This is a genomic window from Yoonia sp. SDW83-1 (assembly GCF_046762885.1).
Classification (GTDB): Bacteria; Pseudomonadota; Alphaproteobacteria; order Rhodobacterales; family Rhodobacteraceae; genus Yoonia.
In genome coordinates, this window is the sequence record NZ_JBKQXO010000011.1 from 112695 (window position 1) to 167644 (window position 54950).

The following is a 54950-nucleotide window of genomic DNA, read 5'->3' on the forward strand; positions in this document are numbered from 1 at the left end:
GGCGCGGGCTGATCAACCACCAATCCACTGTGTTCCTGTTCGACCCTGACACCGGCAAGGTGGCCGCCATGGTCGGGGGCAATCTGCTGACAGCACTGCGCACCGCGGCCGCATCATCCGTGTCGATCAAACATCTGGCCCGCAAGGACGCCAAGGTCATGGGCATGATCGGCGCGGGCCATCAGGCGAAGTTCCAGTTGCGCGCGGCACTGGAAACCCACAATTTCGAAAAGGTCATCGGCTGGAACTACCACCCCGAAATGCTGCCCGGTCTGGCCGAAGTGGCAAAGGAAGCGGGTGTGCCGTTTGAAGAAGTCAGCCTTGACGGTATGGTCGAAGCAGACGTTGTCATCTCCATCACCTCCGTCTTCTCACCCATCTTCGGCGCGGCCCATATCAGCCCCGGCACTCATGTGGCCTGTATGGGGACTGACACTATCGGCAAACAGGAATGCGAAACCGATCTGGTCGTCAAGGCCACCGTATTCACCGACGAGATCGCACAATCCGTGACTTTGGGCGAGGCGCAACACGTGGTAAAGGCCGGGTTGAAAACCAAGGACGACATCACCGAAATCGGTGCCGTCATCAACGGCACGCATCCCGGGCGCAACAGCGATGACGAGATCACCCTGTTCGACGGGACCGGTGTGGGTTTGCAGGACCTCGCTGTTGCCGCCTCAGTCGTTGATCGGGCGATCGAAAAGGGAGTTGCAATCGAGGTCGATTTTTAGGGCGCGAACTCTGCGAAACGCAAAAGCCCCCGCAAATGCGGGGGCTTTCTTTGTTCGGGTGACAGCAATTAGTCGCCGTTCAGCGACCCTTGCCCGTTGCCAGACAGGCCACCCGCAACCTCATCCGTTGCTTCGCCAGACAGCTCCTCAGGCAACAGCAGGTTCAGCACAATCGCGATGAATGCTGCGGGCAGCAGGCCAGACGTCATCAGGATGCGCGCTGTATCCGGCAGGCCAGCAACGGCGCCGGGTTCCAGTTGCAGCCCAAGACCGATGGACAGGGCAATCGCAAAGATCACCATGTTGCGGCGGTTCCAGTTCACGTCTGACAGCATCGAGATACCGGCAGCAACCACCATACCGAACATGACGATCACGCCACCACCCAGCACCTCAATCGGGACGGTGCGGATCACGCCGCCGACCTTGGGCACCAGCCCACAGATGATCAGGAAGATCGCGCCGCAGGTCACGACATGCCTGCTCATCACGCCAGTCATGGCGATCAGGCCCACGTTCTGGCTGAACGATGTGTTCGGGAAGCCGCCAAAGATACCGGCAATTGCGGTGCCAAAACCATCGGCATAGGTGGCCCCTTCGATCTCTTTATCCGTGGCCTCGCGCCCGGCACCACCTTTGGTAATCCCGGACACATCGCCCACCGTTTCAATGGCAGAGATAAAGGCCATCAGGCAGAAGCCGATAATCGCAGCAGCGCTAAATTCGAACCCATATTTGAACGGCTGCGGCAATGCGAAGGCGGCAGACCTTTCCCACGAACCGGTCACGGCAGACCATTCCAGAATACCCACGCCCAGCGCATAGCAATAGCCGACGATCAGACCGATCAGCACGGCTGACACGGAAAGCATGCCGGAAGTGAAAAACTTCATGCCCAGCGTAACGATGATCACGACCAGCGCGGCAGACCAGTTCAAAAGCGAGCCATATTCGGGTGTCCCGATGGCAGGCACGCCGCCAGCCGCGTATTGGATGCCGACTTTGACCAGCGCCAGACCAATCATCGTGACCACCAACCCAGTGACCAGCGGCGGCAAGGCAAACCGGATCCGGCCAATGAACACGCCAAGGACAGCGTGAAATAGGCCCCCAATGATGACGCCACCGAAAAGTGCCGCCAGCCCATCCACGCCTTTGCCCGCGACCAATGGGATCATGATCGGGATGAACGCAAAGGATGTGCCCTGCACAATCGGCAGTTTGGCCCCAACCGGTCCGATTGAGATGGTTTGCAGCAGTGTCGCCACGCCTGCAAACAGCATCGACATCTGAATCAGATACAGAAGCTCCGGAAAATCGGGCGAGTTTGATCCAAACCCGAAACCCGCAGCCCCTGCCACGATGATGGCTGGCGTGACATTGGATACGAACATCGCCAGCACGTGCTGGATACCCAACGGTATGGCCCTGTACAGGGCGGGTGTATAATTGGGATCGCGCAGTTGGTCCGGCGTCCCGATGGATGAAGTTGTCATTGGTCGTCCCCTGTTGTTGCCGATCTTACGCGCCGGTCACTCGTCGAAAATCACGCGGTAAGGCGCGGTAAAATGATGCTCCTCCAGATTGTCGCCTTCGCCGATCCGGTCGATCACGGCAAAAAGGCCGGGGCCTGTTAACGGGGTGAGTACCCCATGCCAGACCCCACGGTGGAAATTGATGCCCTCTCCCGGGGCGGTGATGAAGGCCTGTGGCTGAAGATCGGCGTCGGCCACGATGACCAGAAACGGGTCCATGCTCATCGGGATGAAGGCCTGTGACCCAAGTGGATGTCGTTCCACCAGATCCAGCTTGTAGGGCAATTGCCGCAGCTCTGACCGGAACAGGCTGATGCCCACACGGCCATCGCAATCGACCTGCGCCCGGTCGTGAAACCGCCCGCACAGCCCCGCATTGATGATCTTGTCCGGATCCCCGTCGCAATTCAGCACATCCCCAAATGGCGCGAATGCTTCGGCTGTCAGAGGGGTTATGGCAATGTCACGGGTCATGGGGCAGCATGTCTTTCAGCCGGTGCAGGGCGATGCGTTCGACCTGAAGGCAGGCCTCTGCGAACTCAGTCGCCCGATCATTTTCCAGCCGCGCCGCGAATGCAGCCTTGATCGACGCCTTGTCGTGATCGCGGACCGCAATGATGAAAGGAAAGCCGAATTTTTCGGTATATGCCGCGTTTTGCGCCGCAAATTCGGCGCGTTCATTGTCCGTCAACGCATCCAGACCGGCACTGGCCTGCTCTGCCGTGCTTTCCGCCGTCAGCCGCTTGGCCGCGGCGAGTTTGCCTGCAAGATCAGGGTGGGCCGTTAGGACGCTCAGCCGCTCTTCCTCAGACGCAGCCCGGAATGCCCGGCACATCGCATTATGCAGCCCGGTCGCGGTGTCATGAACAGTGCCAAGCTCCAGATCGAAGGCCCGATCTTCCACCCAAGGCGAATGTTCGAAGACATGGTCGAAATTCTGCATGAACGTCGCCTTGTCCATCTGCGCTGGGCGCGCCCAGCGCTGATGCGGATGGGTTTCGGCCCAATGGTCGGCAATCTGTTCGCGGGTGGCGAACCAGACGCCTTCATGACTTTGGACATATTCAATGAACTCCCGCAACGCCTCTGCCCGTCCGGGCCGCCCAATCAGGCGGCAATGCAATCCGATGGACATCATCCGCCCGCCTTCGCGGTAGAGCGCATCAAAGCTGGCCTTCAGATATTCCAGAAACTGCGCCCCCGCGTTGAACCCCTGCGGCGTGGCAAAGCGCATGTCGTTGGCATCCAGCGTATAGGGTACGATCAACTGGTCGCGCCGCCCGAACTCCATCCAGTAAGGCAGATCATCAGCATAGCTGTCAGCGACGTAGGCAAACTGCCCGGTTTCGGCGGCCAGCCGAACCGTATTCATCGAACAACGGCCCGTGTACCAGCCGCGCGGCGGCGCACCCACGACCTCGGTATGCAGGCGGATCGCCTGTTCCATGTGGGCACGCTCCACATCCTCTGGCGCGTCCTTGTATTCGACCCATTTCAGTCCGTGGCTGGCAATTTCCCAGCCCGCATCCTTCATCGCCGCGACCTGTTCCGGCGCGCGGGCCAGTGCGGTTGCGACCCCGTAAACGGTCACTGGCAAGTCAGCCATCGTCCGGTGCAACCGCCAGAACCCGGCGCGCGCCCCGTATTCATAGATGGTTTCCATGTTCCAGTGGCGCTGACCGGGCCATGCAGCAGCGCCAACAATCTCGGACAGGAAGGCCTCTGATGCGGCATCCCCATGCAGCACGCTATTCTCGCCGCCTTCCTCGTAATTCAGGACAATCTGCACGGCAATCCGCGCCCCGCCGGGCCACTGCGGGTCAGGCGGGTGCGCCCCATAGCCGATCATATCACGTGGATATCTTTTCACGCGCTTACTCCCATTCATTGTCAGGTTAATCTGAAAAATCCCTGGCGTTTTTCAAATTCTTCACGAAACACTTTCGGCGGCTTTAATCGCGCTGGCAATGCGGCCCGTCATGAATTCCATGAACAGACGGGTTTTAGGGTCCTGATGCCGACGATGGGTATAAAGGCACGCCATCTGCACCGGTTCCGGCGGGGTCGCCTCGGCCACCGGGATCAATGCGCCAGATGCCAGATGCTCGGCCACTTCGAAACGCGGTTTCAGAGCGACCCCCTGCCCTGCCAACGCCCAATCGGTCAGCACATCGCCATCATCGCTTTCCAACCGCCCGGCGACGCGGAATTTCTGCGGGCCGTCCGCCGTCATCAGCCGCCACTGAAACTCCGACGCGCCCGGAAACCGCAGGTTCAGGCAATCATGACCGTCACCGACCAGCGCGGCCCCATCCACCGGATGCCCACGTCGCGCGATATAGGCAGGCGACGCGACCAGCACCCGCGCCACATCCGCGATCTTGCGAATACGCAGGTTGCTGTCGGCGGGTTTGCCCAGATGAAACGCCAGATCAAGGCCCTCTGCCGTCATGTCCACATTCCGGTCTGTCATGCGCAGACGCACGTCAATCAACGGGTATTCAGCCGTGAAATCCGGCACATGCGGCGCGATCAGCCGCCGCCCGACGCCCAAGGGGGCGGCCACATGCAGCAACCCCTTCGGGTTTTCGGTCAGATCGGTGACCTGCGCCTCGGCATAATCCACCGCGTCCAACACGGAACAGGCCCCGCCATAAAACGCCTTGCCCTGCGCTGTGGGCGTCAGGCTGCGCGTGGTCCGCTGGAACAGGCGCACCGCCAGATGATCCTCCAACGCCGATATCCGGGCTGATGTGACCGCAGGCGATATCCGCAAATCGCGGCCAGCCGCCGACATCGACCCCAACTCGTAGACCCGCACGAAGGTCCGGATATTTTCAAGATACGACATTATTTCGCAATTTTTGATAGAGCCTTGCAATATCAGGGAATACAAGAAAACCAACGCCCTGACTAGACTGGGTGAAAAAGGGGACGTGCCATGTATGACATTGCAATCTTGTGGGACTGGATCGCCTTTGCAGTGCGCTGGCTGCATGTGATCACGGCGATCGCCTGGATCGGATCATCGTTCTATTTCATCGCGCTCGACCTGTCGCTGAACCGCGATATCGCTGGTCCCGCAGATGGTGAAGAATGGCAGGTCCATGGCGGCGGGTTTTACCACATCCAGAAATACCTGGTCGCCCCCGCCGCGATGCCCGAACACCTGACCTGGTTCAAATGGGAAAGTTACTGGACATGGCTGTCAGGCTTCGCCCTGCTCGCGGTCGTCTATTGGGTCGGGGCCGAGCTTTACCTGATCGACCCCAACAAGGCAGATCTGGCAATCTGGCAAGGCATTCTGATCTCTGCCGCATCGCTTGCCGTGGGCTGGATCATCTATGACCTGCTCTGCAAATCGCCCTTGGGCGAACAGCCCACAACCTTGATGCTGCTGCTGTTCATGCTGCTGGTGGCGATGTCCTGGGGCTATAATCAGGTCTTCACCGGGCGGGCGGCCCTGCTGCATCTTGGCGCTTTCACAGCCACAATCATGACGGCCAACGTCTTCTTCATCATCATGCCGAACCAGCGGATCGTGGTGGCCGACCTGAAAGCCGGGCGCACACCGGATGCCAAATACGGCAAGATCGCCAAGCTGCGGTCGACCCATAACAATTACCTCACCCTGCCGGTGATCTTCCTGATGCTGTCGAACCACTATCCGCTGGCTTTCGGCACCGAATATGCATGGATCATCGCCGCGCTGGTGTTCCTGATGGGCGTCACGATCCGGCATTACTTCAACTCCATGCATGCGCGCAAAGGTAAGCCATCATGGACATGGGCGGTCACCGTGATCCTATTCATCCTGATCGCATGGCTGTCCACCCAACCGGGTCATGACAGCTATGAAGAGGCCGAGGCGCGCGCGCTCACGCCGTACGAACAACGCTTTGCGAGCGCGGCAGGGTTTGAAGAGGCGCATGACATCGTCATCGGCCGCTGTTCGATGTGCCACGCGCGCGAACCGGTCTGGGGCAACACGCAATGGGCGCCAAAGGGGGTCTTCCTCGAAACCGAAAGCGACATCGCACGGTACGCACGGCAAATCTATCTGCAGGCCGGGGTCAGCCACGCCATGCCACCCGCCAACATCACCAACTTAGGGCCAGAGGACCGGGCCAAGCTGATCGCCTGGTATCGGGCCGGATCGTAGGATGGGTTGAAACCCATTTTACATCGCATCAAACGCCGCGATAATGCGGCGGGCCAGGGCGCTCGACTGCTCATAACTGACCAAATGCACATTCAGCCCGCTCTTCGCATGCAACCGCAATGCGCGTAGCATTGCAGCCTCGATCCAGTTCTGCCGGTTCCCAAAGGCACCACCGCCCAGCATCGTCAAAAACACGCGGTTGTTGCCGGTCTGCGCCGCGTTCTGGATTGCGGCAAGCAGTGTCGCCTCATAGGCAGCATCCAGAACGATCTGCGCCAAGGGTGCCCATAAATCGGCATCCACATCGGAATAAGCCACGGGCATTGCGCTGCAATAAACCTGGCACACAAGATGTGCGGCATCATTGATGGTGACCTGCGTCCCGCCGTGGACACCCACGCGCAATGCGGCACGCACGGCATCATGGTCCAACCGATCCAGTTGGGCATTGATGAAACGCAAACTTTCGGCGGTTGGCAAAGCATAGCCATTACGCATCTCCCAGAGGAAATGCTGATCACCACCCAACAGCCTCGCCACAACCGCGAGGCAATCAATCTGGCGAACCGCAGTCTGGCCGATATCGCCCTCAAGTGGGACGAAATAGTTGCGATAGATGGTCCCTGCAAGACAGGCCAGCGCACAGGCCGGACCCTGGGTCAGGTCATGTTCATACCGCCCAACACCCATTTCAGGTGTGACCAACGGGCCTATCATCTCTAGTAGATTGAATTGCGAGGCGACCTGAAAGGTCGCGCCCTCATTCTCCGGGCGCATATGCAGGCGCTGGATGTCGGCGACGACTTCCTGAACGGTCAACGGCCCAGTGTCTGCGGGCGTCACGCTTTCGCGCAGCTCGCTCAGCGATGGGGTGGATAGCGTGCCAGTCTCGGCCCGCCACCCGGTGATATCCGACACAATCACCGTTCCATCCAGCGACAGGTTTTCATAAACGCGCGCGGGCGTCTCGTCGGTGATACCGGTCAGTTCTTCAAACAATGTCATATGCATGCCCGACAGAGGCCACATCGTAAGATGGGTTTCAACCCATCGCCCCTCGAAGATCGATCCGCATCCCCGTCTCGGCCTCAAAGAAATTCAGCGCGCCGGGTGCAACCGACAGACCGACCACATCGGTGCTGTCCTCATCCATCCGCCCCGGCAGGCGTGCGGTGACCGTCACCCCGTTCAGCGCGAAATTCAGATAGCATTCGGCGCCCGTATTCTCGATCATGGTCGGGGTGACCTGCAGATCGGGCTTGCCTGCCGCCAGCATCAGATGCTCCGGGCGGATCCCAACCTGGACCGCATCCGGCAGGCCCGCCGGTGCGGCAAGGGTCACGTCACCCATCACCAACCGGGCACCCTCGACCTTGGCCGGGATGATATTCATCGGCGGCGAGCCCATGAAATCCGCGACAAATGTATTGGCAGGGCGGTCGTAAATCTCCTGCGGGGTGCCGATCTGCTGGATGTCGCCGCCCTTCAGAACGACGATCCGGCTGGCCAGTGTCATCGCCTCGATCTGGTCATGGGTGACGTAGACGATACTGGCCCCAGTCGTCTTGTGCAGGCGCTTGATCTCGGCCCGCATCTCGACCCGCAGCTTGGCGTCGAGGTTCGACAGGGGTTCATCAAACAAAAACAGCTTGGGGTCGCGGACCAGTGCACGTCCCATGGCAACACGTTGGCGCTGACCGCCAGACAGTTGGGACGGGTTGCGGTCCAACAGGTGATCAATCTGCAACAGCGTTGCCACCTGTAGAATCTTAGCGTCCATGTCCACCTTCGGCACCTTGCGAATTTTCATGCCAAAGCCGATATTCTCGCCCACCGACATGGTGGGGTAGAGCGCATAGCTCTGAAACACCATCGCGATATCGCGGTCCTTGGGTGGCTCCTGCGTCACATCGCGCCCGCCGATCATCAACGACCCGGCGGTGATTTCCTCCAGCCCCGCGATGCAGTTCAGCAGGGTGGATTTGCCGCAGCCGGACGGGCCGACCAGCACAAGGAACTCGCCCTGCGCCATCTCGATATCGATATCGCGCAGTACCTCGACAGCGCCGTAGGACTTACCCAATCCGCGCGTTTCCAGCGCCGGTTGCATGCTCACGTCAAAGGCCATGGGTCTTGCTCCTCTCTCGGGACGGGACCGGTCGATGCGCGCACGATCAGCTCGGCCCGGTCAATTTTCTGTTCGGCTGGTGCGCCGCTAACAAAGTCGATCAGCAGGTTCGCCAGTGGCACGCAGGCATCACGCAACGGTGCCCGCGTCACGGTCAGGGCGGGGTCGAAACTGACCGCGCGCATCAGGGGCAGCGCATCGTCATGCGCCATGACCGATAGGTCTTCGGGCACCCGCAAGCCACGATCCTTTGCAGCACGGATCACACCAGCGGCAATCAGTGTGGAGGCACAGATCATCGCCGTTGGGCGCGCGCCATCACGGCCCGACAGCATGGAAAGCGCGGTTTTATAGGCGTCCATTTCCGTCTCGGCATTCGCGGCGACAAAGGCGTCCGGCACCACCAACCCTTCGGCATCGATCGCGTCGCGAAACCCGCGCAGGCGATCCACGGCATAGGCATAGCGCAACTGCCCGTTGAGCAGGGCAATCCGCTTGTGGCCCAGCGAGGCCAGCAATTTCACCGCATCTTCCGACACCGCCGCATTGTCGATCCCATAGCAGGCATAATCGACATCGGGCGCTGTCTGCCCATGCATCACAAAGGGAATGCCCTTTTCGCGCAGAAACGCGACCCGCGGATCATCAGGTACCGGTGCGTTCAGGATGAAGCCATCCAGAATGTCCCGCTCCATCAGTTTGCGGTAGGGCAGGACCGGATCGTCATCCTGATCGACGGCCAGCACGAGGTCCACATCGCGCGCGCCAAGTGCGGCTGTCAGCCCTGTCAGCATCTCGAAAAACGTCTGGTCCGCGCTCATATCAGCCCTGATCTTGATGATCATGCCGACCATGCCGGACCGGCCGGTCACCAGCCGCTGCGCCACGCGATTAGGGCGATATCCCAGCCGTTCGGCAGTTTCGCGGACCTTGTCGCGGGTCTTGATATTCACTTCGGGAAAGCCGTTCAGCGCCCGGCTGACGGTGGCTGCCGACAACCCCAATTCCGCGCCTATATCCTTGAGCGTTGCCACACGCTTCCTCCTCAAAGCGATTGCATTACTGATGCAGATTATCGCAAAGTTCCCCAAATTCCTAGTTTAAATCACAAATTAAAACGTTTTGAATTCTGAAACTGATTTGTTAACTTACCCCCGAATCAAAAGGAGGCACCCAGATGAGAGAATGGTGGCGCGACGCGGTGATCTATCAGGTCTATCCGCGCTCTTTTCAGGACGACAACGGCGATGGCGTTGGCGATCTGAACGGGATTACACGCCGCCTGCCCCATATCGCGGCCCTTGGCGCGGATTGCATCTGGCTGTCCCCGATCTTCCGATCTCCGCAGAAAGACATGGGCTACGACGTGTCGGATTACACTGACATCGACCCGCTGTTCGGCACGCTGGAGGATTTCGATGCTTTGATCGCCCGCGCCCACGGACTTGGGCTGAAGGTCATCACAGATCAGGTTCTGTCGCACACGTCCGACCAACACCCGTGGTTCCGCGAATCCCGGGTCAGCCGCGATAACGCAAAGGCCGATTGGTATGTCTGGGCTGATCCCCTGCCGGACGGATCGCCCCCCACCAACTGGCACAGCCATTTTGGCGGGCCCGCCTGGGAGTTCGACCCGCAGCGCGGGCAGTATTATTTGCATAACTTCCTCGCGGCCCAGCCAGATCTTAACTTTCACAACCCTGAAGTGATCGACGCGATCCTTGAGACCTGCAAGTTTTGGCTTGATCGCGGCCTCGACGGGTTCCGCCTCGACACGGTGAACTACTATTTCCACGATGCGCAATTGCGCTCAAATCCACCTGCACAGACCCGCCCGCAGGTCATGGCGACCGATCTTTATGGGATGCAGGACAACATCTATAACAAGACGCGGCCGGAAAACCTTGGCTTTCTGGAACGGTTACGCGCGCTGACCGATCAATATGATGACATCATGATGGTCGGTGAAGTGGGCGAAATGGGCGCAAAATCCATCCGCATCATGGGCGATTACACCGCCGGCACCAGCCGCCTGCACATGGCCTACAGCTTTGCCATGCTCGGCCCTGACTTTACCGCCGACCATTTCCGCAGCTGCATCGAAGGGTTCCAGCAAGGCGCACCGGACGGTCACCCCAAATGGTCGTTTGGCAATCACGACGTGCCTCGCCACGTGACCCGCTGGGCCGATCATGCTGTCAGCGACACCGATATCGCCCGGCTCGCCTGTGCGATGCTGATGTCGTTCGAGGGCACCATCGGCATCTATCAGGGCGAGGAACTGGGCCAAACCGAAACCGAACTGACCTATGACGAACTGACCGATCCGCCTGCACTGCGCTTCTGGCCTGCGATCAAAGGGCGCGATGGCTGCCGGACCCCAATGGTCTGGGAGAAGGACAAACCCAACGCCGGTTTCAGCACCGGGCGCCCGTGGCTGCCTGTCAAACCACCACAAGCGGCCCTGTCCGTCGACGCGCAAGAGGCGGCCAATGACAGCACCTTGCATTTCTACAAAAGCGCCATTGCCTTCCGCAAGGCGCAGCCTGCGCTGACCGCTGGCAAGACATCCTTCATCAACCTGCCCGAACCGCTGTTGGCCTTCCATCGCAAGGCAGACGGGCAGACGATCACCTGCGCCTTCAATCTGTCGAAGGACAGCCAGGTCATCCGACTGACCGGCGCGGCGACCCTGACCGGACCCCGCCACGCCAATCTTGACGGGCCGACGCTGACACTACCCGGCAACGGCTTTGCCTACCTGACCCATGACGGGGCGCTTGCCCTGTCCGCCTGATCCAACTCTCTGGGAGGAGAAAAATGAAAAAGACCCTATCAACCCTCGTGCTGTTGCTCACCACAACCGCCCCTGCCGTCGCATTGGAAGACGGCAAGATCCTGATCTGGACCGGCGACAACCGGGACCGCGACGCATTGCTGGAAGCCGTGCAGCCTTTCATTGATGACCTTGGCGTTGAGGTATCCGTCGAAATCGTAGACCCCGATCTGCCTCAGAAATTCCAGCAGGCCGCGGCCACCGGCGACGGCCCTGACATCGTGCTCTGGGCGCATGACCGTTTCGGCGAATGGGCCAGCGGCGGCCTGATCGCGCCGGTGCAGCCATCGGCCAGCTGGTCCGAAGATATCCTGCCCGCTGCCATGGACGCGATGCAGTTCGACGGAAAAACCTGGGGTTACCCGCTTGCCGTCGAAGCGGTCACCCTGATCTACAACAAGGATATCATCGACATGCCACCAGCCTCTTTCGAGGAAATCAAGGACCTGCAGGTCGACGGCCAGAAAATCCTCTGGGACTACAACAATACCTATTTCACCATGCCCATGCTGATGGCCGGTGGCGGTTATGCCTTCCAAAAGGTCGACGGGTCCTATGATGGGTCGACCACTGGCGTGAATACTGACGGGGCCATTGCGGGTGCCGAGGTACTGAAGTCGCTCTTTGACGATGGTGTGATGCCGCAAGGCGTCGATTACGGCGTCATGGACGGGGCCATGAATAACGGTGAAGTCGCCATGGTCCTGAACGGCCCATGGTCCTGGGCCGGTTTCGAAGGGTCGGACATCAATTTCGGTGTCGCCCCGATCCCAACCGTGAATGGTGAAGTCTCGCCCCCCTTCTTGGGTGTGCAAGCACTTGGCATCAACGCAGCTTCACCCAATCAGGACCTCGCGGTGGAACTGATCGAAAACTATCTGGCCACCGATGAAGGGCTGGCGATCTGGAATGCCAAGAATGGGCTTGGCGCGCTGGCCGATGCCTCTGCTGCCGTGGCACAGAACAACCCGCTGGTGACTGATATGCTGGCCGTGGCCGCCAATGGCGTGCCGATGCCGTCCAACCCTGAAATGGGGGCATTCTGGGCCGCGATGGGTCCTGCGCTGACCAACATCACGACAGGCGCGGCTGAACCCGCCGACGCGCTAAACGACGCCGCCGCGCGTATTCTGGGCGAGTGAACCCAGAAACGGGCGGCGGACCTCCCGCCGCCGCCCGTCAAATGCTTTCTCTTGACGCATCCCCGCATGCCCTGTTCGCTTGGGCCATGGCCGGATTGCACCGCAAGGAACCGCACCGATGACCACAGCCACCGACACCCCCGTGACCGAAGGATCGCCTATCACGCGCCTGATCATCGTTGGCGCTGTCACGATTGCCCTGCTTTTCGCGGCCTTCTTCCTTTACCAGATTGCGCAGCCCATTTTCGGGGTGATCATGCTGGCGCTCGCCACCGGCTTTGCGATCATCTTTGGGGCAAATCGGTACTACGGCGCGCGGTTCATCTTTCCGGGTGTCTCGGCCGTGCTGATCTTCATCGCCTTCCCGGTTGTCTATACGATCTATATCGGGTTCACGAATTATAGCAGTTTCAACCTGCTCACCTATGACCGCACGGTCGAGGTGCTGACCTCGCGCGGCTCTGTCGATCCTGACACCGAACAACCCTTTGCCGTGGCCCGCGATGGTGACCAGTTCCGCATATGGCTTCCCGAATCCGGGTTGCTTTCTGATCCGGTTGCGCTTGATGGCGAGTCCGAAGCCACCCTGTTGCCCGCCGATGAACCCGCCGACCTGCTTGAACGGCGCGATGCAATCCAGCTGCGCGCAGGCCTGCAGGCGCTGACTCTGACCACGCCGGATGGAACCATCATTCAGAATGCCAGTCTTCGCACCTTCGGCACGGTCACACCCGATTACGTGCAGACCGGACCCGACACGCTGACCCGCTTTGATGGGGCCGTTCTGACTGCCAATCACGAAATCGGCTTTTTCGTCGATGAAAACGGTGATCAGGTCCCGCCCGGCTGGCGTGTCGGTATCGGCTGGGACAATTTCGAACGCATCTTCACGTCCGAAGGCATCCGCGGCCCGATGGTCAGCATCTTCATCTGGACCTTCGTTTTCGCCATCGCCTCGGTTGTTTTGACTTTCGCCCTTGGGCTCACGCTTGCCGTCATCCTGCAATGGCCGCATCTGCGGTTCAAAGCAGTCTACCGGATCCTGCTGATCCTGCCCTATGCGGTCCCCGCCTTCATCTCGATCCTCGTCTTCAAGGGCCTGTTCAATCAGAATTTCGGTGAAATCAACCTGATCCTTGAGGCCCTGTTCGGCGTCCGCCCCAGCTGGTTCACCGATGGCAATCTGGCGCGGGTCATGGTGCTGATCGTCAACACCTGGCTTGGCTATCCTTACATGATGCTGCTGGCCATGGGGTTCCTGCAGGCAGTGCCGGAGGATCACAAGAAGGCGGCAGCACTCGAAGGGGCGAGCCCGCTGCGAGTATTCTTTACGATCACCCTGCCGCAAATCATCCCGCCTTTCTTGCCGCTCCTGATCGCGAGTTTCGCGTTCAATTTCAACAACATGGTGCTGATATTCCTGCTCACACGCGGGCTGCCCGACATCCCAGGCACGGTCATCCCGGCAGGCGAAACCGACATTCTTGCCAGCTTCACCTACCGCCTTGCCTTCGACAATGCAGGCCAGCAATTCGGCCTTGCCGGTGCGATCACCCTGCTGATCTTCCTCGTGGTCGCCGCCATATCCTATGCCAATTTCGTCGCGATGCGCCGCGCGGCGCAAAAACGATCGGGGAGGGTCAGCGCATGATCGTCGAACGCCCAAAGGACCTGCTGGTCAAGAAGATCCTCGCCCACGGCTTCATGCTGATCTTTCTGGCGCTAATCCTGTTCCCCTTCTTCATGGTTCTCTCGATCAGCTTTCGCGAGGGGAACTTTTCCGTCGGCTCCATCATCCCTGAAAACCCGACGCTGGAACACTGGTACCTGGCCTTCGGCCTTGACTACACGCGGGCTGACGGCACCGTTGTCGAACCGCCCTATCCGGTGATGCTGTGGATGTGGAACTCCATCAAGATCGGACTGATCGCAGGTTTTGGTGTGCTCGCCATCGCGACAATCTCGGCCTATGCGTTCAGCCGGATCAGGATCAAGGGCAAGGGCGCGATGCTGGATGGGCTGTTCCTGATCCAGATGTTCCCGACAACGCTGGCGCTGGTCGCGATCTACGCGATCTTCGATGCACTGGGCGAGGTCAGCCCGCTCCTCGGCCTCAATTCCCACACCGCACTTGTGCTGATCTATCTGGCCGGGGTCACCCTGCATATCTGGACGATCAAGGGCTATTTCGACAGCATCGACACCGCACTCGACAAGGCCGCCGCGATTGACGGGGCCACCCCCTGGCAGACCTTTCGGTTCATCTTCCTGCCACTGGCCGTGCCAATCATGAGCGTCGTTTTCGTGCTGGCCTTCATCGGATTCATCAACGACTATCCCATCGCCTCCGTCCTGATCCGGTCCGAGGACAAAATGACCCTCGCCGTCGGCTCACGGCTTTATCTCAATGAGTTCCAGTATCTCTGGGGCGATTTCGCCGCCGCCGCGATCCTGTCGGGCCTGCCGATCACGGTCGTATTCCTGATCGCGCAACGCTACCTGGTCTCGGGCCTTAGTGACGGTGCCGTGAAGGGATAGAAAGGACAAATAAATGCCTTACCATATTGCAGGTGGTGCTCGTGATCCACGCGTCGAGTTGAAACACACCGAAATTCTTGAACCGATTGATGGGGATTACAAGAAACTCGAACTGAAAGATACCAGTCCTGATGGCAAATACGGGGTAACATTCAGCGGTGGGTATAGTGGTCGGCCTGTTGACCCAACCTACATGCCGACGCGGTTACGAAGAAAGGGGAACGAGGGTCGCCCTCTCTACGATGTTGATAACATGTGGGGTGGCGGTCTACTCGTCACTGATCGCTTTAAAGAAATTGTGGAGAGCTTTGAGCCGGGCGTTCATCAGTTCTTTCCAATACAGATTGAGCAGCGCGGCAAAGTCATCGCCGACCGTTACATCTTTTACGTCTGCAATCGTCTCGACACGCTTGCAAAGGATCTGTGCGTGCCGCCAGTCGCAGAAGGTGCAAAATACATGCCAGCATATGATGGTAATGATCGAATGGTTTTCGATGCAAGAAAAATTGGCTCTCATCATGCCTGGAATGACCGATTTACCATCGGGCGCATGGTCAGTAACGAGCTCTTCGATGCCTTGGCTGCAGCGGATTTCACAGGTTTTGGCTTCGAAAAGTTCGACCAAATTTGATCTGGTAAAGAATAGAAAGAATTTCTATGTCAGCGTTTTCATCTCTCGCACGCTATCTGGGCTTTGCAGTATGCTTAGGATGTGTGAGTTCACCCATCAGAACCTGATCTCGAAGACCGCTCCAGCGCCATCGCGCAGCACGATCTCCGCCCCTTGCGCCTGCAACATCCGGCGCACAATCGGCAGGCCCATCCCTGTCCCGCCATCCTCGCGCCGCGTGGTAAAGAACGGATCGAACACCCTATCCCTGTTCCCTTCCGATATCCCCGGCCCGTCGTCGCTGACCCGCAGCCAGTCACCTTGCAGATCGAATGTCACCGCACTGGCCCCATGCGCGCGCGCATTCCCGATCAGATGGGTCGCCACGAGGTCCATCACCTCTTGCGGCAGCGGTACCGTGCCATCACGCGGCAAAACCACGTCATGATCTGCCAAAACCTCTGACAACATACATTCCCCCGGCGGCATCGGCTCCTGCGCGCGGGCGAGCGCGCGCTGGCTGTCCAGCAGCGCCTCCATCCGACCCACAGCCTCGCCGATATTGCCCAGCATCGTGGCCCGGTCAGCATCCGGCAGCCCGGGATCATCCAGCAACTCGGCAGCGCCCCGGATCACGGTCAACGGCGATTTCAACTCATGCGTGACATGATCCGCATAAGACCGCAGTACCGCCTCGCGGCCCCGCAAGGTCGATGTCATGCCGATCACCGCCTGTCCCAGATCGGAAAACTCCGGCGTGCCGAAATGCTCCGGCACCTCTGCCTCGCCTTCGCTTTGGGCATAGGTGGTCAGCGCCCGCACCGGCTGCAAGACCAGCCGCCACAGCAGATAGCCCAGCACCGCCGTCGCCACAAACGCCATCCAGGCAATCATCCAGCTGGTCTCGGCCCAGCCCAGAATGCCACCCGCCACCCGAAAATAGGCGATGCCGATGATCGGCAGGAAAAACACCGCCGCCAGCGTCCCCCCCAGCACAAAGGCCAGTGGCGGGCGCCATTTCCGGATTACCCGGCGCGGCATGCACCCATCCGGATACCAACCCCATGTACGGTCTCAATCGCATCCACACATCCGGCCTTGGCCAGCTTGCCCCGCAGATTGCGCAGATGGCTGTCCATTGTCCGGTCGCTGACATGCACATTGGTGCCATAGATCGCATCGACCAGTTGCGGGCGCGACATTACGTTGTCGGGCCTGCGCATCAGATGCACGACCAGTTCCATCTCGCGCGATGTCAGGGTGACAGGCGCATCCTGCACGTGGCACAGGTGACGGTCCGGGTCGACGCTCAGCACCCCGCGACGCATCACCACCTGTGCGGCCTGCGCAGGGGACGCGCGCTTCAGGATCGCACGCACCCGCGCCACCAGTTCGCGTGGCGAAAACGGCTTGGGCACGTAATCATCCGCGCCCAGTTCCAGTCCGACAACCCGGTCAATCTCGTCCCCGTGGGCGGTCAGAAAAACCACCGGCACGTCAGAGGATTTGCGCAACTCACGGCACACCGCCAGCCCGTCCATTTCCGGCATCCCGATATCCAGCACGATCAGATCAGGCGTCAGGCTGCGCGCCATTTCCAGCGCCTGCTGGCCATCCGCCGCTTCGGCCACCGTGAACCCCGCCTGCCCCAGCGCGATCCGCACCACATCGCGGATCTGTCCGTCATCATCGGCGACCAGTATCTGACCACTCATCCCTGCACCTCATTCATTGCCGCCAAACTACGGCGGAGCCTTGCATTCCGGAACCCCCATTCGCGCCAGTCACCCGGTGTGCCGACCTCGTACCCGCACCTCAACTGGCCATCCGCCACAATCGCCGGTGCCGCACCTTCGCTGAGGTTACACAGATAGTAGGGGTCCGCCTTATCCGCAGCCAGGTTATGCCGGGCGATGAAACCATCCACATTGACCAGCGACACGGCATAGAGTGCTATCAGCCCCAGCCCTGTGGCCCGCAACATGAACCATCCCACAGTCTGGCGACCGATCATCTGCATGATCATCAACACCAGCCCCAGCGCCACCAGAACCATCCAGATGAACGCTGCAAAGCGCAGCCGTGTCAGCCCATAGGCATCCACATACAAATCCAGCCGCAGGATCGAGGAGATCACCAGCAAGACCGTCTGCGCCACCCAAAGATAAAGCAATGCGCGCAACACCGGCCGCGCCTCCAGAAACGGCTGCGCCAAAAGCGCGAACAACCCCGCCAATAACGCGGTCGCCAACAACGGATAGGCCCCGCGATGGGCATAATCCGCATATGTCATCCCGTCAGGCAGGGCGACACCGCCCCACAGGTAGCCGATATCCAGCAGCGTCTGGATCCCGAAGATGAAGTTGAACAGCACCAATGCGCGCAAGACCGACCGGTCATTCAGGAGCCCACTGCGCCAGACAAGGGTTCGGCTGGCCGGGGCACGGCCAAGTCTATCAGCCAAAGCGGAAAGGCGCAGGAACGGCCAGACCGCGCACAACACGGCAGCCCAAAACGCCAAACGGCCAAAAGTCAGCGAAACACCCGGATCAAACGCGCCAAACCGCTGCAGCCAGACATCGACCACAGGGTTTGCGGCGGCCATCAGCACGATAAACACCGCGCCGATTCCAAGCGGCATCAACCAGTCACGCAAGCCCGCCTTGATCGTCCCAGCCGACGGAGCGGACACACGCAAGCCCCTGACATCGCGCAGGTTCTGCAACACACCGGCACCCGGTAACCGCAGCATCGCCCGCAGGATCGCCGGCACATCCCACCGGCCCAGCGCCATGATCGCGGCAAATGCCAACAGGCCGGACACTGCAAAGAGGATCGAAAGCGCCTGAACCAGATCCACCGCCGGAATCAGCGAAATCAGCAAGGCGGCCCAAGCTGCCAGACTGCGGCGCAGGCTGACCTTGTCCCAAAGGATGATCTGTGCTGCCGCGCCGACGGCCACAATCCAAACGATCAGACCCAGACCCGCCGACACATTCCAGATCAGCGCATCGGCCAGCGCAACTGCCGCCAATAACAGCCCCCCGGGCAACCACCTGATCGGGTTCGCCCCGTCCTCATCCAGCCACCACGCATCCTTTGCCAACCGCTCTGGCACGCCTCTCACAACCATCATTGTCCCTCTCACGTCTTTTGAGAGCCATGGCTAGGACAGCAGCGTGCAGACCAGCTTGTACAAGTGTGCAGATTTTGCGTAGAGATATGGCGCTTTAGGCTTCCGCCGCCGCGCGGATCGCCCGGATGTTGGCACCATAAGGTGCTGGGTCAGTCACCGACCCGCCCCGGAACACGGCAGAACCGGCGACCAGCACGTCGGCCCCTGCGGCGGCCACCAATGGTGCGGTTGTCGGATCGACGCCGCCGTCAATCTCGATATGGATGGGCCGGTCACCAATCATGTCGCGCAATTCGCGGACCTTGGCGGTCATGTCGATGAATTTCTGCCCCCCGAACCCGGGGTTCACCGTCATCACACAGACCAGATCGACCATATCCAGCAGCTCGGCCACGGCAGAGGCTGGCGTGCCGGGGTTCAGCGCGACGCCCGCCTTGGCACCGGCACCGCGAATGGCCTGCACAGTGCGGTGGATATGCGGGCCAGCCTCCACATGCGCGGTGATGATATCGGCACCGGCCTTGGCAAACGCCTCGATATAAGGATCGACCGGGGCGATCATCAGATGGACGTCCATGACCGTCTTGATATGCGGGCGGATGGCGGCACATGTCGCGGGACCAAAGGTGATGTTGGGCACGAAATGGCCGTCCATCACATCCACATGGACCCAATCAGCGCCCTGCGCCTCGATCGCCTCACACTCGGCCCCGAAATTGGCGAAATCGGCGGACAGGATGGACGGGGCGATCTTGATCGAACGGTCAAAGGACATCGGGTTTCCCTTCAATATTGGCGCGTCCGGGCAATAGCGTGCATCATCGACATTGTCACCCGGCGATTGACCGTCTTGCGACCCACGTCGCTGTTTTCATGCGAATTTGATATATTGATGCTGTGTAAACAATTATCATATGCTATTTTAAGCCATGTCCCACAAACTGCACCACCGCGACATCCTGCAGAACGATGCACAGATTCGCCTGACACGGGCCACGCTGACCACGGCGCGGCCAAAATCGCTGCACGACCATGACTTTTACGAACTGTTCTGGGTGCAGAATGGCACGGTCCGGCATCATCTGCCAGACGGTGGCGACACATTGCGCGAAGGCGACGTGATCTTTCTGCAGCCCGGTCAGCCGCACGCCGTGCAGGGGCGCGGGGAACACGCGCTTGTCGTGTCGCTCTGCATTCACCCGACCACCATCAAGGCACTGGCCAAACGGCATCCTGGCCTCAAGGGGCATTTGTTCTGGTCATTCGGCGACCCGGTGCAAACACGGCGCGACATCCGGCAACTCGCCGCACTCAACCACGCCGCCGTGCAACTGGAACGCAGCGCCTGCGACACACTCGCGGCAGAGGCATTTCTGCTGCCGCTATGCGCCGATCTGACCGCCGACACCTATCCGGATGACGCGCCCGCATGGCTGACGGCAGCATGTACGGCGGCCAGGGATCCGGCTGTCTTTCGCGACGGCTCTGCCGGTCTCGTGGCCCTGACTGGCAAGGCACATCCCCATGTCAGCCGGACCATGCGGAAATTCATGGGCGTGACCCCATCCGATTACATCAATGGGCTGCGCATGGCCCATGCCGCCCGCGCGCTGACCACCGACGGGGATCCCGTCGCGCAGATCGCGGCCGATTGCGGCATCCCCAACATGTCGCATTTCCACAAGCTTTTCCGCACGGCCCATGGGCTGACACCCCTGCAATACCGGCAGAAATATCAACGTCACGTCGTGCAACCGACATAGTATTTGACCAAACGGTCAAAACTTGCCAAGAACCCGGCAGCATGCCACGCTATCCCGGCAATGCAGGAGGTCCCCTTGCAGACGACTCATTCCCCTTCGCTGACCGCAACCCAGCTGCCACAGGTCCAGGAACAGCGCAACGATGGCATCCCGCTCGATCTTGACTGGGTCATGTCCGTGCAGGCCAACACATCCGCGATCGAACGGCGCGCGGCCACTCTGCCCGGCCGGCGCAGCGTGAAGAAAGACCATCAGGCCGCATGGCTTTGCAAGGCAATCAGCCTGATGGACCTGACCACCCTGTCAGGGGACGACAGCGAAGGCCGGGTGCGCCGCTTGTGTGCCAAAGCACGCCAGCCCGTCGCGCAGCCACTGCTGGAAGCACTCGGCATGCAGGGCCTGACCACCGGCGCTGTCTGCGTCTATCACGACATGGTGCCCACCGCCGTCGATGCACTGGCCGGCACCAATATCCCGGTCGCCGCCGTGTCCACCGGTTTTCCCGCTGGCCTGTCACCCTTCCACCTGCGCATCGCGGAAATCGGCGAAAGCGTCGCCGCTGGGGCGCAGGAAATCGACATCGTGATCAGCCGACGACACGCGCTCACCGGGAACTGGCAGGCACTCTATGATGAGATGAAGGAAATGCGCGAAGCCTGTGGCGATGCCCATGTCAAGGCGATCCTTGCCACCGGCGAACTCGGCACCCTGCGCAACGTGGCCCGTGCATCGCTAGTCTGCATGATGGCCGGAGCCGATTTCATCAAGACCTCCACCGGCAAGGAGCCCGTCAACGCGACCCTGCCCGTGACACTGACGATGATCCGCGCCATCCGCGACTATCAGGACCGGACCGGGATCAAGGTCGGCTACAAACCCGCCGGCGGGATCAGCAAAGCCAAGGACGCGCTGGTCTACCTGTCCATGATCAAGGACGAACTTGGCGACCGCTGGCTGCAACCCGACCTCTTCCGTTTCGGGGCCTCCAGCCTGCTCGGCGACATCGAACGGCAACTCGAACATCACGTCACCGGCGCCTATTCGGCCTCGTGGCGGCATGCCATCGGATGACCCGCATCCTTGCATATATGTCCCGCCCGGCGGCACGCCGGGCAGCCCCCGACCGCCCCCATGGGCGGGGGCTTCACCCCCACCCGCGGTCCGGGGCCGCCCTGAGCACTTTGGCAGCAACGCAATGACCATCAAAGAAATCTTCGACACCATGGATTACGGCCCCGCCCCCGAAAGCAGCGCCGAGGCGCTGCAATGGCTCGCCGATCGTGGCGGCATCGCAGGTCACTATATCAACGGCAAATGGGGCCCGCTGCGCGACGATTTCCCCTCCAACAACCCTGCCACCGGTGAAAAACTGGCAGGCGTCACCAAAGGTACGGCAGAGGAAATCGAAACAGCCGTGCAGGCCGCCCGCAAGGCCCAACCCGCATGGGCCAAATCAGGTCACAAACGCGCCCGCGTCCTATACGCCATCGCACGCGGCATGCAGAAACATTCCCGCCTGCTCGCCGTCATGGAAACGCTCGACAACGGCAAACCGATCCGCGAAAGCCGCGACATCGACGTCCCCCTCGCCATCCGACATTTCTACCACCACGCCGGTTTCGCCCAGTTGATGCGCACCGAACTACCTGACCGCGAACCGCTGGGTGTCTGCGGGCAGATAATCCCGTGGAATTTCCCGCTGCTGATGCTCGCCTGGAAAATCGCACCCGCACTCGCGATGGGCAACACGGTCGTTCTGAAACCCGCCGAATACACCTCGCTCAGCGCCATGATCTTTGCCGAAATCTGCACAGAGGCTGGCGTGCCCCCCGGCGTCGTCAACATTGTCACCGGCGACGGCGAAACAGGTGCGGGGCTCGTCAACGCTGGGGTCGACAAAATCGCCTTCACCGGCTCGACCGAAGTTGGCCGCAAGATCCGCGAGGCGACCGCAGGATCGGGCAAGGCCCTCTCCCTCGAGCTCGGTGGCAAATCCCCATACATCGTCTTCGACGACGCGGACATGGACAGCGCCGTCGAAGGCCTCGTTGATGCCATCTGGTTCAACCAGGGCCAGGTCTGCTGCGCCGGATCGCGCCTCTTGGTGCAGGAAGGGATCGCCGACCGGTTCTACACTAAACTGAAAACCCGCATGGACGGGTTGCGCATCGGTGACCCGCTGGACAAATGCATCGATGTCGGCGCTATTGTCGACCCGGTCCAACTCGACCAGATCAGCAAAATGGTCAGCGCCAATACCGAAGGCGAAACCTACCAGACCAAGGCACCCAAGGGCTGTTTCTACCCGCCCACCCTGATCACCGGCCTCTCCCCCGCATCGACCCTGATGCAAGAGGAAATCTTTGGCCCGGTCCTTGTCGCCACAACCTTCCGCACCCCGTCCGAAGCCGTCGAAATCGCCAACAACACCCGCTACGGGCTGGCCGCCTCTGTCTGGTCGGAAAACATCAATCTCGCCCTCGATATCGCGCCGAAACTGGCCTGCGGGATCGTCTGGGTGAACGGCACCAACATGATGGACGCCGCCGCCGGTTTCGGCGGTGTGCGCGAGAGCGGCTTTGGTCGTGAAGGCGGCTGGGAAGGGCTCTCAGGCTACACCAAACCCAAAGGCACTGCCAAACCACTCAAGAAAATCGATGCCTTCACCACAGAAGACGGCCATCCGGCGGATCCGCTGGACCGGACCGCCAAACTCTATATTGGCGGCAAGCAGGCGCGGCCCGATGGCGGCTATTCCACGCCAATCTACAGCCCCAAGGGCAAATTGCTCGGCCACGCCTCCAAGGCCAACCGCAAGGATATCCGCAACGCAGTCGAGGCCTGCAATGCGGCCAAAGGATGGTCCAAAACCACCGGCCACCTGCGCGCGCAAATCCTCTATTACATCGCCGAGAACCTGTCAGCCCGCGCCGACGAATTCGCAACCCGGATCAACAATATGACCGGCAACAGATCAGGCGCGGACGAGGTCGAAACCAGCATCCGCACCCTTTTCACCTATGCCGCTTGGGCCGACAAATATGACGGGCAGGTGCATGGGGTCCCGATCCGGGGCGTGGCACTGGCGATGAAAGAACCGGTCGGCATGATCGGCATTCTTTGCGACGATGCGAAACCGCTCGCCGGACTGATCGAAACCATGGCCCCCGCCATCGCCATGGGCAACCGGACCATCATGGTCGCCAGCGAACCCTTCCCGCTGGCCGCTAGCGATTTCTACCAAGTGCTGGAAACCTCCGATGTCCCTGCGGGCGTCGTCAACGTCCTGACAGGCAGCCACGCAGAACTCGCCCCGACACTCGCCAAACATCTGGACGTTGACGCGGTCTGGTCCTTCTCCTCAAGCGACCTCTCGGGCGCAATCGAAAAAGCCAGCGCCGGAAACCTCAAACGGACATGGGTCAACAACGCGATGGCCCTGACGCCGGACACCCAGAGTTACCTGCAGGCGGCAACCGAGGTGAAAAACATCTGGATCCCCTACGGCGAATAGGCTTCTTCCGAGTTGAAATATCCTTGGGGAGTCCCGGCACGGGACGGGGGCAACGCCCCCACCCAATCATGTCGTCGGCGCAGCCGTCATTCTGGCGGCAGGCGCGAGTTGTCCTTCTTGCGCCACGTCCCCAACCAGCGCGAAATCCGGCCCTTGCGTTCGGCCACATCGGCCTGCACCTCGTCCACGCGGTGACCGGCCGCATCCAACAGCGGATCAACCGAACGTTCGCGAAACTGGCGCCACATGGCACGTATAAACAACAGCAGGGCGGCAAGACAGATAAAGAAGAAGATATTGAACCAGGGGATGATCGTCACGTTCGGGCTATCCACCGGACGGATCGCAATGGCGTTGGGGAAGGCCGAGATATATTCATTCCGCCAACCATAATGGGTCATCACAGCCCATTTGGGCGTTTCCGAGGTCGAGCGCAGATCATCGGCTTCGGTTTGCAGATTGGCCGTATCGAACTTGAAATAGAACGGCCACGAAAAGCCTGTATCCTCATTCCGGTAAACCATGGGCTCTGTCGCCTCGCGCGGGATAAAGCCCAGCAGGAATGTGCGCCGTTTGACCGTCTGAATGAACTGCACATCGCGGTTAATCAATTCGGCGGACTGGTCATCCGGGCGCGCCCAGAACATACGCGTCCAGTCGTTCAGATCCTGCCGCTCCTGATAAGTGTTCACAACGCGGACCACATCGTGCTGCGGCAGCGCATAATGCGCGATTGTCGCAAAAATCAACAGAAACAATATCCGCAGGGTGATCTTGATCTTGCGCATCATAATTCCTCAGCTGGCATTGATGACATAAGTCACAATCGAAAAGAAAACCACCGGCACCACGTAAACAAGGGCAATCAGCTTGGGCCTGATCGAGCTGTTATATTCGGCCATACCCTCAGCGATAAAGGCCTCCCGCATCGCCTCGTCGGCACCTTCGGGCGGATTGGCATCGAATTCCTTTTCCAACCGCTCCTTGCGCACCGACCGCGAATAAAGCGAGACCGAAAAATACACGATGCTTAGCGCCACAAAACCGATCACAACAAGTCTGACAAACTGCATCAGTTTCTCCTCGCCACAGACCCCCAGGGGCCAACACGCGTAATCAAATCAGGTTGGGGGACCGCCTGCGGTTCCTCCATCGGGGCCTCGTGACCAAACAGGGCATCGCGCGTCCCCGCCTTATCGACTTGGTATTCGCGATCAAGAAAATCAACGACATAGGCCTTTTTTTCCTCGGGCCACTTGGCGTAGGCGCGATAAAACACCTCCTTGTGGCAGATAAACAACTGCCGCACGTCCAGCGGCGTCATCTCCGCCAGCAGCATGTTTACCAGATCGGCATCCACATGTGGCTTGGCCCGCAGCGTATAGAAATAGGACGGATGTTCCGACGATATCTTCGGCCACGGCCCATCCTCTTCGGCCCAGCGCGCCAACGCCGCCAACCCTTGCCACGCTTCCGGCAGCAACTTGGCATATTGCCGCCCCAACCGGCGCAGATCACGCCGGGTCGCCCCTGTCAGATCCTCTTTCATGGAGGCCGCAACCGCCATCACGATGAAATCCATCTTCTGATGCAGGATCGCGGCGGCGTCGATGCCGCGCGCATCGGTAATCGGCTCAACCAGATCATTCAGGTTCAGAAATTTCGCAATCGCCGACCGTTCGCTGAAATCAAAGACGTAGGGGATCGGCAGCTTGCCCACTTTTCCCTTGTTGCCCGCCACAATCGCCGCCGGATGTTCGACCCCGCGAAAGACATAGATGCCCCCGAAATGGTCGGTCCAGAAATTGTCCTGCGCAAATTCCATGTGCTTCAACCGCACCGGGTTACGCACCACATCACCGGTCTGCTTGGCCATGCCAATCATCTCGGCAATCAGCACATCATCATACCAGGCGTCCTGTTCGGTCTTGAACCGATCAATCATCTGGCCCAGCTTTTCGGCATTGGCCACCGTGCCGCTGGTCGTATCGGCCTCGATCCTGACCTTGCGGATATCAAACAGGCGGGCGGGGCTGTCGGCCACATAGACCGAATTCACCATCTCACCCGCCACAGCATCGCGCGCGGTCAGTGCAAAAAGCTGCTGTCGGTTTTCCTCGATAAACTGCTTGAGGATCCCGCGCGAGGTGGAAAACTTCGCATTGAGCAGCGGTGCATTCGCCTGTTCGGTGGTCAGCAGGATGAACTGACGATTCACACCCTTGTGGTTCAGATACAGATCATCGCCAAATTCATCGCCGATTTCAGGGCTATACCCCGAAATATCGACATGAAAATCCGACAGCGTCGTCTGACGGCCCGTCAAATGCTTGAGCGCACGATTATAGCGCTCCACCAAAATCGGTGAATCCACCCGGATCAGGTTGCCGAACATCAGGCCTTTTTCGATCAGTCGGTGCATTCTACTCATTCACCTCCGGCAGTTCTTCAAGAAATCCATCTCGGAGATAGAATTGATAGTTCAAAAACTGCAGCCCCAGGTTACGTGCGGCGATGGCTTCGGTCCGCGCAATGTAAGAGCGATCAAGCGGATTATCCCGATCAAGAAACTGGTCCACAAACCTGTCAGACGCCTTTCCGTCAATCGCTATATCATCGATAGCTTCAAGAAATGCGTCAAACGCGGTCGGCGACATATTCGCCTCCAATCGCCATCTGGAAACGGATATTGCCATCTCCCATGCCTGCTTTTCGGCGGTCCAGCAGGTTTCACGCGCCAGATTTGCATCAGATATGGACCCCCAGGTCGATCCCATGCACGATCTGTAAACAGCATTAAGGCAATTCTCGGGCCAGACAAAGTTCTCGGACAGACAAACCTCCAGTGTCTGATACGGCAGATCATCCGACGTGTCGGCCTGCGCATGCGACGATGCTACAACGGCCAGTGCAATCCATGAAAGATATGTTGCGCGCAATGCTACCACGTCTCTTTCACCCATTTCCGCGGCAAGCCCGCCACCGACAATATCATGATCGGCGCCCAGATGATGGCTGACATCAAGGCCAGCCGACCAAAGAACACCACATTGGCCGCCAACCCCGGCTCCATGATCTGCGCCATTCTAACCCCCTGCCACAAATAGAGGCAGAAAAAGAACCCGCCCGAGATCACCACCAACAATACCGCTGACAAAAATGCGTTGAGCAGCAGCGGCGTCACCCCTTCGGGCAACACCCGCCCCAACAGGCGCGGCACGATAAACGCCAAAATCGCCAGAACGACGGCAGGCAGGAACAGGCTGTCGGAAACCGCGGCCATTCTAGTGCCCACCGTCCCGGGCTTGGCCCGGGACCTTTGACGGAAGCCCAAGTAGAGGTCCGGGGTCAAACCCGGGACGGTGCCGCAGAATGATCACCCTTTGCTCTCCAGATAACGTTTTTTTGCAATCTCCTGACGGCCAAAGTCACGCACCATCGCGTCAATCGCCACTTCGTCCGATTTGTCGGCATAGCGGAACTCACTATCGGCATAGCGGTTAATCTCCTGGATCACCATGTCCACCGTGATCGGCTGGCGCAGTTCGGAAATCATTCCCTTCTTGGTCTCGTAGTCCTTGAACAGAAACAGATCAGGCTCCTCCATCCACTCATCCGGCAGTTCGAAATCCATCGCGCGGACCTTCACCGCATCGGTGATGTTTTTGATCGCGCGCCCCGTGAACCGCTCATCGGCCTCCTGAATGCCCTTCAGATAGGTGCCCAGCTTGGCAATCGTGTCCAATTCACCGATCTGGGAATGCACCCGTTCAAACACCCGCTGCAGCCCCTCTTCGTGGGGCCGGGCATGGCTTTCGAACGATGCTGCCACCGCCTTCTTGATCTCCTGCGCGCTGAATACCTCGTGTTCGCCCACCGGGATGTCGTGGTTCTTGCCCATCAAAAGATAAAGGATATCGATGTAATCATCCCGCGTCTGCGGGCCGTCCACCAGGAACCTGGCCCCGGCACGTTGGCGAAGCGCGTCATCCACATTCTCCGGATAGTTCGAAAACATCCCGAACGTGCAATTGCCTCGGACGACGGTATTCGCCCCAGCAAAACTCTCCATCAGAACAGCCGTAATCTCCAACTGCCCGGCAGAGGATTGGCGATCACCCCGTTTCCCCGCCAACTGGTCAATATCGTCAATCGTCCCAAACCCGATCACATGCGGATCCAGGACGTTGTTGATAAACGCCTTCGCATTCTGGCCAGACTTGCCTTGATAGCTGTCGATATTCTCCGTGCTCAGGTTCTGATAGCGAAACGGATAGCCCGCCACCTTGCAGTAGTCATTGACCAGACCGGCCATCATCTGGATCAGTGTGGTCTTGCCCGTGCCCGGCTTACCATCCCCCATGAAGGTAAAGATGAACCCGCCAAGTTCGGCAAACGGGTTCAACCGCCGCTCAAAATCATAGGCCATCAGCATCTTCGACAGCTTCATCGCCTGATACTTGGCAATATGGTTGCCCACGACCTCATTGGGCTTCTTGAAGGTCATGGTCAGGGTGCTGCCCTTGGCCTTGCGGGCGGGGCTGAACCCGTCGATGACAAAATCATCCGCCTCCACCCTCCAGGCGGAATTGTTGAACGATTCCAAGCGGCCCGCCGTGCTGGCGCGGCTCGCGACCTTGTCCATCAGCTGCTCGGCATAGGCCAGCATCGTGGCTATTAGCGTGCCCTCATCCTTGGCAAACTGGGCAAGCTTTTGGTCCAGTTCCCAAATGGCGCCATGCAATGCAAGGGGCGCGTTGTCCGTCAGCACCTCATCGACCGACCCCACCTCGACACTCACCTCAGTCGCCTGCGGTGCCAGCAGGAACGACGTAGCATTGGCAAAGGTATAAAGGGCAACCAGCGATTCAGCCGCCAGAAATTCAGTAAATTCGGCCGACCGATCCGCAGACAGCCGGCCTTCCAGATTGATGCGCTTGAGTTCGGTCAACGGGGTCTGGTCCGCATAGGCATCAGCCACAGTCAAGGCGATAGACACCGCACGACGCAGCGCATGGGCCACCGCCGCCTGGGCGGGCGATGTCAGCGGATCATCATCGTCAGCTTCCGCAATCCGGTCCAGCAAACGAACACCGCCAGACGGGGCAGATGTGCGCGACAGCAAACCGGGCGTGGTCGAACGGAACCGGCGACGGGTGGCGGCCACATCGGGGGATTTCTCGGGCGTCTGAACAGACAGGCGGGCCTGCGCCAGCCGGGGGGTATGATCCAGCTGCATCAGCATTTCCGCCGCGGGCACGTAATGCTTGCGGATATCATCCTCGCGCAGTTCCATCTGATCACTTGTCTGGCTCATGGTCTCTCCGGCTTTATGGGGAATTCAAAATATCTTGGTGTTCTGACAACGCCACCTGCCGGGCAATCGCCTGGGTATCGACAGGAAAGGACGTATTGCCAGCAAAGTCATCAACGGGAAAACGCGGGGTCGGATCGGCAGCACGGGCACAGGCGGCAAGGCCGATCAACATCACCAAACGAAAGCCCATATTTTCCTCCTTTGCCACATCGTAAGATGGGTCTTGACCCATCCTAACGATAGCTCAACACCCGCCCGCTATCGCTGACCACAAATTTGCGCACGTCCCGAAACCCCGGTGGGTTCCGCTCTGCCAATGCCTGATAGGGGCGTTCGGGCATGATCAGCGACCGTTCCATCCGCGATGCCCCCGTCTCTGTCCCGCCGCCCTCAAACGGGTCGAGGGCAAAGATCTGGCGTTCCACCGTGCCGAACCAGCCCGATTTCACATGCTCCACTCGATCCGACACAAGCTCTTCCTCGGTCCAGACGAGCGCCCAATCCTCACCCACCGGGGCCTTGGCCGCCTCCAGCACCTCGCGCAGCGGACCCGTCTGGCGGGTAAAAGCGTGCGAGTACATCGGGCCAATATGGAAACGGCGCAGCCGGACAGGATGCAAATCGCCAAAATCCTCATCAAACCCCTTGGCGATGGTCAGCAGCTTCAGATGCGCCACCGATTGCGCCATCAGATGGGCCTGCACTTCGGGCCAGCGGCGTTCATCCTTCGGCAGGCCGGTGCGGCCCGTATCCTCCAGATCCATCAGATAGATCGTCGGCAGGTTCACCTGGCTGTCATAGACCGCCCAATGCACTTGAAACAAACGCCGGTCGCCCTTGTTTTCGATCCAGACCGCCTGTGGATCATTGCGCGCCCAGAACTGGTCACCGCGCAACAACTCCTCGTAATACAGCCGCTGTGACAGCGCATATTGCAGCTTGGTCGGGATTTCCTGTTCGGACAGGATCACACGCACCATCTGATCCTTCAGCGCCTCGGCAGACGGTTGCGAGGCCAGATGCCGCTCTGCCTGCAGCGCATCATTGGCCATCTCCAACAGCTCCTGATAGACAGGAAACCCGCTTTCACGCCGGTCAAATGTCAGCGATCCCGCATGCGCAAAACGGCCAGAGAAATGGTATTTGTGCGACAGGGCGGTAAAGGTCCAGTTGAGGCCCACCAGATAGCGCGCCAAGGCCTCGATATCAGTGCGCGAAAACCGCCCCTCCGCCTCCATCGTCGCGGCGACCTTGGTCAGATAACCTGTGATCTTGGCAAACTTGCCAAAATACCGACGCGTGACGCGGGTGTCTTCCAGCTTCATGTGATCGGCTTGGAGGTCAGATGGCGCCGTCACGATCATTCCCCTCCTGATCAATATGCATCCACCACCGCCAGAAGGGCGCGGCAAAGCCATTCAATATTCTTTCTCGCGGTGTAGCTCCAAACGTCGAAAGTTGCGAATATCGCACGGCGTGGAACCACATCCACCGGTGGGCTAGCCGCCCGAGGACCCCAAACAGCAGCGCCAATGCGGAAAAGGCTATGAGAAGCGTGCAGATTATAGCGAAAACCTGGGCCACCGGAATGTTTCCGACCGAACCAGAGAGGTACGCAGCACCAAGAGCAGACGCGCCAATCAAAAGCGATAGAAGGCCAAAACATGCCGTCCGGCGGATTTGGCCACCGAAGCTCAGATGTCTATCTTTGTTGTGTGCATGGCTCAAAACTCAGCACCCTATGCTGACGCAGTCCCGGGCTTGACCCGGGACCTCTGCCTTGTGACCAAGAGGTCCCGGATCAAGTCCGGGACGGGAGATCATCAAGACTCGACCCCATATTCATTGCTGTCATGCTTCTCCACGATCTTCTGGAACCGGCGGATAAAGCGTTCATCCGCTTTCGCCTTCTGCTCCAGCACTTCGCGGGCGAACACCATGTGATCCTCATGCGCTTCCAGCATGTCCGCCATCCGGGCATTCGTGGCAGACCCAATGGCAGCCATGGCCGTCTGTGCTTCCTGGTCGGTCTGCACCCCGATCTCGTTGATTTGGTGGGCCACATCCTGCTGCTGCGCGGTTTTCAATGACTTCGACAGGGCATCATACAAAACCACCCGCTGCTTGGTATCCGTCTGCAGCTTGTTGATCAGCACCATCTGGGTCGCTGCCTGGTTCTGCAGTGAATCGATCCAGGTCTTGCCCTTCTCGATATAGCGTTCCAGCGTCTGGGATTTCGCCAACTGAACCTGCTCTTGCTGAACCATCTCATTGTACTGGCCGTTCAGCGCCTGCAGTTCGGTCTCAAGCTTGGTGCGGGCGGCGGCATCCTGTTCCACCGAAATCTTGCCTTCCAGCTCGATGATCTTCGGATCCATCGCCAGAATATCGGCGCGCAGCCCTTCCAGGGTCGATACGGTCTCTTCCCGCTCAACCAATGTGCCGGACAGGTTCTTTTCCACGCTTGTCTTCTGCTCGTTCAACACGGCCAACTGGCTTTCCAGCAATTTCAGGATGACATCAGATTTCGAAATCAGATCTTGCAGCTTGTCATCGACAGACGCGGTGCGCATCCGTTCCTGACGCATGCTGTCGGCCTTTGCCTTGCTGAAAAACCCAATAAGGCTCTCCATCCCGGTCTTTGAGCGCATCTCGTCAAAGTCCTTGGAAAACGCAGACGTGACATCATCCAGACCCATGATCAGTTCCGCGATATTGGCATTCATCAGCTCGGTGTGCTGATGCACGTCCTCTAGGCTGGCATTTTCGATATCGACCGAAATGTCGGTGCCCTGCGCCATCTTGGTGCGGGCGGTTTCAATGCGGCTGGTCAATTCGGAAATCTTGCTTTGGGCTTCCGCCACCTGCTTTTGCGATTCCTCAATCTGGGTTTCAAAATTCGCCATATCGGGCTCCTGAATAACACTGTCCTGCAACTTATATGGGTACGAGGGCATTGAAGGGAATAGCGCATGAGGCCAAGCGCCCGGGAATAGGGCACAATAGCTGCCCATTCGCAACGTATCGAGGCGCATTGACAAGGCAAAGGGGTTGCGCGGATGAATGGCAGGCCGACCAAATTGGAAACCAGCGCCATGACCAACCTGCTCCTCCCCGTGACCAAGGATGCGGTCACCCCCGAAACTGACCGGCCCGCACCGGAAAAACTGATCGCGGGCGACCCCGTCTTTACCACCTGGAATATCGAGGAACGGGACGGGCTTTATGCCGGTATCTGGCAGGCCACTCCGGGAAAATGGCGGATCCGCTATGATGAATGGGAATATTTCCGCATGATCGCGGGCGTTTCCGTCATCACCGGCGATGACGGTACAGCCGTCACGCTGCGGGCCGGCGACAGCTATGTCATCCGGCCCGGTTTCAGCGGCACATGGGACGTGGTGGAAACCACGATCAAGGATTACGTGATCCGGCTCTAGACGTCGCCGAACCCGTCAAACTGCGGCGGGCGGTCCAGTGCTTCGGCCTCCGGCCCCAGCAGTTCATCGGGGGAAATGATCTTGGGCGGCAACTCGATCCCACGCTCGTAATTCTCCGGATCAACGCGCAGAGATTCCTCACGCGACCGGATATGCACCTTCATCGGCACGTCAATCTGGTCATACAGGTGGATCGCATCCTGATTGAACAGACGGATACACCCGGCTGAACCGGAATTCCCGATTGATTCCAGATCATTCGTGCCATGAATGCGATAAAACGTATCGCGGCTGCCGCGATACAGATACAGCGCCCGCGCGCCCAGCGGGCTGCGCAGGCCACCGGGGATACCGGCACGGAAGGGCCCGTAAACCTCTGGCTCGGTGCGCAGCATATTTCGGGTGGGCGTCCAGCCCGGCCATTTCCGCTTCAGCTTGATGGTGGCACTGCCACGGATAGATCGGCCCGCGCGACCAACGCCAACAGGATAGCGTGTGGTCGTCCCATCTGGGCGCACATGGTACAAAAACTTCGCATAAGGATCGACATCCAGCGTATTTGGACCCTGTTCCCCGTTGTAAATGCCAGACATCCGGCGATTCACACCCTGCAGATATCTGTCGGGAATACCGGGCAGGTTGTACCCCGCATCCTGGATCGGGCCGTAACCCTCGACGAACTGCGGAAGTTCAGACAGGGGCGGCGGGGCCGCTGGCCGCGCGCAGGCCGCCGTGGTTGCCAGCATCATGGCCCCAAATGACCGTCTGGTCATATTTGTCGTCATCGTCATCAATAAGCACCCTGTTTCAAGCGAATCCCCTCTTAACACCCGGACGACACAAGGCAAAACACCACCCGGCGACTTTCCAGACACATATGTTGCAAAACGTCACACTCTGCGGCCCAGTTCCCGAAATTGTTACAGTGTTACGGCGCGTTCACGGCGATATCAGCCTGACCTGCCCATTGTTTCAGCTTCTGTTTCAAAGCTGACAAAGACTGTCACCCTTGTGTGAGGGGGCTGCACAGCCAGCCCGAAACCCCCGATAAAGCCCCCGGAACAACCGCATACACTCGCATACAAAGGAACGCTCGCCATGAAAAACACTGTCTTCACCGTTCTCGCCGCCGGGGCTTTCGCCACCATCGCATTCGACGCATTCGGCCAGGGTCTGTCACCGCTCTTTGGCTATGCCAAGCTTGCCCCAGTCGGCCTCGCCAACCAGACGATCAAGACCGTCTTCGGGGCCAGCCCCTCCGGACTCGCCCATCTGCTGCACGTCTTTACCGGCATGGTCGCCTACACGCTGGGCTATCTGCTGGTCGCACGCCCGTTGCAAAAGCGCATCATGCCGTCCCTGCCATGGGTCGCGACCGCCACGGCCTATGGCGTCGTCCTCTGGGTCTTTGCGCTCTACGTCATGGCGCATCTGGTGGCTGGCAACAAACCCTTCCTCGGCTTCACCGGGATCACCTGGGTCGCACTCTGGGGTCACATCGTCTTCGCCCTCGTCGCCGCATGGGTGATGGAGGCGCGCGGGATCGTCAAAGCACCTGCCACGCTGCAACCCGCCCAAGCCTGAAAACCACGCTCCCTCCTCTGAACGAAACAGCCGAGCTCCGCCCGGTTGTCTTCGTTTTAAGATCGACGAGACGAAACATCGGTTTTGCGGACAAAGCCGCCTACTGCAAAAGCAGCTATTGCCGACGCAGAAACACCCTGCAGGTGCAGCGTCACTCATGTGACGGCGCAGCAGAACTCCTCCAAGCAGTAGTTCCAGCAGACTGATCTTCGTAGATACGGATCTTTTCCAGCTAGCTGCAGGTGCAACCAATGCTCACGGCAAGCTTCACTCTGCTGTTTGCCGCCGCCTGAAAAGCTCCACCATGGCAATGCTTCGCCCGTGCGTGCCTGGTGAACCGTTGCGCTGAACACATCATGCACACGGATCAACACGGTCTTGGGACAACGCACAGAGCTGAGCAAATAGTTCATCCGCTTCCTGTTTCGCCAGATCCGAAATTGTTTCGATCTTGAGAAGATGAAAGCGGCGACTGGTCGCTGGGCCGACATTCATCAAGCTCGAGAGTTCATCATCTTTCGCTTTAGTTGCAGCATGGGCTGAAATGGCTTTCGTCATGTTGGTACCTCAAATTGTGAAGTGTCGTTTTGCTTGTTTCTGAGAAGATCGACGCGCCAGTTCACGCTGTCGATCATCAGTCGATAGGCCAGCAGTCGAAAAGGTTCCGGGACGGTTGCGATAGAGCGAGCTGGAATAGTAGTCAGCCGGTTCATCCCAGATGCCGTGATCATCTGTAACCGCAGCCATCTGCTCAAATGCTTCTTCGTCGATGTTGAGGTCGGCGCTCGCTTGACCATCATTTAGCGCAACCGAGAAACCGATTGCCCAGCCTCGCTCAGACATTTCGGCCACCTCGGCCCTATGCAGAGGCAAATCGTTGATGAAGCTATCGATACGCCGCCACTTCCCCTCGATCTCCACTTCGATCCAGGAATACGAGATGCTCTGTGGCATCAGCCAGTAAGCAAGCCCGGTAAAGAAACCACGTTGGATGTCCTTAGTGATCAGTGAAAAATTTATGAGGGCCGGGATGTTTGCCGCGCGGCACAAAGCCAGCAACAAGGTCGCTTTCGTATTGCATTGACCAACCCCTGTTTCGAGGGTTTCGGACGCTGACACAAAATCACCTTTGGCCGGAAATCCAAAAAGGATCTCATCGCGGACAAACAAGAACAGCCGCTCAAGCCAAGCTCTGTTAGTGTTGGCACCTGCCGTCAGCCGTTCTGCCGCCGTTATAACGCGCGGATGATTTGCATCAGCGAGTGTCTGCTTCATCTTCATCCTTTCCTCTGGTCCTGCAATCGAACTATCATCTTGCTCAAATGGGGAATTGATTGTGATCAACCTTTGATCGCGGCTTCACGACAAATTGCGACTAAGAAACCCGTGAGTCGGGGCTTCCACAGATACTGAACTTTGTTTCACCCCGTCAGATCTATGCCCTGCTTTCGCAATTGCCCCGATAAGAAAAACGCTTATGACACAACACAAGCCATGCTATGGGACGATTTTTCACGACAGTCTGCACTTCACAGTCAACGATGACATGCAAGACAAAGTCTTTTGGTTTGAACTGGACACAGCAGGGCTGACGCGATCCGACAGGAGCATTCAAACCAACGTTGCCGAATGGGATGAGTGCACTGCCTGCCCAGAATTTGATCACTGCAATAAGCTTTGTATGGCGAAGTTGGCTCTAGAGTCGGCGATATCAAACAAATAAACTGCCCACTGGCCTTTCTCACAGTTTCGGCGAGGCGTCATCATCGTGTTTCGAGATGCAATGCGTTCGGGTTCAGCCAGTCTCACTTGCGTTGGTTTAGATCATGTCCTCCATCTTCGGCACCTCTAGACGGCAAGAAACAACGGGATTGATCTAAGAAGGAAGCTACCCCTTGGAAGAATCTTTTGCCTGGCTCAATGATCAACTGCTGCGCATGCAGTGGCTGTCGGATTTGCTCACATGGACCTAGCAGGACGGTTTGGGGCTGGACATGACCACGCGGGTTGCTGGCAGTGTTCATTTCTTCATCTACGACGTGATCAAGATCTTCATTCTGCTTTCTGTGCTGATCTTCTCCATCTCATACGTTCAAAGCTATTTTCCGCCAGAACGCACCCGTCGGGTACTGGGGCAAACACACTTGCAGCACTTCTAGGAACGCTCACGCCCTTCTGCTCATGCTCTTCAATACCCTGTTTATAGGCTTCACGAGCGCCGGACTGCCGCTATCGGTGACGTTCTCGTTCTTGATTTCCTCGCCATTGGTTGATCTTGCTTCGGTGATCCTGCTCGCCAATATTCTCAACTGGACCATAGCGCTGAGCTATGTCATCGTCGGCCTGACCCTCGCGGCTCTTGGCGGCACAGTCATCCGATGTCTGAGGCTTGCTGGCCAAGTAGAGCCCTTCGTATTTCAAAGTCTGGTCAGCGATCATGACAATGACGGTCAAATCAGTCGTGGGGAACGGTTGGCCTATGCTCGAGATCAGGTCTCGGATACTGTTCACAGAATTTGGCTATACGTTCTGATTGGTGTTGGAATCGGGGCTTCGATCCACAACTGGATCCCGGGAGTTTTATTGCTGCCACATTGGGTCAGGACAGATGGTGGTCGGTATTCGTTGCGACGCTTGATGGCGTCCCGATGTATGCGGACATCTTCGGCACATTGCCGATCGCCAAAGCGCTTGTTCAAAAGGGCGTCGGTGTCGGCACAGCACTCGCGTTCATGATGTCGTTGACGGCGCTTTCATTGCCATCGATGATAATGCTTAAACGCGTCTTGAAGCTTCCCTTGCTAGCCTTTTTTGTCGGTATCGTGACCGCCGGTATCATTGTGATTGGCTACCTCTTTAACAGCGCAACATACCTGCTCATTTAACCGGGAGATACGTTATGCACATCAAGATTTTGGGATCAGGCTGCAAAAAGTGTGTGGCTTTGGCTGACAAACTCTGGCTGCCGCAAAGGCCGCCGGGATCGACGTTAAGATCGAGAAGGTCACAGACGTTGCTGCCATTGCGGGCTATGGTGTGATGTCGACGCCGGGGTTGGTGATTGACGAGAAGGTGGTTTCATCCGGGCGCGTCTTGAATGCCGCCGAGGTTGGAGAGCTGCTGACAAGTGCTTAGTCAAAGCGTGGCTACGCAAAGCACTTGATAAAATTCAACACGACCGTGCTATCGCAACGCTAAGTCACGCCATCGGTTACAATCCCTATTGGCCCGCGCAGAACAAATTATCTGTGGGGAACTGAAACCGCTTCAGGCGTCGTGCCGATTGGCAACCTGTCGGTGCCGCCCTCAAGAAGCACCGGCATGATGATGGAGACACGGTATGTCAAACTTGCGAACGACTGTCTCGCGAACAGTTTCCACTGTCGCAGAGGCGCTTTCGGGTGGATCATTCAGCAGCAAATCGGACGGCAGGACGTTCTCAGATCCCTATCACCCGTTTCGATCAGAAGCGTTGATGCAAGAGTATCTGGCGTTCTATGACACGCGCGCCTTACGATGGCCAATTGCATCGGAAGAACGGTTGGTTGAGACGACTTCCGGCACAACATTCCTCAGAGTCCAAGGGCCGCCGGATGGGCCACCACTGGTTCTGTTGCCCGGCGATTCCGAGAATTCGCTTGCGTGGATACCAATTATCGCAGCCCTGTCCGAAACCTATCGTACCTATGCGCTGGATCATATCTATGATAGTGGCCGCAGCACATACAGGCGGCGGATGGGGCGCGCCGCAGACCTGACGCAATGGCTGGACGAAGTCCTGAAAGCGCTTGAGCTTAACAAGCCGCATCTGATAGGGCACTCCTTTGGCGGCTGGCAGGCCGCGCTTTATGCGCGTGATTACCCGGATGCGCTGGCAAGCCTCATTCTGCTCTCACCGGCTGCGACTATTCTTCCACCCTCAATGGGCCTGTTGGCGCGCGCAATCCTGCATGGGCTTTTGCCAATCCGTGCCTATACCAAATACTACATGTACTGGTACGATCCCGTCGGCGCCGGCGATGACCAGACCCGCCCGATGATCGACGAACTGATTGAAGACGCTATGCTGGCCAGGCGCTGCTTCAAGCGTAGAAATCTTATCTTGCCGAGTGTGCTGTCAGATGATGATTGGCAATGCATCAAAGCGCCGACGTTTTTCCTCGTTGGTGAAAACGAGGTGACCTATGCAGCCAAGGATGCGATCACCAAGCTGCATCGCGTTGCACCAGAAATCCAAACCGCAATCGCGCCGGGAGCAGATCATCATCTGACGATCGTCAATCGCCACTGGCTCACGGACAAAGTGCTTGGGTTTTTGAGCGATCAAGAGGTAGCCAAGCAATCAGTGTCCTAAACGGCAAGCTTGAAAAAACCTAACCAAGCCTCTGCGTGACCGCGGCAGCACAGAAACGAATTGCGTCCTGCCCGGTTACACTCGCTTTATCAGGTCATCGAAAGGCAACCTCGCCCGCGCGCTGAACAGACCTTCGGGTTTTCCGGTGCCTGCGCCAATCACCAAAGTTGGCTCAGCCCTGCTTGGCAGCCCGAGCAGCTTTCTGATGCCGCGTTTGTCGATCCCGCCGATTGGGCAGGATTCGTACCCATGCGCCGCGAGCGACAGCATCAGGTTCTCGGCCGCCAGACTTGCCTGAATATGACCGTATACACGGTGGTCGGCCCGCGAGACGGGTCCGTTGACCGTTGGCTCACTTCGGCTCTTGTACCACAACACGACCCGGCGCATGAGGTTATGCAGGCCAAAGCGGTCCGTTTTCATCAACATAGGGATCGTACTTTCGTAGTAGTCCTGCACCGGCCCTGTCAGGGGTTTCTTACCGTGATCGGTCATGATGTCCGTCAGCTTTTTCAGGTGCGTCTGCCATAAATCACCCCGCGACACGACAATCAAAAGATCACCTGCCGTCGTCGCCGCCGGTTGGTTTAGGCAAAGCGGCGCCATGCGCTTTCTCATGTCGTCATCGCGCACCCAATAGATTTCATAGCATTGCAGGTTTGATGAACTCGGTGCGAGAATGGCATCCTGCAAGCAGTCGCGCATGACGTTTTCGGGGATGGGGACGCCATCAAAGATCCGAATGGCGCGACGTCCGTGAACGGTTTTCTTGAAACCGGGTAGCGCGGTTTTTGTGAACGACGGATTGGGCCGCTCGTCCTTGGTGACAATGACATTGTCAAAGTCAGCCATCTCACTCAGGGGGTTTGACGGGCCTGACATCCAAGTCGCACCATTCCAGTTCGCCATTTCACATCCCAAGGCTATCGCGCCCAGAGCGCATGACTTTGACTTTCCTCAATCTTGAACAGGCTGCTTTTGCTAGACTTGATGCCGTTGCACCAACGTGAGGGAGACAAGCCATGGAACAGTCCGAAGCCTATCAATCCGCCAAGAAACGCGTTGAAGCCAAGATGAGTTTTTACACGCATCTCATGGTTTATATCGCTGTCATTCTGCTTCTTGTGGTGATCAACCTCTTATCCTCGCCCGGCACAATCTGGTTTCACTGGCCCATGATGGGTTGGGGGATTGCCGTGGTGCTTCATGGCTTTGCGGTCTTCGTTTTTCCGGGTCGGTTCGCCGTCACCGAAAAGATGATCGAGAAAGAAATGAACAAGTCACAGACGCATTCTTGAGGGCTGTCACATGAGCAATGGCAAAACACAAAAATGGGACGCGATTGTTGTCGGGTCCGGCATGGGCGGCATGACAGCCGCCGCCGCACTGTCGAAAACGGGCCACAAGGTATTGCTGCTGGAACAGTACACGACCCTTGGCGGCCTCTCGCACAGCTTTTCGCGCGAAGGTTTCACCTGGGACGTTGGCATTCACTATCTTGGCTGCGTCGCCCCGGGCGACCGAGAAAGGGCACTGATTGACTGGCTAACGCACACTCCGATGGATTTCGAACCCATGGGAGCAGTCTATGACAATCTGCATATCGCAGATGCGCCGCCGCTTGCGCTGTCGCGCCCCTTTGAGGCGCAGGAGCGTGATCTGAAAGACCGGTTTCCTGGTGAAGCAGAGGCGATCGAGGCATGGATTACCGCCTTAAAGGAAGGGCGGGACTTGATGTATACACTCGCGCCAACCCGTGCGACGCCTGAATTTGTCGGCGACATGATTGATTGGTGGAACCGCCGCGCCATTGACAAATGGTGCAAGCGCAGCCTGCAGGAAGTCGTCGACAGCATCACGCAAAACCCGGACCTTGCCGCAGCCTTTATGGCGCAATGGGGCGATCACGGGGGCCGCCCGCACAAGGCGAGCTTTGCCATGCACGCTTTGGTCTACGGCTGCTATCTGACAAGCGGCGCATGGTATCCTGTGGGCGGTGGCAAGTCCTTTGCAGATCATATGATCCCGACGGTCACGCAAGCAGGCGGAGAGGCCCGCACGGGCGTGAAGGTTGAAACGCTTTTGGTCGCGAACGACAAAGTTATCGGCGTGCGCACATCTGACGGCGAAGAAATCCGCTCGGACGTGGTTATCTCCAATATTGGCGCACGTGAGACGATCAATAATCTGCTGCCCGCAGGCTTTGGCCCCGAAGACTGGATCGCTGAAATCCAATCACTGCCCCCGTCCATCGCGCATTTCACCTTGTTTCTGGGCTTTGAGGGCGACGTGACAAAGGCAGGTGCTACGAGGTCAAACCATTGGTTCTATCCAAACGGCGAGATCGACGCGATTTGGGATAAGGCACCTGACGGCAATCCACCCGGTTTTTTCGTCTCATTTGCGTCCCTCAAAGACCCAAGCCACGATCCAGGGCCCAAACAGAAATATGCGGGCGAAATGGTCGTCTGGACCGACTGGAACAGCGTTGCCCATTGGGCCGATCTTCCGTCCGGTCAACGGGGTGCGGATTACAAAGCCTTCAAACAGCAGGTTGAAGACAAGATGTTTGCGCTGTTCAAAGCCAGCTTTCCCGAATTGGCCGAACTGGTCGTATTCCGCGAGCTTTCGACACCCTTGGCAACAGCGTCAATCACCGGGCACCACGAGGGGCGCTTTTATGGATTGGATGGCACGCCCGAGCGCGTCATGAGCGATGCGCTGCGGACAAGGACCCCAATCGACGGGCTGTATCTGTCCGGACAGGACGTGATCAGCCAGGGCATCCAAGGCGCGCTTTGGGGCGGGATTCTGTGTGCGGCCAGTGTTGATCCCAAAGTCTTTCGACAGCTACGGGGGTAATGACTCAATGCACTGGTTCTTGCTGGCGATTGGCATTGCGATCGAACTCCTCGCAACGACCGCATTGAAGCTGTCGGACGGTTTCACGAAGCTGGGGTTTGCCGGGCTGACGCTGATCTGTTTCGGACTTGCGTTCTATGTGATGTCACTTGTGGTACGCACCATGCCGCTGGGAGTCGCCTATTCGGTCTGGGCAGGCGGCGGCATCGCTGGCGTCACGTTGATCGGTGCTGTGGTTTTCGGTCAGACACTCGACGGTTATGCCTATTTTGGCGTTGGCCTTATCCTTGCGGGAGTGATCGTGTTGAACGCACTGTCGTCGGCAGCGAGCGGGTGAGAGGCAAAGCGATATGAAAGCAGCGGTCTACGAACGCTATGGACCTCCAGAGGTGGTCGAAATCAAAGAGGTCCCTCGCCCCATTCCAGCCGACGATGCGCTTTTGATCAAGACCTATGCCGCAAGCATCACCAGCGGTGATTGGCGCGCGCACAATGATCGGACCAAGTGGTTTTGGCCCGATCCCTCGTCTTGCCTTTGGTCTATTCCGCCCGCGCCGCAAGGTATTGGGCACTGAAATGGCCGGGCGGATTGAGGCCGTGGGGAAGGATGTAACCACCTTTGCCGTGGGCGAAGATGTGATCGCCTTTACGGGCCTCGAAATGGGCTGTCACGCCGAATACATCACGATGCCAGCCAACGGCAAAGTCGTGCACAAACCACAAAACCTGTCCTTTCCTCAGGCTGCGGCCCTTTCGTTCGCGGGCACATCCGCTTTGCATTTTCTGCGGGGAAAGGGGGACGTCAAATCAGGTGAAACTGTGCTGATCATCGGCGCATCAGGGGCGCTTGGCACCATGGGCGTACAGATTGCGAAATACTTTGGCGCGCATGTGACGGGCGTTTGCAGCACCGCCGATCTGGAGCTTGTGTCGTCGCTGGGTGCGGACCGTGTGGTGGATTACACGCAAACCGACATCACCAGCTCCGGCGAAATCTTTGATGTTGTGTTCGACACGGTTGGCGCGTTGCCACTTGGAAAGATCAGGCGGATGTTGCGACCCTCAGGGCGTGGTGTGGTGGCCGCAGGCAGCCTGCTCGATAATATCACAGCGCCCATTTGGTCACTGATGGGGGATCAGAAATTCTCCGCCGGGATCGCGGCGGAAACTGTCGAGGACATGCGCCTTCTTGCGGACATGGCCGCGAAGGGTGCGCTGAGACCCGTGATCGACCGGGTGTATTCGCTCGATCAGATCACGCTGGCCCACGCCCATGTTGGCAGCGGCCATAAGGCTGGCAATGTCGTGGTGGAACTCGCTCAGGCTTAACGCAGCCGAAGCGAGACCACCCCGATAACCGTGTGAAAAAACACCAGAGCAAAAATACCCACGCCAACAATATCGCTTTCCTCGATCAGGCTAGAGATGGCGGCATAAAACCCAGCGGCTGCAAAGAGAATGCTTGCCCATCCTGCCCATGAACCAAAGTCAGAAGATCGCAGCATCGCAATACCATAAAGCAATAGCCCCACTGGTGCGAGGACTACCCCGGTTACAACGAATGTGTCGACCCAACCCAGGCTGACTTCCCACGCGACGATTAGAACAGGCATCAGTTCTGCGGCGGTGTCGGGTGCATTGTATAGATCGGATATCACGGTTTCAGCCGTATGCGGGATTGCCCCTGCCGCGAGGATAGTAAGGCCCAGCACGGACATGACCATCGCAGCAAGCGCGGTTGCCGGGCTATCCGCCCGCAGCACGACAAACAACGTCACCGAATGCAGCGCCCAAAGTGCCAGCGCAAAAAGATAGGCCGCGTTCTCGATGATCCGGGCCCAGCGAATGTCTGGATACCGCTCCAACGCGGCCTGCGCATCAAGTGTGTCCAGCCCGACAAAGACGGCAAGGAACGCAAAGACACCAAGCAACAGCGCGCTGCCCAATATGCCCGCAAAGCCGCCCATTCTTGCGGTTGATTGGTCCTGAATCTCCATGTCGTTTCCTTCCAATTAACTATGCTGCGGCACGGTCACCTGTGATCAACATGATCTTTCCCGCGACGGCCCCACTTTCAAGCATTGCGTGCGCCTCCGCCGCATCCCGCAAGGGCAGCTTATGCGCGATGTGTGGTTGCAGTTGCCCTGCAAGGGCCTTGCGAAAAAGCTCTGAAAGCGTGTTGCGGTACCAATCAGGGTTGGCACGCGGGTAATCTTCCATGCCGGGGCCCTTTGCGATGCGTCGGCCTCCCGGCCAAACCGAAAAAATCCCAAGCAGCATAAGGCTGGGTAAAATGATCCACGTGCCGGATTTCAGCGTGCCCGTCATGCCCAGCATCAAAAGCCTGCCGTCGGGACGCAGGGCACGCCATGAGCGCAGCAACTGCTGTGCGCCACCTACTAGATCAATGACCACGTCCGCACCGCCGCCCGTCAAAGCACGGGTGCGCGCCACGACAAACTCTGATTGGTAGTCAATCGGCGCAGCACCATCCGCCCGTATCTGCGCCTGTTTGCTGGTTGCGTCACAGCCAAAGGTTTGTAGCCCGGCATCACGGCCCAATTGCAACAGCGCACTGCCCAAACCACCACCTGCGCCCTGCACAAGCAGGTGCTCGCCTTCGCAGACCTTGGACGCCTGATGCAAGGCCAGACTTGCGGTGAGGTAATTGACGATAAGAGCGCAGGCTGTCACCGGATCAAGCGCATCGGGCACGGCCACCAGATCAGCCGCAGGACGGCAAAGGTACTCGGCATAGCCGCCTGCATCGCCAAAGGTCCAACCGCCCACGCGTTGGCCCACTTGGAGGCCCGAAACGCGCGCGCCGACCTTATCCACAATGCCAACGAAATCCTCGCCCGGCGTGTAGGGCATGGGAGGCAACCCGGGAAACCAATGGCCCCGCAACATGACGTCGTAGGCTGAAACCCCTGCCGCCTCGACCCGCACGCGCACGTCCCCTGGGCCGGGTTCCGGCATGTCCATCGCGACCCATTGCAGCACCTCCGGCCCGCCGCGACGTGGCACGACGATGCGGTGGGCCCGTGCCGCAGTCATGATGGAATTTCCGTCAAGGGCGGGTGCGGATGCGTGATGTCCTGAAAATCAAACCCACGAAAGATGAACCATAGTGCCATGACCATCTCCTGCACCGCGATTGGTACAATCAGCAACGGTGCCCAAGGCGGCAAGGGAATGAGCATCGCAGTGCCGACGATACCAAGCAGAATGGCAATCGCGATCAACCCCCAAAGCGAAATCCAGCGGGGGATCAGCCGCGCGTGGAAAAGCGTTCCATAAAGGCAGAGCGCACCAAGCGCGAAGATGATGTTGTAAAGCGTTCCCGCCGTATCACCCCAAAGGTTCTGTGCTCGGATCAGCATCACTGCGGCTTCGGCCAAGGTCGGGTCCGCGCCCGCAAGCTGCGCTTCGCTGAGCGAGAGCAAGGAGAACTTGTTGGTCAGGGCGACACTGACCAGAATAACGCCTTCAAGCGCCCGAAAAAAGAAATAGGTAAGCGCCAGGCCAACGCTGACGTGGCTCAGGACCGGATAGATGAACGCGCCGATCAGGGGCATGGCGAGGATGCAGATCAGCTCGATTGTCAGGCCCAGCACGATGACTGGCTTGTTCTGCGCCGCAACGCGCAACACGTCAGGCGCATCAAGAAACTGCTTGTAGAACATCTCTCCCAGAAAGAGAAAAGCTGTCGCGATGATGAAAAGCACCCCGACGATGACGCCCGCGCGCCGCACATGTGGGTCATCAAGCTGCACGGTCATTACCTGATCCGACATGTTTCAGGTCCACGCCTCGCGCAAGCAGCCACAGCGCCAGTGCCATTTCGTTGATCCAGATTGGCAGGGACAGGATCAGGTCTGTTGTCCCGCCAACCTCGATCTGGCCAAACAGGATCAGAACGCAAGACACCAAGAGTATCAGCCCCCCGATCAGCCCCCAAAGCGACAGCACAGGCGGGACTAGCCGGAAGGCATAGAGCATAGGATAAAGCAGCAAGGTGCCGCAACTGAAAACAAGCAGTACCATCAGGAACGCCGTGTCATGCACCGCCAATGTGAATGCCATTTCGTCGGCACTGGTCGATATGATCATCGCCAAAACTGTTGCTGCAACGACGCCCACTGCACCCTCGATAACACGCAGGCCCAGATAGCCTGTCGCGGCTAACTCAGCACATCGGCGCAGAACCGGATAGAACGCAATCGCAATCCCGGCGCTGGCCAAAGCGTTGGCAATTTCCAGCAAGACCGCCAACGCAACAGGATTGGTTTGAGGATCAGTCGCGCGCTGTGAAGCATCCAAAAGCGGGCTAAGAATGATCTGCGCTGCCATCGTTGATGCGGTCGCAATGATAAAAAGCACGCCAGCAATCCGCGCTGCGCGCTGCAATGCATCCGCGGTTGCTAATGGGTAGGAATTCGTGCCGTTCATGAGGTTTAATCAAGTGGTTGAGATTGCAGACAGGGTTAGCAGTCCAGTGTGCTGGCCCATTGATTTTTGTCAGTGGCAAACAAGGGGCTAACGCTACTGATACCCAAGCGATCATCGCCAGGCGCCGAGGAAACGCCAATGAGCACAACAGAAATGGCAAAGACAGCCCCTCTGATTACCTCAGTTCAAGCTTTTGGTTCTGGCTGGGGCGCCCAGCATGATGAACACCGTTTCGGTTCATGGAAGCCGCGCCTGTGGTGGGCGCTGACATCGCGAAGCTGGCACAAGATCCCGTTGAACTATTTTCTGATTGCCCATCGCAATGGTCCAATCCTGTTTGACACTGGGTTGGACCCAGCGATTGTCTCAGATCCCAACTACATCTCCAGCGCCATCGGTAGGTTCCTTTTGTGGCGCATCTTCCAGCTTCACATCACGGAAGATGACAGGCTCGATAGGGTTTTGGCAAAGTCCGGTTTTGACGCAAGCAATGTGCACCTGGCGATCATGTCCCATCTGCATTTCGATCATGTGGGTGGGATCGCCCAAATCCCGCAGGCCAAACTGCTGGTCAGCAAAGAAGAGTGGGCGCAGTTGCTCCAACCGCATCCAGAACACGACTGGATCCTGAGAGAGCATATCGAGATACCGGGTGCTGACTGGCAGCCCTTCGCGTTTCAACCAACGGACGATCCGCTTTTTGAGGGGTTCCACGGCATTTATGACGTGATGGACGACGGGTCGATGATCCTGCTGCCAACGCCGGGGCATACGCCGGGGTCAATCTCAATGCTGATCCGACGCGAGGGGTGGGCACCGATCCTTTTGGTGGCGGATTTAACCTATGATCCGAAGCTGCTGGAGCAGGACATCACCGCCGGCACAGGCGATGCGGCAGAGCTGCGTGCGTCGTTTGCCAAAGTGCGCAGGCTAAAGCAGCTATTGCCTGGTCTGGAGATTGTCGCGTCTCATGATTTCGGTGCAAGTGACATGATCGTGCGGGCGATGGGCAGCGATCAACTTTCACGGGGCAAAGGCTGATATGGCGGGCATCAACTACCCCGTGTGCTGCTTGGCGGACTTGTGGCGGGGGTCGTTCTTGCGTCCGGTGAAGCGGTGCTAGACACATTTGTGCTTGCGGAAGACCTCGCCGCAGCAGCACCGCAAGGCGAGGCGCCTGAGACGTCGCTGTGGGCGTCCGCAGCCCTTGCGGGAACGGTTGCGTGCTACGGGATCGTGCTTGTCTGGCTTTATGCCGCAATGCGCCCGAGGTTCGGTGCGGGACCAAAAACAGCCATCATTGCGGGTTTGACGCTCTGGTTCATTGCATGGGCGCTTTTGGGCGTGGCCCTGACCCTGACCGGTGCCGTTGCCCCGCAGCTTGCGGGTATTTCTGCGATCTGGGGTGTCTTTGAATTGCCGATCGCCGCCTTGGCGGGGGCGTGGTTTTATCGCGAAGACGGCGAGGCGGCATAGGCGATGTCAGACGCAGGCCGCAAGCCGCACGCTCTGTCCGCACCGTTGTTGTTCCTGCTCGGTTTCGGGTTGTTCATGTTCACCCGTCGCAGTGAAATCTTTCCCAACATCCAAGAGATGATCGTCATTGCGCCGATCTTCATCTTGCGCTTTTCGCGCAGTCTACCGACGCGTCGTGCAATGGTGCTGACAACGTTTGGGTTTGTGCTGTCGATGAATTTTGCCCTTCGGGGCTTATTCGATTTCTCCGATACGCTTGCAGGACTGGCGTTCAATGTCTTACGCAGCACGCTTTTGGCGCTGCTTTTTGCGTTGCCTTATCTGATAGATCGTTGGCTTTACGCCCGGTTTGGCCCTTCGATTTGGGCTATACTGGCCTTCCCGATTGCTGTCACCGCCATGATGTTTCTGTCCTCGATGGAAGGTCCTTTTGACGGTGTTTCCGCTAAGACCGCCCTTGCCCTTGGCCCAGACGCGCTGCGACAGCTTTATGCCCTAACGGGGCTGTGGGGGTTCATCTTCCTTTGGTCCCTGCCTCCAGCGCTGATCAATCATCTTTGGGCGCGCAGGTTCCCGACCATGCCAAGCATCGCAGCGGTCGTCGCGTTCAGCTCTCTTTTGGCTGGGCTTATTGCCTATGGAACCAACCGGCTGGGCACCCAAGAACCCCGCGACACAGTGCGCCTCGCAGCCATTGTCCTGCTGCCAGAGGATGGTGTCGCCGTGTCGATGGAGCCATTCTTTGCTGAGAAACGCGTGCTACCCTATGATGAAACCCTCGCGCGGATCGCCAGCGCGACCGCTGATGCCGTCGCGGGCGGCGCACAGATTGTCAGCTTTCAAGAACATCTTTTGACCGTGATGGAACCAGACGTGGAAAAGCTTCGGGCAGACTATCAACGGATCGCCGCAGAGAATGCAGTCTGGCTTTCAATCACATAGTCCTGGTACGCGACCAGTCCTGACGAAAAGGGCAACAATGTGCATCTGTTACTCGACGATCAGGGCGATATCCGCATTCACTATGACAAACGTTTCCTTTGGGGTTGGGGGTCCGCGGGGGAACCACTGGTGTTCAACAAAGGGGCCGAGATAGTCCAGTCCATTGAAAACCCATATGGCCGGATCGCTGTGTCTGTGTGCCGGGACATGACATTTCCCGCCTTCGCGCGGCAAGCTGGACTGGCAGGTGCCGATATCATGCTGGTGCCATCCTATGATTTCCCCAAGAGCACCGGACCATCCGACAATGAACGCACGATCGAAAACGGCTTTACCATGATCCGCCCCACTAATAACGGCGTGAGCTTCGCAGCTGACCCATATGGCCGCATTCTGGCACGGATGGACAGCGCGCACGGCGGTACCGGGATCATGTTTGTTGATGTGCTGACAATTGGAGTGGACACGCTCTATTCCCGGTGGGGTGATTGGTTTGGGTGGCTGAATGTGGTGCTGTTAGCCGGGCTGATCGGTACGGCGTTATTGCGGAGGCGAAGCTAAGCTACGGCCTGAGTATCACGCCCGTGACGCTTGAACAAAGCCAGCCCCAATAGACCAAGGAACGACGCCAACGACGCCAACGACGCCAGACCAATGACATCACTTGTTTCAGGGTAAAGCGTATCAACCGCGCCCATTGGAACGTCCACGATTTGCAAGCCATCCCAAGCATCCGGGTCTTGTACATATATATCGACACGGTTGATCACGCGACCGTATTGGTCAATCACACTCGACACGCCGTTGGCTGTTTGCCGAAAGATGGCCATGCCGTTCTCAACAGCCCGGAAGGTAGCCATCTGTGGGTGCAGGCTCCGGATTGCGAACCAGTCATTTGAGGGATGCAGCGGCAGATCAACATTCATCGCGCCAGCTTGCCTGATAACGTCTGGAAAACCTGCATCCCAGCAGATTGCAGCACTTAGCCTGCCATAGGGTGCGTCAACGATCTGCAACTCACCACTGCCCGAAACTGAGCCTTCAAACTGCGCGCCGCCGAATTTGAGGTGTTCAAGCACAACGTTGCCATTGGGATCGAAGTTGCGCACAACGTTTTCGAACCTGCCTTTCGAAAGGGTCAATCTAACTGGCAGTGCAAGATAGATACCTTCTTCCCTTGCGATTGTCGCGGCACTATCCAGCATGGCATTCACTTCATCTGCAAGGCTTTGAATGGCGACCTCTTGCAGCACAACATCTTGCGCACATCACCGGTGAAACATGCGGTCGACCGCGAACGCGATCACGAGGAACAGGGCGGTGACAGAAAACAGAACCGGCTCGACCACCTCGCTTTGCATGGTGATATGTAGGGTCGTGGTATGATAGCTGGCGATGACCGACGCGAAAGCCGTGGCCAGCCAAAGCCACAGAAAAGCGCGCCAGCCTGATGTGCTGTCCCGAAAGAAGCGAATGGCAAAAAGAACCAGCCACACAAACGTGGGGCCTTTGGATTGCGCTTTCATTTGGGCCTCATCATCATTGAAACCGCAGGTTGGCGAGCACGCGGCTTCCATTGAAGAAGTTTAACACTTGTAGGTTGATCGCGTTTGATATCCGTCAATCTGAATATCGCCAAGAGGTATGCTCGCTTATAAGCACATTGGCAAATCTCAGCCGAAAACAGCTGGTGGGAGATGTAAAAATTAGCCTTCTGAAAGGCAAAGAGGTGCTAGTCGCCGGTGGCTAGTGCACCGAAATGTTATCATTACGTTTTGAATGAATGGCTGGTTTTTCCGCCGCGTAGCAGCGCGGATAATCACGCTCCGGCTTTAGTTCTTATGCCGCGAGCGCGCGCAGCGAGAAACCGAATTTGCGGAATGGGCTGATTGTGTTAAAAAACTCCGGTTTTCGCGAAAATGGGCGAAAAACTTGCCCATAGAAAGCCTCTCCAAAGATTCGTCGAGGGGGTCGGCCAAGGGCCAGCGCTGGCAATGTCCGCCGCTCTCAATGGCTCCATCGCGCACTCGGTTTCAAATTGGTAGCTACAACGGATTTTTTCAGAAAAATGCAATTGGCAGATCTTCGAGTTTTTCAACACAATGGGCTCATTCCCGCCATCCAACGGAGCCAGCCACCACCTTCAACGCCCGTCCGCGTATTCAGCAGGCCCCTTGATCTCCAGCTTGTTCCCAAACGGATCAAAGATGTAGAACGAATGCCCAACTTCGCGTGCCCCGCCATGAACGGCCTCGCGGTCAATCTTGACCCCATGGGCGGCCAAATGGGCGCGCAATGCGTCCGGCGCAAATGGGGATGTGGCAATGCACAGGTGATCCATGTTCCGGCCACCCGCCACAGGCGGTACGGCATGGGTAGCCCCCGGGTGCGTGGTGTCCCACAGCACGATCAGCGCGGCCCCGGCCCAGACCTGCTCCATCCCCAGATCGGGATAGGAATAGCCGTGCACACAGCCCAATACGTCATAGTAAAACGCCAGCGCCTTCTCCATGTCATCGACCAGCAGCACCACATGGTCGATGCCCACAAGGGTGAAAGGGACCGTCATGCCGCGTCCCAGACCGGGCACCATGGCCCGTCCACCAAACGCATATCCTTGTCCAGCGCATCAATTGCGGCAATCTGTGCTGTCGTCAGGGTCAGATCACCCGCCGCCAAATTCTCGGCGATCCGGGCCGGGCTGCCGGCAGACGGGATAACCACATACCCCTTGGCCAGTAACCACGCCAGTGCGACCTGCGACGCGGTCACACCAACGGCGGCCCCGATCTGTTGCAGCACCGGATCATCCACAACCGCACCCCGCGCCAGCGGCGAATAGGCGGTCATGCGGATACCCTTGGCCGCGCAATGCTCTACAATCGGGCGATTGTGCAGATACACATGTAACTCCACCTGATTGGTCAACAACGGGCGGTCACCCAACAGGTCCAGCGCCTTGTCCAGATAGGGCTTGGTGAAGTTCGACACCCCGATGTTCCGGCAAAGGCCCGCGTCATAAACGGCGGCAAACTGGGCCATGTAATCCGCAATGTCGTATTCGTCCTTGATCGACGGATAGTGCAGCAGCAACAAATCCACCGGTCCGACGCCCAGCTTTTCCAGCGACGCCTCCACATGCGGGCGGATCTGACCGGGACCAAAGCTTTCGGGGGCCACCTTGGTGGTCACCCATAGATCTTCGCGGGGCAGGTCAAACGCGGCGATGGCGCGGCCGACAAACTCTTCGTTCTGATACCCTTCGGCGCAATCCAGATGGCGGTATCCGGCCTCAAGCGCGGCCAGCGTACCTTGATAAGCCGCCTCATCCGGCCTGTTCCACGAGCCATATCCAATCTGCGGAATCGTATCCATGCGGCGACCTCCTCTGCATTTTTCTTAGAACTATAACGATTACGAAAGAAGCGCCAGCGCAGTATTGCCCCGGCAATTCAGTCCAACTGACCGCCCAGGTCCAATCCTTTGAGGATCTCATCAGCCGACATCGCCTTCTTGCCGGGCCGCTGCGCGCGCGTCACTTCGACCGCGCCCTCCCCGCAGGCAATGGTAAAACCACCCAGCACCTGCCCCGGCGCTCCCGCACCATCAGCCAACCGCGATCCCAACAACTTGACCCGCTCACCCTGAACGTCACACCAGGCCCCGGGAAAAGGCGACAAGCCCCGGATCAGACGGTCCACTTCAACCGCCGGTCGGGTCCAGTCCACCCGCGCCTCGGCCTTGTCAATCTTGGCGGCATAGGTGACACCATGCTCCGGCTGCGCATGCGGCGTCAGGTCCGGCAAACGGGCCAGAGCATCAACCACCAGTCGGGCCCCCATCCCCGACAGACGGTTGTGCAGGGCGCCCGCGGTTTCTTCCACCCCGATATCCGTCGCCTCGCGCAGCAGAACCGGGCCGGTATCCAGCCCGGCCTCCATCTGCATGATGCACACGCCGGTCTGCGCATCACCCGCCATTACAGCGCGATGGATCGGCGCGGCACCTCGCCAGCGCGGCAAAAGCGATGCATGGATATTCAGGCACCCATGACGCGGGGCGTCCAGCACCACCTGCGGCAGGATCAACCCATAGGCAACGACCACGGCCACATCCGCATCCAGCGCCGCAAAGGCCACCTGCTCCTCCACCCCCTTCAACGACACCGGGTGACGCACCATCAAACCGAGCGCCTCAGCCCGGCGCTGAACGGGCGACTGACGATCCTTTTTCCCCCGGCCTGCGGGACGGGGCGGCTGGCAATAAACGGCAACGATGTCATGACCGGCCGCGTGCAGGGCCTCCAGCACCGGCACCGAAAAATCAGGCGTGCCCATAAAGATGATTTTCACAATATCGCCCCCGGCCAACTGCGCGCGTTCCGGCACTCAGTTAGGCCAATCAGGCGTATATCGCAACGCAGCAACGGATCGGCTCGATGGTTAAATTTCCTTTAACATGCCGCAAAATAACCATGTTTCGTTGGGCACGATGAAGCCTCATATATTTTAACAACCGTAAGGAAGCGAAAATGTTGTTCAAAATACTTGGGGGCATTCTGGTGCTTTGGGGCATCGCCGACCTGGTCATGGGTATGCAAGGCATGGATCTTTGGGCGCGTGTCGGTATCACCCTGCCCGCGATCGTCTGGAGCTTTTCACATTGGATCGCGATCATCGCCGGCGGTATCGTCTTCTCGATGGGCAGCGCAGATGAAGAACAAGAAGCGCCGCACGAATAGGTACCAACAATAACGACACACCGGTTCAGGTGAGCTCTTTCAATCCTGTTGGTGTGTCAATCCGTGCGCTATAACGGATCCTTGGTCCCTGCGTGACAGCGGGCGGTCGATCAATCGACAAGTCATAATACAGCGCCTCGACCCCCACCGGGTCGGGGCAGGCAAGCCCGAACCACCGCAAACGCGCACCCATGTCAGGAATGTCGGCCATTGCCGTCGGATCACCACGATGGTCGATCAGCGATGGGGCCGCGCCACCCAACGGCAGCGACCCATCGACAGGAATGGCAAAGCCAAAGGCCGGTTCCTCCGGCGGAAGCGGTACAACATCGCCGTAAATCGCGCGATGGGCGGAAACGACCGTCTGAATTCTATCAGTGCTGGCGACCCACCCTCGCAAACGTCGCCCATCCTCCCAGTCGGCCCGAACCTGTTCCTGATTATCCAGTCCAAACCAGCGCGCACGCGCAGGGGCGGTCCCGTCCGGGTCCAGCGCAACGATCTCCAGATAGACATTCCCGCCCAGCTGCAACCTGTGATTATGCGTGCCCATATAAAGGTGGCGCGTCCCGAACGGCACATCCAGATCAAGGCAGTCGCGCACATGTGCCGCCCCCTCGGCCAGCGTTGGGGCAATGACGGTCAAATGGTCAAGTCTCAGCATTCACGGCCCTGCGGAAAAGTTAGCGCACCTGCAACTTCTTCGCCTTCTTGATCAGCATATCGCGCTTCACCCGGCCAAGATGGTCAAAAAACATCTTGCCCTGCAAATGATCAATCTGGTGCTGGACCGAGGTGGCCCAAAGGCCGACAAAATCCTTGCGGTCCCACACCCCGTCTTCATTCATGAAACGGACCGTCACGGCGCGGGGACGCTTTAGCTTGGCCCAGACACCGGGCAGGTTGGGTGACCCCTCTTCATGCTCGCGGAACTCAACGCTCGCGTGCAGAATTTCCGGGTTGGCCATGCGCACGGCCTGACCGCGCGCTTCAGATGCATCCACGACGGCAAGGGCCAAACCGATACCCAATTGCGGGGCAGCCAGCCCGACACCGGGCATCGTATCCATCGCCGAAATCATCTCATCCCAGATTGCGCGAACCTCATCCGTGACCGCATCAACCGGCTGCGCGGGCGTGCGCAGCACCGGATGTGGCCACATCACATAAGGGCGATGGGTCATACCTCTGTCCCGGTATCCGTGATCAGCACGCCGTTCAGATGGTCCAGCTCGTGACAGACACAGACGGCACCAACGCCGTGAAAGCGGGCGGTCTGGCGAATACCGGCTGGGCTGTTCCAGCCCAGATCAACCCAGACAGGGCGGGCCACATTGAATGTGCGATCCGGGATCGACAGACAGGCCTCTGGTCCCAATTGGCTGAATGGGGCGGCTTCGACAATCTCTGGGTTCACGAACGCAATCGGGTGCTTTTCACCCTCTTTCCAAGTCGTATCGATCACGAACATCCGCTGGCTGATACCGACCTGCGGGGCCGCCAGACCACGGCCCTGGGCAGCATACATCGTCTCGAACAGATCAGCGATCAGGGTATCAACAGGTTCACCAAATTGGATCACCGGAGCGGCCGCTTTGCGCAATATCGGGTCGCCGTCAAAGCGCAGGTCAAGAACTGCCATCAGCTGCGGGCCATTTCGCGTTTCAGCTTTTGCATCTTGCGG

The 54950-nt window shown here is 58.5% G+C and carries 61 protein-coding genes and 1 pseudogene (2 of these 62 cut by a window edge); 25 read left to right on the forward strand and 37 right to left on the reverse strand.

Going from position 1 to position 54950, the window contains the following annotated elements; translation table 11 throughout:
* Positions 1 to 734: the 3' portion of an iminosuccinate reductase BhcD gene (bhcD, locus tag ACFWW4_RS15205; RefSeq protein WP_411891635.1), read on the forward strand. The gene continues 232 nt to the left of window position 1, outside the view; the window shows 734 of its 966 coding nt (coding positions 233-966); its start codon lies off the left edge, out of view; it ends in the stop codon at positions 732 to 734.
* A 68-nt stretch (positions 735 to 802) separates the two neighbouring features.
* On the opposite strand, the gene ACFWW4_RS15210 is transcribed toward bhcD, so the two are convergent.
* Genes ACFWW4_RS15210 through ACFWW4_RS15225 form a run of 4 tightly spaced genes read right to left on the reverse strand, consistent with a single transcriptional unit; the run spans position 803 to position 5120 of the window.
* Positions 803 to 2230 carry a uracil-xanthine permease family protein gene (locus ACFWW4_RS15210; protein ID WP_411891636.1) on the reverse strand — a complete coding sequence of 476 codons (1428 nt, stop codon included), beginning with the start codon at positions 2228 to 2230 and terminating at the stop codon, positions 803 to 805.
* A 36-nt stretch (positions 2231 to 2266) separates the two neighbouring features.
* Positions 2267 to 2743, reverse strand: coding sequence for an ureidoglycolate lyase (locus tag ACFWW4_RS15215; protein WP_411891637.1), 477 nt, complete (start codon positions 2741 to 2743; stop codon positions 2267 to 2269).
* Positions 2733 to 4139, reverse strand: a complete 1407-nt coding sequence (gene puuE, locus ACFWW4_RS15220) for an allantoinase PuuE (protein WP_411891638.1) — start codon at positions 4137 to 4139, stop codon at positions 2733 to 2735. The genes ACFWW4_RS15215 and puuE overlap by 11 nt, the downstream gene beginning before the upstream one ends.
* 60 nt (positions 4140 to 4199) lie before the next feature.
* Complete coding sequence (locus ACFWW4_RS15225; RefSeq protein WP_411891639.1) at positions 4200 to 5120, reverse strand: LysR family transcriptional regulator; 921 nt, start codon at positions 5118 to 5120, stop codon at positions 4200 to 4202.
* Between the two features lie 90 nt (positions 5121 to 5210).
* On the opposite strand from ACFWW4_RS15225, the gene ACFWW4_RS15230 reads away from it, so the two are divergent.
* Complete coding sequence (locus tag ACFWW4_RS15230; RefSeq protein ID WP_411891640.1) at positions 5211 to 6431, forward strand: urate hydroxylase PuuD; 1221 nt, start codon at positions 5211 to 5213, stop codon at positions 6429 to 6431.
* Between the two features lie 18 nt (positions 6432 to 6449).
* On the opposite strand, the gene ACFWW4_RS15235 is transcribed toward ACFWW4_RS15230, so the two are convergent.
* From ACFWW4_RS15235 to ACFWW4_RS15245, 3 genes are read right to left on the reverse strand one after another with little or no spacing between them, the layout of a single operon-like run.
* Complete coding sequence (locus tag ACFWW4_RS15235) at positions 6450 to 7436, reverse strand: hypothetical protein (RefSeq protein WP_411891641.1); 987 nt, start codon at positions 7434 to 7436, stop codon at positions 6450 to 6452.
* A 37-nt stretch (positions 7437 to 7473) separates the two neighbouring features.
* Positions 7474 to 8541: an ABC transporter ATP-binding protein gene (locus tag ACFWW4_RS15240; RefSeq protein WP_411891697.1), complete on the reverse strand. Its 1068-nt coding sequence runs from the start codon at positions 8539 to 8541 to the stop codon at positions 7474 to 7476.
* Between the two features lie 2 nt (positions 8542 to 8543).
* Complete coding sequence (locus ACFWW4_RS15245) at positions 8544 to 9593, reverse strand: substrate-binding domain-containing protein (protein WP_411891642.1); 1050 nt, start codon at positions 9591 to 9593, stop codon at positions 8544 to 8546.
* 143 nt (positions 9594 to 9736) lie between these two features.
* Between ACFWW4_RS15245 and ACFWW4_RS15250 the strand changes: the two genes are divergently transcribed.
* From ACFWW4_RS15250 to ACFWW4_RS15270, 5 genes are all read left to right on the forward strand, one after another.
* Positions 9737 to 11356: an alpha-glucosidase gene (locus ACFWW4_RS15250; RefSeq protein ID WP_411891643.1), complete on the forward strand. Its 1620-nt coding sequence runs from the start codon at positions 9737 to 9739 to the stop codon at positions 11354 to 11356.
* A gap of 23 nt (positions 11357 to 11379) precedes the next feature.
* A complete protein-coding gene (gene malE / locus ACFWW4_RS15255; RefSeq protein ID WP_411891644.1) occupies positions 11380 to 12537 on the forward strand; it encodes a maltose/maltodextrin ABC transporter substrate-binding protein MalE in 1158 nt (385 codons plus the stop codon).
* A 118-nt stretch (positions 12538 to 12655) separates the two neighbouring features.
* The gene (gene malF / locus ACFWW4_RS15260; RefSeq protein WP_411891645.1) at positions 12656 to 14188 is read left to right on the forward strand and encodes a maltose ABC transporter permease MalF; all 1533 of its coding nucleotides are present in this window, start codon (positions 12656 to 12658) and stop codon (positions 14186 to 14188) included.
* Positions 14185 to 15075, forward strand: a complete 891-nt coding sequence (malG, locus tag ACFWW4_RS15265; RefSeq protein WP_411891646.1) for a maltose ABC transporter permease MalG — start codon at positions 14185 to 14187, stop codon at positions 15073 to 15075. Before malF ends, malG begins: the two co-directional genes overlap by 4 nt.
* A 13-nt stretch (positions 15076 to 15088) precedes the next feature.
* Complete coding sequence (locus tag ACFWW4_RS15270) at positions 15089 to 15706, forward strand: imm11 family protein (protein WP_411891647.1); 618 nt, start codon at positions 15089 to 15091, stop codon at positions 15704 to 15706.
* A gap of 96 nt (positions 15707 to 15802) precedes the next feature.
* On the opposite strand, the gene ACFWW4_RS15275 is transcribed toward ACFWW4_RS15270, so the two are convergent.
* The 4 genes from ACFWW4_RS15275 to rpe all read right to left on the reverse strand — a co-directional run bounded on the left by ACFWW4_RS15275 (position 15803) and on the right by rpe (position 19596).
* Positions 15803 to 16726: an ATP-binding protein gene (locus tag ACFWW4_RS15275; protein ID WP_411891648.1), complete on the reverse strand. Its 924-nt coding sequence runs from the start codon at positions 16724 to 16726 to the stop codon at positions 15803 to 15805.
* Positions 16711 to 17400, reverse strand: a complete 690-nt coding sequence (locus ACFWW4_RS15280; RefSeq protein WP_411891649.1) for a response regulator transcription factor — start codon at positions 17398 to 17400, stop codon at positions 16711 to 16713. The genes ACFWW4_RS15275 and ACFWW4_RS15280 overlap by 16 nt, the downstream gene beginning before the upstream one ends.
* Positions 17397 to 18821 (reverse strand): DUF4173 domain-containing protein, encoded by a 1425-nt coding sequence (locus tag ACFWW4_RS15285; RefSeq protein ID WP_411891650.1) that lies wholly within the window; start codon positions 18819 to 18821, stop codon positions 17397 to 17399. Before ACFWW4_RS15285 ends, ACFWW4_RS15280 begins: the two co-directional genes overlap by 4 nt.
* Before the next feature lie 94 nt (positions 18822 to 18915).
* Entirely contained in the window at positions 18916 to 19596 is a 681-nt protein-coding gene (gene rpe, locus ACFWW4_RS15290) for a ribulose-phosphate 3-epimerase (RefSeq protein WP_411891651.1), read from the reverse strand.
* A gap of 154 nt (positions 19597 to 19750) precedes the next feature.
* Here rpe and ACFWW4_RS15295 point away from each other — a divergent pair, with 154 nt between their 5' ends.
* From ACFWW4_RS15295 to ACFWW4_RS15305, 3 genes are all read left to right on the forward strand, one after another.
* A complete protein-coding gene (locus ACFWW4_RS15295; RefSeq protein WP_411891652.1) occupies positions 19751 to 20584 on the forward strand; it encodes a helix-turn-helix domain-containing protein in 834 nt (277 codons plus the stop codon).
* A gap of 60 nt (positions 20585 to 20644) precedes the next feature.
* Positions 20645 to 21655: a deoxyribose-phosphate aldolase gene (gene deoC / locus ACFWW4_RS15300; protein ID WP_411891698.1), complete on the forward strand. Its 1011-nt coding sequence runs from the start codon at positions 20645 to 20647 to the stop codon at positions 21653 to 21655.
* Positions 21656 to 21779: 124 nt separating this feature from the next.
* On the forward strand, positions 21780 to 24098 hold the full coding sequence (locus ACFWW4_RS15305) for an aldehyde dehydrogenase family protein (protein ID WP_411891653.1): 2319 nt from the start codon (positions 21780 to 21782) through the stop codon (positions 24096 to 24098).
* A gap of 86 nt (positions 24099 to 24184) precedes the next feature.
* On the opposite strand, the gene ACFWW4_RS15310 is transcribed toward ACFWW4_RS15305, so the two are convergent.
* The 9 genes from ACFWW4_RS15310 to ACFWW4_RS15350 form a co-directional block, all read right to left on the reverse strand.
* Positions 24185 to 24886, reverse strand: coding sequence for a DUF1523 family protein (locus tag ACFWW4_RS15310; protein WP_393928103.1), 702 nt, complete (start codon positions 24884 to 24886; stop codon positions 24185 to 24187).
* Positions 24887 to 24895: 9 nt separating this feature from the next.
* Positions 24896 to 25171 carry a hypothetical protein gene (locus ACFWW4_RS15315; RefSeq protein ID WP_411891654.1) on the reverse strand — a complete coding sequence of 92 codons (276 nt, stop codon included), beginning with the start codon at positions 25169 to 25171 and terminating at the stop codon, positions 24896 to 24898.
* A complete protein-coding gene (locus ACFWW4_RS15320) occupies positions 25171 to 26520 on the reverse strand; it encodes a DUF6638 family protein (protein WP_411891699.1) in 1350 nt (449 codons plus the stop codon). The genes ACFWW4_RS15315 and ACFWW4_RS15320 overlap by 1 nt, the downstream gene beginning before the upstream one ends.
* A gap of 1 nt (position 26521) precedes the next feature.
* Positions 26522 to 27037, reverse strand: a complete 516-nt coding sequence (locus ACFWW4_RS15325) for a hypothetical protein (protein WP_411891655.1) — start codon at positions 27035 to 27037, stop codon at positions 26522 to 26524.
* Between the two features lie 2 nt (positions 27038 to 27039).
* Entirely contained in the window at positions 27040 to 27381 is a 342-nt protein-coding gene (locus ACFWW4_RS15330) for a hypothetical protein (protein ID WP_411891656.1), read from the reverse strand.
* A 93-nt stretch (positions 27382 to 27474) separates the two neighbouring features.
* The gene (locus ACFWW4_RS15335; RefSeq protein WP_411891657.1) at positions 27475 to 29415 is read right to left on the reverse strand and encodes an ATP-binding protein; all 1941 of its coding nucleotides are present in this window, start codon (positions 29413 to 29415) and stop codon (positions 27475 to 27477) included.
* A gap of 13 nt (positions 29416 to 29428) precedes the next feature.
* A complete protein-coding gene (locus ACFWW4_RS15340) occupies positions 29429 to 29605 on the reverse strand; it encodes a hypothetical protein (RefSeq protein ID WP_411891658.1) in 177 nt (58 codons plus the stop codon).
* A 43-nt stretch (positions 29606 to 29648) separates the two neighbouring features.
* A complete protein-coding gene (locus ACFWW4_RS15345) occupies positions 29649 to 30779 on the reverse strand; it encodes a hypothetical protein (RefSeq protein WP_411891659.1) in 1131 nt (376 codons plus the stop codon).
* A gap of 459 nt (positions 30780 to 31238) precedes the next feature.
* Positions 31239 to 32321: a hypothetical protein gene (locus ACFWW4_RS15350; protein ID WP_411891660.1), complete on the reverse strand. Its 1083-nt coding sequence runs from the start codon at positions 32319 to 32321 to the stop codon at positions 31239 to 31241.
* 189 nt (positions 32322 to 32510) lie between these two features.
* Here ACFWW4_RS15350 and ACFWW4_RS15355 point away from each other — a divergent pair, with 189 nt between their 5' ends.
* Positions 32511 to 32855, forward strand: coding sequence for a cupin domain-containing protein (locus ACFWW4_RS15355; RefSeq protein WP_411891661.1), 345 nt, complete (start codon positions 32511 to 32513; stop codon positions 32853 to 32855).
* On the opposite strand, the gene ACFWW4_RS15360 is transcribed toward ACFWW4_RS15355, so the two are convergent.
* Positions 32852 to 33646 (reverse strand): L,D-transpeptidase, encoded by a 795-nt coding sequence (locus ACFWW4_RS15360; RefSeq protein WP_411891662.1) that lies wholly within the window; start codon positions 33644 to 33646, stop codon positions 32852 to 32854. The genes ACFWW4_RS15355 and ACFWW4_RS15360 overlap by 4 nt on opposite strands.
* Before the next feature lie 307 nt (positions 33647 to 33953).
* Here ACFWW4_RS15360 and ACFWW4_RS15365 point away from each other — a divergent pair, with 307 nt between their 5' ends.
* Positions 33954 to 34439, forward strand: coding sequence for a hypothetical protein (locus ACFWW4_RS15365; protein ID WP_411891663.1), 486 nt, complete (start codon positions 33954 to 33956; stop codon positions 34437 to 34439).
* 354 nt (positions 34440 to 34793) lie between these two features.
* Here ACFWW4_RS15365 and ACFWW4_RS15370 read toward each other — a convergent pair whose 3' ends face one another.
* A complete protein-coding gene (locus ACFWW4_RS15370) occupies positions 34794 to 34997 on the reverse strand; it encodes a helix-hairpin-helix domain-containing protein (RefSeq protein WP_411891664.1) in 204 nt (67 codons plus the stop codon).
* Positions 34998 to 35006: 9 nt separating this feature from the next.
* On the reverse strand, positions 35007 to 35714 hold the full coding sequence (locus tag ACFWW4_RS15375; RefSeq protein WP_411891665.1) for a transglutaminase-like domain-containing protein: 708 nt from the start codon (positions 35712 to 35714) through the stop codon (positions 35007 to 35009).
* Positions 35715 to 36433: 719 nt separating this feature from the next.
* On the opposite strand from ACFWW4_RS15375, the gene ACFWW4_RS15380 reads away from it, so the two are divergent.
* From ACFWW4_RS15380 to ACFWW4_RS15395, 4 genes and pseudogenes are all read left to right on the forward strand, one after another.
* Positions 36434 to 36598 (forward strand): hypothetical protein, encoded by a 165-nt coding sequence (locus tag ACFWW4_RS15380; RefSeq protein WP_411891666.1) that lies wholly within the window; start codon positions 36434 to 36436, stop codon positions 36596 to 36598.
* Positions 36599 to 36620: 22 nt separating this feature from the next.
* A pseudogene (locus ACFWW4_RS15385) lies at positions 36621 to 37324 on the forward strand (permease).
* A gap of 136 nt (positions 37325 to 37460) precedes the next feature.
* Entirely contained in the window at positions 37461 to 37574 is a 114-nt protein-coding gene (locus ACFWW4_RS15390; protein ID WP_411891700.1) for a thioredoxin family protein, read from the forward strand.
* Positions 37575 to 37779: 205 nt separating this feature from the next.
* Positions 37780 to 38793 carry an alpha/beta fold hydrolase gene (locus tag ACFWW4_RS15395; RefSeq protein ID WP_411891667.1) on the forward strand — a complete coding sequence of 338 codons (1014 nt, stop codon included), beginning with the start codon at positions 37780 to 37782 and terminating at the stop codon, positions 38791 to 38793.
* A gap of 75 nt (positions 38794 to 38868) precedes the next feature.
* Here the strand turns inward: ACFWW4_RS15395 and ACFWW4_RS15400 are convergent, their stop codons facing one another.
* Positions 38869 to 39702: a nitroreductase family protein gene (locus ACFWW4_RS15400; RefSeq protein WP_411891668.1), complete on the reverse strand. Its 834-nt coding sequence runs from the start codon at positions 39700 to 39702 to the stop codon at positions 38869 to 38871.
* A gap of 113 nt (positions 39703 to 39815) precedes the next feature.
* Between ACFWW4_RS15400 and ACFWW4_RS15405 the strand changes: the two genes are divergently transcribed.
* The 4 genes from ACFWW4_RS15405 (at position 39816) to ACFWW4_RS15420 (ending at position 42984) form a co-directional block, all read left to right on the forward strand.
* Positions 39816 to 40091: a 2TM domain-containing protein gene (locus ACFWW4_RS15405; protein ID WP_411891669.1), complete on the forward strand. Its 276-nt coding sequence runs from the start codon at positions 39816 to 39818 to the stop codon at positions 40089 to 40091.
* Between the two features lie 10 nt (positions 40092 to 40101).
* The gene (locus tag ACFWW4_RS15410) at positions 40102 to 41655 is read left to right on the forward strand and encodes a phytoene desaturase family protein (RefSeq protein WP_411891670.1); all 1554 of its coding nucleotides are present in this window, start codon (positions 40102 to 40104) and stop codon (positions 41653 to 41655) included.
* A gap of 7 nt (positions 41656 to 41662) precedes the next feature.
* Entirely contained in the window at positions 41663 to 41992 is a 330-nt protein-coding gene (locus ACFWW4_RS15415) for a DMT family transporter (RefSeq protein ID WP_411891671.1), read from the forward strand.
* A 116-nt stretch (positions 41993 to 42108) separates the two neighbouring features.
* The gene (locus ACFWW4_RS15420) at positions 42109 to 42984 is read left to right on the forward strand and encodes an NAD(P)-dependent alcohol dehydrogenase (protein ID WP_411891672.1); all 876 of its coding nucleotides are present in this window, start codon (positions 42109 to 42111) and stop codon (positions 42982 to 42984) included.
* Here the strand turns inward: ACFWW4_RS15420 and ACFWW4_RS15425 are convergent.
* From ACFWW4_RS15425 to ACFWW4_RS15440, 4 genes are read right to left on the reverse strand one after another with little or no spacing between them, the layout of a single operon-like run.
* The gene (locus ACFWW4_RS15425; protein WP_411891673.1) at positions 42981 to 43652 is read right to left on the reverse strand and encodes a hypothetical protein; all 672 of its coding nucleotides are present in this window, start codon (positions 43650 to 43652) and stop codon (positions 42981 to 42983) included. The genes ACFWW4_RS15420 and ACFWW4_RS15425 overlap by 4 nt on opposite strands.
* Positions 43653 to 43671: 19 nt before the next feature.
* Positions 43672 to 44712, reverse strand: coding sequence for a zinc-binding dehydrogenase (locus tag ACFWW4_RS15430; RefSeq protein WP_411891674.1), 1041 nt, complete (start codon positions 44710 to 44712; stop codon positions 43672 to 43674).
* Positions 44709 to 45452, reverse strand: coding sequence for a DUF4386 domain-containing protein (locus ACFWW4_RS15435; RefSeq protein ID WP_411891675.1), 744 nt, complete (start codon positions 45450 to 45452; stop codon positions 44709 to 44711). Before ACFWW4_RS15435 ends, ACFWW4_RS15430 begins: the two co-directional genes overlap by 4 nt.
* Positions 45421 to 46038, reverse strand: coding sequence for a DUF4386 domain-containing protein (locus ACFWW4_RS15440; protein WP_411891676.1), 618 nt, complete (start codon positions 46036 to 46038; stop codon positions 45421 to 45423). Before ACFWW4_RS15440 ends, ACFWW4_RS15435 begins: the two co-directional genes overlap by 32 nt.
* A gap of 207 nt (positions 46039 to 46245) precedes the next feature.
* Here ACFWW4_RS15440 and ACFWW4_RS15445 point away from each other — a divergent pair, with 207 nt between their 5' ends.
* From ACFWW4_RS15445 to ACFWW4_RS15460, 4 genes are all read left to right on the forward strand, one after another.
* A complete protein-coding gene (locus ACFWW4_RS15445) occupies positions 46246 to 47148 on the forward strand; it encodes an N-acyl homoserine lactonase family protein (RefSeq protein ID WP_411891677.1) in 903 nt (300 codons plus the stop codon).
* Between the two features lie 75 nt (positions 47149 to 47223).
* On the forward strand, positions 47224 to 47583 hold the full coding sequence (locus tag ACFWW4_RS15450; protein WP_411891678.1) for a hypothetical protein: 360 nt from the start codon (positions 47224 to 47226) through the stop codon (positions 47581 to 47583).
* Positions 47584 to 47586: 3 nt separating this feature from the next.
* Positions 47587 to 48525 carry a hypothetical protein gene (locus ACFWW4_RS15455; protein ID WP_411891679.1) on the forward strand — a complete coding sequence of 313 codons (939 nt, stop codon included), beginning with the start codon at positions 47587 to 47589 and terminating at the stop codon, positions 48523 to 48525.
* A gap of 39 nt (positions 48526 to 48564) precedes the next feature.
* Positions 48565 to 49086 (forward strand): nitrilase-related carbon-nitrogen hydrolase, encoded by a 522-nt coding sequence (locus tag ACFWW4_RS15460; protein ID WP_411891680.1) that lies wholly within the window; start codon positions 48565 to 48567, stop codon positions 49084 to 49086.
* Here ACFWW4_RS15460 and ACFWW4_RS15465 read toward each other — a convergent pair.
* The 5 genes from ACFWW4_RS15465 to fmt form a co-directional block, all read right to left on the reverse strand.
* Positions 49083 to 49778, reverse strand: coding sequence for a nitrilase-related carbon-nitrogen hydrolase (locus tag ACFWW4_RS15465; protein WP_411891681.1), 696 nt, complete (start codon positions 49776 to 49778; stop codon positions 49083 to 49085). The two genes, ACFWW4_RS15460 and ACFWW4_RS15465, sit on opposite strands and share 4 nt — an antisense overlap.
* Positions 49779 to 49793: 15 nt before the next feature.
* Positions 49794 to 50051: a hypothetical protein gene (locus ACFWW4_RS15470; RefSeq protein WP_411891682.1), complete on the reverse strand. Its 258-nt coding sequence runs from the start codon at positions 50049 to 50051 to the stop codon at positions 49794 to 49796.
* A 617-nt stretch (positions 50052 to 50668) separates the two neighbouring features.
* Positions 50669 to 51094 carry a VOC family protein gene (locus tag ACFWW4_RS15475; RefSeq protein ID WP_411891683.1) on the reverse strand — a complete coding sequence of 142 codons (426 nt, stop codon included), beginning with the start codon at positions 51092 to 51094 and terminating at the stop codon, positions 50669 to 50671.
* Positions 51091 to 51900 (reverse strand): aldo/keto reductase, encoded by an 810-nt coding sequence (locus ACFWW4_RS15480; RefSeq protein ID WP_411891684.1) that lies wholly within the window; start codon positions 51898 to 51900, stop codon positions 51091 to 51093. The genes ACFWW4_RS15475 and ACFWW4_RS15480 overlap by 4 nt, the downstream gene beginning before the upstream one ends.
* A 77-nt stretch (positions 51901 to 51977) precedes the next feature.
* Positions 51978 to 52877, reverse strand: a complete 900-nt coding sequence (fmt, locus tag ACFWW4_RS15485; RefSeq protein WP_411891685.1) for a methionyl-tRNA formyltransferase — start codon at positions 52875 to 52877, stop codon at positions 51978 to 51980.
* 179 nt (positions 52878 to 53056) lie between these two features.
* Here fmt and ACFWW4_RS15490 point away from each other — a divergent pair, with 179 nt between their 5' ends.
* Positions 53057 to 53266, forward strand: a complete 210-nt coding sequence (locus ACFWW4_RS15490) for a hypothetical protein (protein WP_393928125.1) — start codon at positions 53057 to 53059, stop codon at positions 53264 to 53266.
* A 25-nt stretch (positions 53267 to 53291) separates the two neighbouring features.
* Here ACFWW4_RS15490 and ACFWW4_RS15495 read toward each other — a convergent pair whose 3' ends face one another.
* The 4 genes in view from ACFWW4_RS15495 to def (ACFWW4_RS15510) are tightly spaced (at most 19 nt apart) and all read right to left on the reverse strand, a layout consistent with a single transcriptional unit that may run on beyond the window.
* Positions 53292 to 53930, reverse strand: a complete 639-nt coding sequence (locus ACFWW4_RS15495) for a VOC family protein (protein ID WP_411891686.1) — start codon at positions 53928 to 53930, stop codon at positions 53292 to 53294.
* A gap of 19 nt (positions 53931 to 53949) precedes the next feature.
* Positions 53950 to 54450 (reverse strand): peptide deformylase, encoded by a 501-nt coding sequence (gene def, locus ACFWW4_RS15500; RefSeq protein ID WP_411891687.1) that lies wholly within the window; start codon positions 54448 to 54450, stop codon positions 53950 to 53952.
* The gene (gene def / locus ACFWW4_RS15505; protein ID WP_411891688.1) at positions 54447 to 54908 is read right to left on the reverse strand and encodes a peptide deformylase; all 462 of its coding nucleotides are present in this window, start codon (positions 54906 to 54908) and stop codon (positions 54447 to 54449) included. The genes def (ACFWW4_RS15500) and def (ACFWW4_RS15505) overlap by 4 nt, the downstream gene beginning before the upstream one ends.
* Positions 54908 to 54950, reverse strand: the end of a protein-coding gene (gene def, locus ACFWW4_RS15510) for a peptide deformylase (protein ID WP_411891689.1). It continues 479 nt past the right edge of the window; 43 of the gene's 522 nt are visible here — the last part of the coding sequence; its start codon lies off the right edge, out of view — the gene reads right to left on this strand; its stop codon occupies positions 54908 to 54910. Before def (ACFWW4_RS15510) ends, def (ACFWW4_RS15505) begins: the two co-directional genes overlap by 1 nt.

What these genes read in the sequence shown, in the direction of transcription:
- ACFWW4_RS15425 (WP_411891673.1), bottom strand. Translation starts at nt 43,652, where the DNA reads ATGGAGATTCAGGACCAATCAACCGCAAGAATGGGCGGCTTTGCGGGC.
- ACFWW4_RS15210 (WP_411891636.1), bottom strand. Translation starts at nt 2,230, where the DNA reads ATGACAACTTCATCCATCGGGACGCCGGACCAACTGCGCGATCCCAAT.
- ACFWW4_RS15250 (WP_411891643.1), top strand. Translation starts at nt 9,737, where the DNA reads ATGAGAGAATGGTGGCGCGACGCGGTGATCTATCAGGTCTATCCGCGC.
- ACFWW4_RS15280 (WP_411891649.1), bottom strand. Translation starts at nt 17,400, where the DNA reads ATGAGTGGTCAGATACTGGTCGCCGATGATGACGGACAGATCCGCGAT.
- ACFWW4_RS15445 (WP_411891677.1), top strand. Translation starts at nt 46,246, where the DNA reads ATGAGCACAACAGAAATGGCAAAGACAGCCCCTCTGATTACCTCAGTT.
- ACFWW4_RS15470 (WP_411891682.1), bottom strand. Translation starts at nt 50,051, where the DNA reads ATGAAAGCGCAATCCAAAGGCCCCACGTTTGTGTGGCTGGTTCTTTTT.
- malG (WP_411891646.1), top strand. Translation starts at nt 14,185, where the DNA reads ATGATCGTCGAACGCCCAAAGGACCTGCTGGTCAAGAAGATCCTCGCC.
- ACFWW4_RS15285 (WP_411891650.1), bottom strand. Translation starts at nt 18,821, where the DNA reads ATGATGGTTGTGAGAGGCGTGCCAGAGCGGTTGGCAAAGGATGCGTGG.
- ACFWW4_RS15215 (WP_411891637.1), bottom strand. Translation starts at nt 2,743, where the DNA reads ATGACCCGTGACATTGCCATAACCCCTCTGACAGCCGAAGCATTCGCG.
- ACFWW4_RS15320 (WP_411891699.1), bottom strand. Translation starts at nt 26,520, where the DNA reads ATGCACCGACTGATCGAAAAAGGCCTGATGTTCGGCAACCTGATCCGG.
- ACFWW4_RS15240 (WP_411891697.1), bottom strand. Translation starts at nt 8,541, where the DNA reads ATGCAACCGGCGCTGGAAACGCGCGGATTGGGTAAGTCCTACGGCGCT.
- ACFWW4_RS15355 (WP_411891661.1), top strand. Translation starts at nt 32,511, where the DNA reads ATGACCAACCTGCTCCTCCCCGTGACCAAGGATGCGGTCACCCCCGAA.
- ACFWW4_RS15480 (WP_411891684.1), bottom strand. Translation starts at nt 51,900, where the DNA reads ATGGATACGATTCCGCAGATTGGATATGGCTCGTGGAACAGGCCGGAT.
- ACFWW4_RS15270 (WP_411891647.1), top strand. Translation starts at nt 15,089, where the DNA reads ATGCCTTACCATATTGCAGGTGGTGCTCGTGATCCACGCGTCGAGTTG.
- ACFWW4_RS15380 (WP_411891666.1), top strand. Translation starts at nt 36,434, where the DNA reads ATGACCACGCGGGTTGCTGGCAGTGTTCATTTCTTCATCTACGACGTG.
- ACFWW4_RS15230 (WP_411891640.1), top strand. Translation starts at nt 5,211, where the DNA reads ATGTATGACATTGCAATCTTGTGGGACTGGATCGCCTTTGCAGTGCGC.
- ACFWW4_RS15430 (WP_411891674.1), bottom strand. Translation starts at nt 44,712, where the DNA reads ATGACTGCGGCACGGGCCCACCGCATCGTCGTGCCACGTCGCGGCGGG.
- ACFWW4_RS15225 (WP_411891639.1), bottom strand. Translation starts at nt 5,120, where the DNA reads ATGTCGTATCTTGAAAATATCCGGACCTTCGTGCGGGTCTACGAGTTG.
- ACFWW4_RS15315 (WP_411891654.1), bottom strand. Translation starts at nt 25,171, where the DNA reads ATGCAGTTTGTCAGACTTGTTGTGATCGGTTTTGTGGCGCTAAGCATC.
- malF (WP_411891645.1), top strand. Translation starts at nt 12,656, where the DNA reads ATGACCACAGCCACCGACACCCCCGTGACCGAAGGATCGCCTATCACG.
- ACFWW4_RS15495 (WP_411891686.1), bottom strand. Translation starts at nt 53,930, where the DNA reads ATGCTGAGACTTGACCATTTGACCGTCATTGCCCCAACGCTGGCCGAG.
- ACFWW4_RS15475 (WP_411891683.1), bottom strand. Translation starts at nt 51,094, where the DNA reads ATGACGGTCCCTTTCACCCTTGTGGGCATCGACCATGTGGTGCTGCTG.
- ACFWW4_RS15375 (WP_411891665.1), bottom strand. Translation starts at nt 35,714, where the DNA reads ATGAAGCAGACACTCGCTGATGCAAATCATCCGCGCGTTATAACGGCG.
- ACFWW4_RS15395 (WP_411891667.1), top strand. Translation starts at nt 37,780, where the DNA reads ATGTCAAACTTGCGAACGACTGTCTCGCGAACAGTTTCCACTGTCGCA.
- rpe (WP_411891651.1), bottom strand. Translation starts at nt 19,596, where the DNA reads ATGTCCTTTGACCGTTCGATCAAGATCGCCCCGTCCATCCTGTCCGCC.
- ACFWW4_RS15415 (WP_411891671.1), top strand. Translation starts at nt 41,663, where the DNA reads ATGCACTGGTTCTTGCTGGCGATTGGCATTGCGATCGAACTCCTCGCA.
- ACFWW4_RS15400 (WP_411891668.1), bottom strand. Translation starts at nt 39,702, where the DNA reads ATGGCGAACTGGAATGGTGCGACTTGGATGTCAGGCCCGTCAAACCCC.
- ACFWW4_RS15360 (WP_411891662.1), bottom strand. Translation starts at nt 33,646, where the DNA reads ATGACGATGACGACAAATATGACCAGACGGTCATTTGGGGCCATGATG.
- ACFWW4_RS15490 (WP_393928125.1), top strand. Translation starts at nt 53,057, where the DNA reads ATGTTGTTCAAAATACTTGGGGGCATTCTGGTGCTTTGGGGCATCGCC.
- ACFWW4_RS15235 (WP_411891641.1), bottom strand. Translation starts at nt 7,436, where the DNA reads ATGACATTGTTTGAAGAACTGACCGGTATCACCGACGAGACGCCCGCG.
- deoC (WP_411891698.1), top strand. Translation starts at nt 20,645, where the DNA reads ATGCAGGAGGTCCCCTTGCAGACGACTCATTCCCCTTCGCTGACCGCA.
- def (WP_411891687.1), bottom strand. Translation starts at nt 54,450, where the DNA reads ATGACCCATCGCCCTTATGTGATGTGGCCACATCCGGTGCTGCGCACG.
- ACFWW4_RS15370 (WP_411891664.1), bottom strand. Translation starts at nt 34,997, where the DNA reads ATGACGAAAGCCATTTCAGCCCATGCTGCAACTAAAGCGAAAGATGAT.
- ACFWW4_RS15345 (WP_411891659.1), bottom strand. Translation starts at nt 30,779, where the DNA reads ATGATCGTGACGGCGCCATCTGACCTCCAAGCCGATCACATGAAGCTG.
- ACFWW4_RS15435 (WP_411891675.1), bottom strand. Translation starts at nt 45,452, where the DNA reads ATGTCGGATCAGGTAATGACCGTGCAGCTTGATGACCCACATGTGCGG.
- ACFWW4_RS15335 (WP_411891657.1), bottom strand. Translation starts at nt 29,415, where the DNA reads ATGAGCCAGACAAGTGATCAGATGGAACTGCGCGAGGATGATATCCGC.
- def (WP_411891688.1), bottom strand. Translation starts at nt 54,908, where the DNA reads ATGGCAGTTCTTGACCTGCGCTTTGACGGCGACCCGATATTGCGCAAA.
- ACFWW4_RS15365 (WP_411891663.1), top strand. Translation starts at nt 33,954, where the DNA reads ATGAAAAACACTGTCTTCACCGTTCTCGCCGCCGGGGCTTTCGCCACC.
- ACFWW4_RS15340 (WP_411891658.1), bottom strand. Translation starts at nt 29,605, where the DNA reads ATGGGCTTTCGTTTGGTGATGTTGATCGGCCTTGCCGCCTGTGCCCGT.
- ACFWW4_RS15420 (WP_411891672.1), top strand. Translation starts at nt 42,109, where the DNA reads ATGCCGCAAGCATCACCAGCGGTGATTGGCGCGCGCACAATGATCGGA.
- malE (WP_411891644.1), top strand. Translation starts at nt 11,380, where the DNA reads ATGAAAAAGACCCTATCAACCCTCGTGCTGTTGCTCACCACAACCGCC.
- ACFWW4_RS15405 (WP_411891669.1), top strand. Translation starts at nt 39,816, where the DNA reads ATGGAACAGTCCGAAGCCTATCAATCCGCCAAGAAACGCGTTGAAGCC.
- ACFWW4_RS15350 (WP_411891660.1), bottom strand. Translation starts at nt 32,321, where the DNA reads ATGGCGAATTTTGAAACCCAGATTGAGGAATCGCAAAAGCAGGTGGCG.
- ACFWW4_RS15410 (WP_411891670.1), top strand. Translation starts at nt 40,102, where the DNA reads ATGAGCAATGGCAAAACACAAAAATGGGACGCGATTGTTGTCGGGTCC.
- ACFWW4_RS15305 (WP_411891653.1), top strand. Translation starts at nt 21,780, where the DNA reads ATGACCATCAAAGAAATCTTCGACACCATGGATTACGGCCCCGCCCCC.
- ACFWW4_RS15310 (WP_393928103.1), bottom strand. Translation starts at nt 24,886, where the DNA reads ATGCGCAAGATCAAGATCACCCTGCGGATATTGTTTCTGTTGATTTTT.
- ACFWW4_RS15295 (WP_411891652.1), top strand. Translation starts at nt 19,751, where the DNA reads ATGTCCCACAAACTGCACCACCGCGACATCCTGCAGAACGATGCACAG.
- ACFWW4_RS15330 (WP_411891656.1), bottom strand. Translation starts at nt 27,381, where the DNA reads ATGGCCGCGGTTTCCGACAGCCTGTTCCTGCCTGCCGTCGTTCTGGCG.
- ACFWW4_RS15275 (WP_411891648.1), bottom strand. Translation starts at nt 16,726, where the DNA reads ATGCCGCGCCGGGTAATCCGGAAATGGCGCCCGCCACTGGCCTTTGTG.
- ACFWW4_RS15455 (WP_411891679.1), top strand. Translation starts at nt 47,587, where the DNA reads ATGTCAGACGCAGGCCGCAAGCCGCACGCTCTGTCCGCACCGTTGTTG.